We start from the raw sequence: 57,671 nt of genomic DNA, 5'->3' as shown, positions 1-57,671 counted from the left end.
GCAATCACGCTGCAGGGAAAAGTCTATGAGAAGCATAAAGAAGCAGGGGAAGTCCTGCGTGGGATTATAGAAGGTGTGACAGCTTTTACCAGGCACGAAGTCGGTATGTATAAGGGATTTCAGGTATTTGTCCAAAAGGATATGATGGAGCCGGTATTGTTCCTTCAGGGAGAGAAGGAATATAGTGTGGAGTTAAAAAGCAGTGACTCCGGCAATATGGTCCGTATGGAAAACCGCTTGAATGCCCTTGATAAAGCAGTAGAAGATGTTCAAAAAGAAATTAAGACCTGTGAAAATGAGATAAAAAATGCAAAGCAGGAATATGCAAAGCCTTTCCCGTATGAGGAGCTTTTAAAAGAAAACATTACCCGGCAGATGGAGATTGATGCAGAACTGGAAATCAAGGACCAGGAGGAGTGTGTGGAAGTGCAGGAGGAAACCAAAAATCTTCCATGCCAGACAGCGGTTCGGTAAAGAAAAGTAGAGTAGAAAAGGAGATCACAATATGGAATATAATATCAGAGTATATAAACCGGAATTGAAACAGGAAGAAGGAAAGATCAATAATCTGAAAGGATTTGCTACCATTACCTTTGATGAGGCCTTCTGTGTGAAAAGTCTTGCAATTAAAGAGTCCTCGAAAGGAAATCTGTACCTCGATATGCCCCGTTACAGAGATTACGAAACAGGGGAGTATGTTCCTTTTTTTCGGTTTACCGATAAGGAATTTCAAAAGGAAGTGTTGGATACTGTAAGGGAAGCCTATGAGAATATGACAGAAACTAAAACAGACTGTAAGGGCAGTTGGGGAGAGGAAGAACTGTATTACAATCTGAGTGTAAATCCGGTACAGGGAAGCGATACCTTTAAGGCAGATGTTGCCATTCGTCTGCAGGACGTATTGGCAATCCAGCAGCTTCATGTGATCCAGGCATGGAACGGAAAAACCTTTGTAGGTATGCCCCAGAAAAATTCTGCAAAAGGAGAACGGGAGGACATTGCCCATGCAGTTAATGCAGAATTTAAGGCAGATCTGGAAAGTGCAATCATGGACGAATACAATAAAAAGATGGAATATGCCAAAAGCCAGAAACAGCAGCGAAGAAACGGGAGGTAAGAAAAGTCCAGAAAAATATATGGTGTTTTCCGATAAAGAGTGATACAATAAAGAAAATATCGTATTAGGAGGAGCAGATATGCCAAGACGCAAAAAAATGGAGAATATATCTCTGGAGGAGCAGCTAGTAACTGTAGAACAGGAGATTAAAACAACAGAGGCAGAATTAAAAGAACTGCGTCTGAAAGCAAAGGACCTCAGGAAGAAAATCGAAGATAAACAGAAAGATGAGATATTTAGCGCATTGATTGCTTCCGGAAAAACTGTGGAAGAGGTAATGAAGTATTTAAAATCTGGTAATGAAGAAAAGGCTGAATAAGATAAGAGAAAATGCCGTTACGGGTGATGATAAAAACCTGTAGCGGCATTTTTTATGTAAAAGCTTTGAAATTTCAAATATTAGTTTACTACGAAAAATGTGATTTACTATATTTTGTTTGATAAGTGATATTTGTGGGAGAAAATTATCATGAAGTGCTAAAATGGTAATTGGCTAATGAATATATAAAATTGTTTGTAAGAATTGAAGTTGGCGTAAATATGGAATATAATAGTTATATCAAACAAATTCAATATTATAGAAATATGAAAAGAAGAAAAGTTCATTTCAAGTACAAAAACTGTTATGCGACAAAATGGAGGTGAAATATGTTTACTATTTTAATTGTAGAAGATTCTAAAGAAATTTTAGATTTGATGGTTTTACATTTAGAAGATAAATATAATTTAATTAAAGCAGAAGATGGCATTAATGCAATAAAAATTGCTAAAAAAGAAAAAATTGATTTGCTTATTTTAGATATTATGTTGCCATTAGTAAATGGTTATGAGTGTATGAAAGCAATAAGAGAAAAAAAGAATATTCCTATTATTATTGTATCAGCTAAAAGTACAGATGAAGATAAGATTATTGGATTGCAAAAAGGTGCTGATGATTATTTAGCAAAACCATTTAATCCATTAGAGTTGGTAGCAAGGGTCGATGCTCAACTTAGAAGATTTTATGAATTTGGTAGTGCAGAGGAAATTCAAGAAGAAGTTATCTGTTTTCAGAATCTAAAATTGGACTGTAAAGAATGTTGCTTATATAAAGATGAAGAAAAAATATGTTTGACAAATAAGGAATATAAACTTTTGAAATTACTGATGAATAATCCAAAACGGGTTTTTACTAAAAAGGCTATTTTTGAAGCTGTATGGGAAGACGAGTATTTATATGATAGTAATACAATAATGGTTTATATTAGTAAATTAAGGGACTATATAGAAGAAGATTCTAAAAATCCTCAGTTTATTATTACAGTAAGGGGGTTAGGATATAAATTTGGAAAATAGAAAGAAGAAACTAGAAGTAACGCTTATAAAAAACTTTTGTTTTTTTTCAATAGTGATTGTTATTATATTTGCAATCGTGGCGAGTGTAATAAGTGTATTTAATAACTCAAAAATTGTTAATACATTAGAGGAAAAGTATATTGTCAGTTGTGAGGGAAAAAGCCGATATGAAGATATAGATATTTCAGAGTTAAAAAGAAATGGTGCATGGTTTGAAATATTGAATACAGATTACGAAAGACAATATCCGAGAGCAGAATATAAAAAATACACTAGCATAGAAATTATAGATATTGTAAATGGTAATTATGAAATTGATGGAAAAAAATATAGAGGGATTGTTAAAAAGTTTTATGATGAACAGAACAGACAGCGAATACAGGTAACTTTTTTTCCGATAGATTTCTTGCGAGTAACGCCAACCATAAACATTCCTTTAGAGGCAGAATCAATTCACTTTTTAGGGATTTATATAGTAGGTATTATTTTATTTGGAATTGGGTATTGTTTAACCGTTTTTTGTGTGTCTAAGAAAATAAAGGTAGAATTGACCAAGCCAATCAATTTATTAAAAGAAGCAATGAAAGAATTAGGAAGTGGGAATTATAAAAAAAGACTATCTTTTAAAGCAGAGTATGAATTTGTGGAGATGGCAAATTCTTTTAATTGTATGGCGCAAGAAATGGAAGATGCTGTAAAACAAAAAGAAGAAGAAGAACGGTTGAGGAGACAATTGATCTCGGATATTGGTCATGATATAAGAACACCTTTAACAGTTGTTCAAGGATATTTACTAACTGTTATAAATGATTTAGAAAATAGCAAAAGTAAGAACATAGAATATTTGAAGCGTTGTTTTGAAAGCAGTGTTGAAATGGAGCAGTTACTTCAGCAATTAAGCGATTATAATAGGATGTTTCGAGTCGATTACAAATTAAACAAAGAATTAGTGGATTTTACTGAGTTTGTGAAAAATATTTTGGCAGATCAATACCATTATATTGAGGTAAATAAAAACATTTTGAGAGTGGAGGTTGATGAGGAGGAAAGAAATATCTTCATTGATAAAAGAGAAATGCGTCGAGCAATTATAAATTTACTGAATAATGCAGTACAACATAATGATGAAGATACGACTATTGAAATTAGACTGACAGAATATGATAGAAAAATATATCTTGTTATAGCGGATGATGGGAAAAAAATTCCAAAAGATATTAGTTCGTGTATGTATGAACCATTTGTTAAAGGAGATCAATCGAGAAATGATAGTAGTAATAGTGGATTAGGACTTGCAATTGTAAAAAAAGTTCTGGATGCACATGAAGCAGCTATTTATTTTGAGCAGCCATATAAGAAATATACAAAGGCATTTATAATTGTGATGCCAGTAAAATAACATAAAAAGCAGGGCATTGTGCCCTGCTTTTTATGTTATTTTAAGGTTCAGATAAGATGAATTTTAAAAAAGCATGATATAGTAATACCATCAAAACAAAGAAAGACGGTGGTCATAATGAATGAGGCACTTTCGATTGATAATTTGACAAAAAAATATAAAAACAAAATAGCATTGGATGATTTTTCCATGAAAATAATGCCAGGAGAGATAGTTGAATATTCTTGTGCGGTAACACCGCAAGTCCGGCAGACGGGAAACCGTCTGTCCGGGCTAGCGGGAACCGCTTATGCGAGTTTACTCACGTAATGTTTTGTCCAAGCCATAAACCTCTCGCATCGAGATATCATGTTCGGCATCAATGCTTGTAATGTTGATACGATAACTGTCATGAGCAATGCGGTCAATGATTGCATCTGCCAGAGGACTATCATCACCACCCAGTTGGTCGTACCATTCCTCGAACTCATACTGGGAGCAAAAAATCGTTGAAGATTTCTTGCGTCTCCGATGGAGTAGTTCGAAGATATCTCTTTGTTCAGATTCCGTTGGTTTCAATAGAAGCCATTCGTCCAAAATCAGGACAACGGGATTGGCATACTTAGCCATCACCTTTTTGTAGTTGCCATCTGTCCGTGCCACCTCCAGATCAATAAGCAGATCAGGCAGACGGATATATTTGGTATTGTAATACTGCTTACAGGCTTCCATGCCAAAGGCACAGGCCATGTAAGTTTTACCGCAGCCTGTAGCACCGGTAATAAAAAGATTCCGATGTTCAGATATATATTCGCAGGTAGCAAGTCTGCGAATCAGTTCCTTGTTTAGCTTGCGTCCGGAAGTATAGTTGATATCCATGATATTCGCTTCCGGCTGATCGAAACCGGCATTCTTGATCAGTCTTTTGAGACGGTTGTTTTTGCGACTGCTGTATTCGATATCCACCAGCATACCGAATTGATCCTCAAAGGGAACCTCCTTGAATTTTGGGTCATTGAGTTGATTGCGGAATGCATCTGCCATTGTGGTAAGGCGCATTTCTATTAACTTATCCATTGTACTCTGATTGGTCATATGTGTTTACCTCCGATAGTAATCGGCACCTCGTGTGATGCCATGTGCTTTATGTGTGGTCTTGGTATCGATTGCTTCCGATGCCAGTTTTTCTGAACCGGTTACAAGTAGGTTTTTAATACTCTTGTAACTGGGTGATGCTGTATAGGATAATGCCTTTTTACAGGCAGCTTCCAGTAACGCATCTGAGTACTTCTCAGCAAGCTTAAGAAGCCCCATACAGCTTCGGTAGGTTTGTTGTTCCACACTTTTGGAGGTCAATATTGCATTGACTGCAGTGTACGTATTTATGCCAATCCGCTCAGCCCATTTACGGAAGCGGTCACCGTTCCATTCCAGATACTTCTGGTGGTCTGCCGGCATATGTTCAGTAATGGTGCTGTACTGCCCAGGGCGTCCTTTTAGACGACGATGGGAAGCAATGCGGTTATGGTTGTAGAAAATTTCAATCGTGGTGTCTGTTACCCTTATATCAACTTTCTTTTTAATGTATTCGTACGGAACGGAGTATAGCATTCCGTCCACAGATATGTGATAATTGAACTGGACAGTGGCTGCTTTCCAGTCACTCAGTTCAAAACGGGTAGCAGGTAATGGTGACAGCAATGGTTTTTCTTCCCCAAGAAATAAGCTTCGCCGACTACCCTCTTTCTTCTGAAAGAGCCTTTGGTTGAACAGTTCCAGCTTATCTCTGATTGCCAGATTCAATTCGGCAAGGGAGAAGAACTGTTCATTCCGAAGAGCTGCTGTGATCCAAGTAGAAATATTTCCTACTGTCCCCTCAGCATTCGGCTTATCTTTTGGAGCCCTGACACGCGCCGGGATAATAGCGGTGCCGTAGTATTCGGCCATTTCCTGATAAGTTTCATTGACCTGCTGGTCTTTAAAGCCACCATTGTGGACAACCGCTGTTTTACAGTTATCCGGTATGAGAATTCTGGCAACACCACCAAAATATTCATACATATGAACATGGGCATTAATCCATGATTTCTGCTTCATATCCAGAAATGCTTCCACATATGCGTACTGACTATAAGTCATCACGCCGACAAATATATAGGCTTTGGTGATCTCACCGGTATCCGGATCAATGATTGTTGCAGGATCTCCTGCCCAATCGACCTCAACCTGCTCACCAGGTTTCCGGTTGATATGCATGGTAGCACGTCGTTTCTGCTCATCCTGCTGGATGTGATAGCAGAACTGGGAATACATAAGTGGTTCTTCGCCATTTGCATGACAATCCTCCATGTATTCTGTCCACAAGAGTTTCTTACTGACTCCGTTACGGAGTAATTCTTTGTGGACATAATCGTAGTCAGGCATCCGTTTATTGGATCTGACTTGCTTTGTAGAAGGAAAAAACATTTCTGCAAGAACAGCATCGGTATCGCTTTTATCAAGCGGCCAGGAAATATTTAATTCCTTTGCACGCTTCAAAACGCGATTAACCGTTTTCTTGGAGACATTGCAGCTGTCGGCAATGCTCTGCTGACTGAGTCCCAGACTTTTTAGCCTGAGAATCTCTCGATACTTGGTCATGGTCATGACCTCCTTTGAATGAATTTACACCAGCTGGTGCATGATTACATTCTAAAGGATTTATGATAAAGGTTTCCACTACCGGAAGGGTGGTTTCCTAAAAAACGGATTTGCGGTTTCCTGTCACCGGACAGCAGGGACACGGGCACCGGATTATTCAATAGTGGCACTTATAGGTGAAAATGGTGCAGGAAAGACAACATTATTAAATTCTATTTGTGGCTTCATTAGACCTACTTCTGGAAGTATATCTTTTAAAGGAATATCTAGTGAAAAGGAAAAAACATTAGATAAAATAGGAGTTTTAATCGAGCCTAGTTTTTTGGATTATTTGACAGCCGAAGAGAATTTACAGTATCTATCAATATTATCAGAAGACAAGAAAAATAGTACTTTAATAGAAAGTCTATTGCAGAAGACAGAACTTTCTGATAGCAAAAAAAAGAAAGTGAAAACATTCTCTTTTGGCATGAAACAGAGATTGGGATTGTGTCAAAGCCTGTTAACAGATGTGGAATTATTGATATTTGATGAACCATTTGTAGGATTAGATCCGGTTGGAAAGGAATTATTTAAAAAGGTAATTTTAGATAAGGCGCATCAAGAAAAAATCCCCGTTTTATTTTCGAGTCATGATTTAGATGATGTGGAAGAAGTATGTGACAGAGTTGTGATGGTTCGAAAAGGAAAAAAGGTTTTGGATCAGAAATTAGTGAGAGAAAAGACTTTTATTTTAAAAATTGATGGAAATATAAGCACAGAAGAGAAAAAAAAGTTGGAGTTACAAGATCCCACTATACTTTGTGAAAAAGATTGTATTTTTTTTAAAAATGAAAAAAATATTGTTGATATTCAAAGAATATTATTACAAGAGGGGCATTATATCGTGGGAATGTCAATTCAAAATAATAATTTGAAAAAATTATTTTTGGCGGAGGAAACGATATGATAAATAGAAAGCAGGTAGTTTACAAAACAGAATTATATAAATTGTATAAAAGAAAAGATACATGGATTTTTTTAACAGTGATTTTAGTTCCGATTTTATATAGTGTAGGAATTGCAAGTGGTTCAGAAATAGTTTCTTATAGCGGAAATGGAAATATTACAGCAATCAATTTTATATCGGCGATGTTTCAAATGGCTCAATCCATGTTTATTTTTAATATTATTTTAGTTGCCATTACAAGTAGAACATTAGGGACTGAAATTGAAGATAAAAGTTTACGGATTTATTTGAATAAAGTAGGTGATAGAAAAAAAATCTATATAGAAAAAGTAAAGGCATTAAGCGTGTATGCTGGTGTGATTAGTGTATTATTAGTAGTTGTAGGATTGTTTTGTTATTATTTTATAATGAATGATAAAACTCCAATTGTAAATGGAGCGTTGTATGATGAAAGAATTTCAATAGAAATTATACAGATTATTACCATATATCTTTTTTGGGTAATAACAATTTTTATCATTATGATGTTATCCATAAAGTATAGATTAGTAGTCTGCTTGGGGATTTATATGATAGGCTACATTGGGATGAATTTACTTTCTTATACGAAAGTGTTTAAATATTTTTCCCCATTGTATTATATCAATACTTTTACAATGATGGAAAAAGTAGTATGGACGCAGGTTTTAATAGGAGCAATTTATTTTTCTATTATAGCAGTTTTTACCACTTATTTTGGAATTAGAGAATTTAGAAACAAAGATATTTAATTTGGAGGAAGATATGGACTGGTTGGGTAATAATGTAAAGACATTCAAAGTCAAAGGAATAACTATTATAGCAAATCGAAATAATGGAATGGTAATTGGATTAGACAGGGAAGGGGAAGAAGTCGTAGATTTATTAAAGAGCAATCTTATAGAGATTTCTTCACTATCTGATAACCAGAAAGAACTTTATAAGGTCTTGGAAGAAAATGATTTTTTGAAAAGCTGTTACAAGGAAATAAAAGGTATTGACTCAGTATATTTACATGTCAATTCTGCGTGTAATTTACATTGTCTTGGATGCTATTCTTATGTAGAAAATCGGAATACAAGAAATGAATTAAGTTTTGATGAATGGAAATGTGTCATTGATGATTTATCATTACTTGGAGTGAAAAATATTGTAATTTCAGGTGGAGAACCATTTCTGAGAAAAGACTTACGAGAAATTTGTAAATATATTAAAGAAACAGTAAATGGAAGCTTAGAAGTTATATCAAATGGAACGATGAACATCTCTGATTATGAAGTGGTTTTGCCGTATATTGATGCACTTAACATATCAATTGATGGATATGATGACAAAACATCATTTATAAGAGATAAAGGTATTATGAAACGTGTGTTAGATACGGTAGAAAGACTAAAAGAAAAGATACCGATTAAATTGATTGTAACATTACATAAGAAGAATGTTCCATTCATGAAAGAATATGAAAATTTAGCAAAAAAATTGGGTGTATTTATGAGTTTCAGTATATTTACAGTGGATTTTAGCGAAAAGATTTTTGAAGATTATAAATTCAGCGAGGATGATTTTGTTATTGTCGGTGATAACATTACAGAGTCAGAAAATGGAACTACAATTTTAGATACACCTACAGATGTGGTTGGCATTACATATCGGGAAGGTTGTGGCTTTGGAAAGAAAACGATTAGTATAGCATATAACGGAGACATTTATCCGTACCATATGCTACATTGCCAAGAATGTAAAATGGGAAATATAAAACATGGCAGGTTAAAGGATATTATTGATGAGTCTGATTTTGAAGGAAATAATATATTATTAGATGATATAGAAGAGTGTGGAATTTGTGAATACAAAAATTTATGTGGTGGAGCATGTAGGGGACGAGCATATCTATTTACAGGCGATATGAAAAAAAGAGATCCTTATTGCTTAGCAGCAAAACGATTTTATGATAATCTTTTTGCACAATATACAAGTATATAGTTTTTATAATTATATAAATTTCTGAGAAAGGAGGACGTAAGTATGATCTTTAAGAGTGGGAAAGCAAATGCAGGTTGCTGGTCTTTTGGTCCTGTATTAGGATTATGTGCAGGATACGGAAATAAAAAGGGCTGGTAAGAATTATGACAGCAAGAGGAGGGGGAGGTTAAACTTCCCCTTTTTCTTATTAGGAGATATAAGTTATGGATAAAAAAGAAAAATTACTTATAGAAATAGTTTGTATTATTGTTCTGAGTAACTTTTTATGTATGTTTTGCTTTTTATTCTTAAATTTGGCTTTTCAAGGAAATATGGAGGAGCTGGCAAGTATTTTGTCACTCGTTATCAGTTTTGTGATTATGCCATTTTATGTACTAAAAAAGCAACATAATATTAAAATCTCAGAAATAGGAATAGCAAAAATTGGTATAACAGATAGTATTTTTTTAATTAGCGCTGTGATTTTTAGTGTTTTCTTATTTATAACAAAAGGAAACTTGAAGATTTTTACTGAAGTTGTAAGTCAACAACTATTTGTTAGTATATCTGAAGAAATTTTAATGAGAGGAATTATTTTTTACTTATTATCACAGTTGTTTCGTAAAAAATATTATGTGGTTATTGTCAGTGCTATAATTTTTGGGTTTGCACTACATACGGGAGGAGATTTCTTAAGTAATTTAGTGTATAGATTTCCAGCAGGCATAATACTTGCTGTATTAAGGATATATACAAAAAAATTATACCCGCCTATGGTGGTACACTTTATGTATAATTTGTGGTGCATATATTTGTAAAGAGAGGTAGAAAAGATGAGGAAAAATATTATTTTATGGATTTTAGAAATTGCATTAGGAGTATTAGGGAGCATAGCAGTATTTTGGGGATATTCATCAATGAACATTTTTACACTATATGGAGTACTGTTTGTACCAGGATTACTAACAGCAGCCGTATATTTATATTTAATTAAAAGTAAGAAAGTAAGTAAATTACGTGGGAATAGTTTATACATTTCAAGTATGATATTTTCGCTTATTGCAACGCTGGTATTTGGAGTAGTTGATGTCGTTTTACGATCTAAGAATGATATGTATGAAACTATTATAGCAAATACAAGAAATGTATTAGATGGAGAATATTTGATTATAAAAGGAAATAGTAATTTAATGGACTATATCTTTATCTTTGTATTTATTTTTCTGATATTCTGGTTTATAGGAAAAGGGAATAAGATAGATGAAAAACGAATTGAATGTTAAAAAGTTTTGGGAATTGTTAAGAAAATACCTGCCACTTAAAAAAAACATAGGTATATTGCTATTTTTAATATTTAGTCAAGTTTTTTGTACATTATATATGCCTATAGCAGTAATGAATACTATAGATATTAGTAGTGGAAATTATTATGAGTGGAAAAAAATTTGTTGGATTGCTTTTATTATTTTGCTACAAGTAATATTTTCGGTAGGAGTGTTGTATTTGATGTCTTGGATGGCTCATAAAATTATTATGCAATTGCGTGATGATTTATGGAGTAAAGTTTTGCATTTACCAATTGAATATTTCGATAGAACAGAAACAGGCGAAATAATGAGCAGGATAACAAACGATACTATGGTAATTAGTGAGTTTATAACGAATGATTTTTTGAGTGCAATTACAGGTGCTATATCTATAATAGGCTCTATAATTTTAATTTTTGCAGTTGATTGGAAAATGGCAGCAATTATGGTTGGATTAGTTCCAATAACAGTTTTTGCAATTAGTCCTTTAAATAAAAAATTATATAGGATTTCAAGAGATTTTCAAAATAAGACAGGAGAATATCAGGCGAGAATGAACAATGTTTTAACTAATATTCGGTTAGTGAAAACATGTATAGCTGAAGAAAAAGAAGAAGAAAGAGGAAAATTATTAACGAAAGAGTTATTTAATATAGGTATTAAAGGTGGAAAGATAACTGCTTTAGTTCAACCTTTAACAACAATGTTGATCTTCCTTTTACTAATTCTTATATTTGGATATGGAAGTGTGAGAGTATCAAATGGGAGTTTATCGGCGGGAAGCCTTGTTGCAATTATATATTATCTTTTCCAAATTGCAACACCTTGTATGGGATTGACGGCATTTGTAGGTCAATTGAATAGAAGCTGTGGTGCGATGGAAAGAATTAGTAAAATTTTAAATGAAGAAATCGTGGAGAAAAAGATTAAAAAAGAGATTATAATTTCCGATCAAAAATGCAATTGTGGATTAGTATTAGATAATATTTCTTTTCGGTATTCAGATAGAAAGAATACTCTTTGCAGTATCAGTTTTTTCATTGAAAAAGGAGAGACTTTAGCAATTGTTGGAGAAAGCGGATCTGGAAAATCTACTATTTTTTCACTGATAGAGAGATTTTATGAACAAGACAAAGGGAATATTTATTATGAAGGAATAGATGTTAGGAATATACCTATGAATGATTGGAGAGGAAAAATAGCATACGTTCAACAGGAATCACCAATTATGTCAGGAACTATTTTAGATAATTTAACTTATGGGCTTGATAGCTATAATGAAAAAAATGTATTAAGTGCTTTAGAAAAGGCAGAGTTGAATAGATTTATTAGTTCATTGCCAAAGGGGTATAATACAGACGTTGGTGAACAAGGTGTTAAACTGTCGGGAGGACAAAAACAAAGAATTGCTATAGCACGTGCGATGATTAGAAACCCAGAAATATTGCTACTAGATGAGGCAACCGCAAATTTAGATAGTTGTACTGAAAAATCTGTTCAACGAGCATTAGAACGATTGATGTTGGGGAGAATAACTATAGTTGCAGCTCACAGATTTTCGACAATAAAATGTGCAGATAAAATTGTTGTATTACAAAAGGGAAGAATATGTGGAAGCGGAACACATGAAGAATTATTTAATAATAATGATATATATAGAAGACTGTTGTTAAATCAGATAAATGATGAGATAAAAATATAAATTGAATTTGGATGCAGTAATTATTTTAGAAAAGAAGGTGATTCCGATGTTCTAATTGATTATATAGACTAAAAGTATGAGGGAGGCGAAAGCTTTGAAAGAATATTTTAAGATTAAGGAATTGTTTATTGTAATAGGGATCGTAATGTGTATTCCATATATTCCATTAACCCAAAAGATAGAGAAAAATTTATTATTGTTAGGTTTTCCATATAAATTTTATTCTATCCATATAAATACTCAACAAATTATATCTATTCATTTTTCAATAGGCAATTTTCTTTTAAATATTATAATTATATATACGTTTTATATATTGTTTTTAAAATGCTACCGCAAAATATACAGGAGGTATAAAAATGAAGAATAAGAATATAAAAAAAGTAATTGGTATTATTATGATATTATGTACAATGTTTTTAGTGACTATTCCAGTATATGCTTCAAATGATGAAAATCAGTTTGAGCCAAACAAATATATTGAGCAAGAACTTAATACTTGGGCAGAAGCAAATGGAGTTGGGGTTGTTTTTGAAAATGTTTATATCTCACCTAGCAGGAGCGATATGAGCGTGGAAGAAATAGAAAAATCAGTAAAATCATATGTTAAAATGATGAAGAATGCTATGCAGAATATGGAGGTGAAACTTATAGAGCGCTCTAATATGGCAAGGGCAACAGGATCTTATACTGCAAGCGTAGAAAGTATGATTCCTGCAATCGGTTGGGGGTATATTAAACAAGATTTTACAGCTAATGTAAGTTCTTCTCGGATTTCAAGCGTTTCACTAGTAGGCAGTTCCTATGATACAGGTTTTACACTCGGCAGTTGGGAACCTAATTATTCTTGGACGGATATATCAAGCAATAAACAATTTGTACAAATTCACATGAAAGGTACTATTAATTATTTATGGGAAGGTTTGAATATATCAAAAGATTGTACATTTTTAGATACTTTTAAAGCCAGTGGTAGTAGCTTGGTTGAGTCTTCTTATTTGGATTGGCCAGATTAAAATTTATTTAAAAATAGTTTATAGTGATATGATATCTTTTTTGCCGTCAGCCTTTTGCAGGCTGACGGTATTTGAATGATTCAGTGCAGGAATTAGCAGAGTGTATCAAGCAACTGCTGGATATTTGTGAGAGGGCAGTAACAAGGACACTGGATATAGAAAATGATTATCGTACTATGCGGGCGGAACTGCAGAGCAATATCCGAAATCCGCTAAGCTGCATAAAAACAAGTTGCTTTCTAATTCAATTCACTTACAGAAAAGGAAAATATCCAATCTGAAAAGCTCCAGGAGTATCTTCAAATTATAGAAAGCAGCGGAGGATATAGAGAGTGCATTAAAATAACTGATAATTGAAGAAGTGCTGGACGGGGATTTTTCGTCCAGTATTTCTTTCTGGAATGAGAAAAGTTGAATTTACAAATCAAGAGGAGGCATACACATGAAGTATGTTTTTCCAGAATATAAAGAGAATGTAGTGTTGGGCAACGGGAAATTACAGTTAAATCCAATGTCCTATCAGGTTATCTACGAAGGAAAGGAGATAGACCTGACACCCAGGGAATTTGAAGTTTTATATCTACTGGCTTTAAAGCCAAACTGGGTAATGCCAAAGACAAATATTTATCATTCTGTATGGGGTATTCATTATCATGATGATCAGATACCATACAGAACAGTAGAATATGTGATATGGAAGATAAGAAAAAAGATGGGGCATGATATTATCGAAACGTTGGTCAATGTGGGGTATCGGTTGAAAAAGTTATAGTTTTTGGGAGATATAATTGAGATGAAATAGTATGTTATTATTAATGGAGGATTTATTACATGAACGGAAATAAGAAAAGTGCAAAACAGTATCACCAATCTGTAATTACTGCTTTAGAGAAAAAAGTAAATGACATGAAAGATTCCGCTTATTCAGGATTGTATAGTGAAATAGCATTTATCATTGGAATAGCAGTTATCATGATAGATACCTTTTTTCCACCAGAGGAAACGAAAGTTAATTGTGTATGGAAAATAATACTGATAGCTGTATCTATAGTCTGTATGCTTTATTTCGCCAAAAAAGTGAAAACAGTGAATGAAGTGGAAGAAGAGAAAAAGTTTTGGCCGAACTTTTTTATTCAATGGGCAACAAGTTTAGGATATATAAACATGCCTGTAGCTGCGATAGCTATTTTGGTAACCTTTGATAAGGGCAAAGCATGGACATTATTTATGATGGGAGTTGCTGTAATTCTGACAGGTTTAACTTTAATAGAAGCACTTGTAAAAACTTCTAAAATTTTAAAAAAAGAAAATGTTGGTAAGCGGAAATAAGATTGATTAAAAAAATTGAGGTAAAAGGTAGACGGTGTATTTGATATTATTTACATCTTTTTGTTGAAATTTGATAATCATTTTTGGTGATGAATATTACATCATTATTATTCCAATCTGCTGGAAAATACAGATAAAAGGATTATGGATATTTATCTTGAATTCGGATTTGAAAGCCAAAGGACGTTTAACCAGGCGTTTCAGCAGAAGTATGGGAGGACACCTAGCAAATATCGAAAAATATGGTGGGATAATTGAATATTATGAGAGTTGCAGAGAATATATAGGGAAATATTATTTGCGGTTTGAAAGAATTTGGAGCGGATATGCGATTTAGCGCATATCCGCTTTTGACATTGTAGAAAAGATTTTTGTTTTGAACGGTTACGTTGGTAGACAGTAATATTTTTATATGGAAGATGTGAAAAAATAAAACTATTAATATTCTAACAAAAATTACATAGACAGTCGATTTTATTACATGAATAAAATTTCAAGAAATAAAAGGTGTATTATCTAAAATGTAAGGAACAGAAGAAAATAATTCAACCATTTCAATTTAGAATTAGTATCTGTACTGTACAAAATTGATTTATGAAAGGAGAAATAATTATGAGTGAAATGAGAAATCCTATTACAAGAGAAGAAAACTTTAGCAATCCGGCTGGTAACGTTATGATGGAGCTGCAGGAAGCAGATTTAAACAAATTTGTAGCAGGAGCTGGTGAAACCAGAAATTCCGGCGGAGTTTTATGTACAAGTACAGCAGAATGCTATTTTGGTACTTTGCTGAAACCTTGCTGCCCTAAGAAATAAACACAGGTGTTGATAAAGAGGGTAAGCGTTAATTGAAGTTTGTGCAGTACAGATACGAATTGTGAGTTGAAATGGAAAGCAGAATGGGGTGTTTAAGAACATGAATACTGAGAGAGCATCATATTTTACAGAAAGAAGTTATACAACATCAGAAGCAGAAAATAAAAAAGATATATTTGAATATTGGAAAAAGATTTTAGGAGAAGATACATTAAGAGTTGCTGAGAAATGTTATGGTATTGATTTAGTAAAAGTTTTAAATTCTGAAAATTATGTATGTGAAAACAATCACGTGATGTCAGAAATGGAAAAGGTAAAAATAGAATTATTTGAAAAACCAATCAATTATAACTATTCCGGATTCAAAGGAGAAAAATTGGCATTTGATAATTTTTTTATACCTTTAATCAATTACGGAATAGACATATTAAAAAATGGAACAAGTCTTTTTTGGACGGATTCTATTATAGATACATACGCAAATACCTTATTAGAGAGATTAGGGAAGATCAGTCTTGGAATATTAATGTTTGAAATGTATCTTTGTAAGAAGACGGGAAAACTGAATGGAAGAAATTCAGAGGAAGAATACGATTATTATAATAATAATTTTTTAAGTAAGAAATCGTATAAACAGGAGCTTTTCAATATATATCCATGTTTACTACGTTCAGTTACAGAAACCGTAGAAAACTTATCTTCTTATTATGTACTTTTATTAGAAAGACTTAATAAAGATAAAAATGAAATTGCGAATAAATTTTGTGGAGGTTTAGAATTTAAAAATGTAGTTGAAATAAGTTCTAATATCTCGGATTCTCATAAAAAAGGGAATGGGGTAAGTATTCTTAAGTTGGATAATGGCACTAAAATTGTGTATAAACCACGTTCGTTAAAAATTGAAAAAGTGTATTTCGATTTTCTGGGAAAGATAAATGCTGGTTGTAAATATGAGATGTATGAACCAAAAATATTAGATTGTCAGGAGTATGGTTGGGAGGAATTTGTATATTATAAAAGTTGTAAAACAGAGGATGAAATCAGACGGTATTTTTATAGATTTGGAATATTGATTTTCGGTAGTTATATTCTTAATACAAATGATTTACATGAAGAAAATGTGATTGCCGCAGGAGAATATCCAATTATTATAGATGCAGAAACTATACTAGATAACCGTAGAAGAGGGAGAACAAATTCTGCAAAGGAGGAAATAAATTATATCCTTCATGAGTCAGTATTATACTCAGGTTTATTGCCACACTATAGGTTTTCAAATTTGGGCCAAGGCGTAGATATGAGTGCAATTAAAGGTAGTGAGGGAAAGGAATATCCTATAGTTATTCCTAAAATAGCGGATTTATGTACTTCAAATATGAGATTTGTATATGAACATCCTACAACTGGAGTAAATCAAAATCTTGTTAAATTAGATGGAGAAAATGTATCAGCATTTCATTATCTAAAAGAAATAAATGCAGGATTTGAAGATGCGTATAAATATGTTTTGGAGAATAAAGAAAAGTTTCTTGAATATGCCGACATGTTTGGTAATTTAAATATTCGCCATTTAGTTCAGGATACCCAAAGATATTCTATGTTATTACACACATCTTTTCATCCGGATTTTATGCAAGATGGAAGAGATAGACAAATGTTTTTGTGTAGTTTATTTAAACAGTATGAAGCTACACAAGGAGATAAAGGTGTTGTGAAATGTGAGATAAAAGACATGTTAAACATGGACATTCCATATTTTTATCTCAATACATCAGGTAAATCTCTTTTCGGATCAGAAGGTGAGAAAATCGAAGACTATTTTGAATATACCAGTTTGGAACACTTAAAGAAAAAGATAGTATTGTTAGATGAAGATGATTTAAAAAGGCAATTAATGTTCATGAATATTATTCTGACAGAGATAAACGAATTTCAGGTTGAGGATAAAAAGATAGAGCTTCAACAAATGAAAATGATTCCGCACAGAGAAAAAAATAAGGCTCATCTGTTAAAAGCTGTTCAGAAATTGGCTGATTCTCTTATAAAAACTGCTGTTTTTAATAAAGATAGAACAGAAGTTAATTGGATTGGTGTTACTCTAATAGGAAATGAAGATGACTGCTCATGGGATATAAGACCACTTGGTACCTATTTATATGAAGGAATGTCTGGGCTAGCAATTTTCTTTAACGCATTGTATGCTGTTGATCCCCAAAAGGAGTACCTTATTATACGCAATGCGATTGAAAAGGAATTATTTACATACACAGATGAGATGTGTGAACGAAATGAGGGAATAGAAAATGAAAGCAGTGGCGCCTTTGGTGGAGAAGCGTCTATAATGTACACTTATGAGGTACTGTATAAAATTACAAATAAAGAAAAATATTTGGATTATGCAAAAAAGCACTATAAAATATTAAAGAAAGCGATTACCAGAGATAACAGTTTTGATCTTGTCTATGGTAATGCAGGCGCAGTTATTACATTGATCAATATGTATCAGCTAACTGGAAATAAAGAGTATATCGCTTCGGCAGAAATAGCAGGAGATATAATAGTAAATGCTCAGGAAAAGGAAGGCTCTATTAAAGGCGGATGGAATGGAGATGGAAGAACTTCGCCGTTAGCGGGATTTTCACATGGAGCATCTGGAATAGTTTTAGCACTGGCAAAACTATGGCAGGTGACTCAGAAAGAGGAGTATTTATTATCACTGCTCGATGGCATTAAATTTGAAAATTCTTTATTTGTGAAAGAAAAAGGAAATTGGAAAGACGAAAGGGTATATGCAGGAGAAAAAGCATCTGATGGAGGAAGTTTTACCGTTGCTTGGTGTCATGGCGCTGCAGGCATATTGCTTAGCCGATCTAAAGTAAATGTCATATTGAATGGGCGGTATTCGGATTTGATAGAAAATGATATAAAAGTAGCAGTGAATACAATATTAAAAGAGGGAATTTTAGGAAACAATTGTCTATGTCATGGTAATTTAGGTAATACAGAAATTTTATTTGAATATTTAAAAGACCATTCAGATAAAAAGATAGAAAAATATTATGTAGATATTCGTGATATTATTGCTGAGAATGTATGTAATGGTGTATTTGATTGCGATAATGCGTATCTATATGGATATAAATTGCAAGGATTTATGACAGGACTATGTGGCATGGGATATTCTTTGCTGCGAGATATAAAAAAAGATTTACCTTGTGTAATTGCTCTGGAAGTCTAAAATGATAGTATTGGAAATAATAGAATTTATTATTTCCAATACTAATTTATTATACTAGGGAGGTGTATTTATGCACAAAAAAAGTGTGCCATTGATTCGCCAGATGGGGACAACAGACTGTGGTATAGCAGCATTGACAATGATCTTCCAATATTATAAATATAAGATAGATATTAGTGAATTAAAAGCTACAACAAGTATTGGAAGAAATGGTATGTCTTTAGCAAAAATGAAAGAAATTACGGAAGAACATAATTTTTCATTCAAGGCGTATGGAAACTACGAAACCGAAGAAAATTTGATAAAATGTTTACCGATTATCATGTGTTCAAAAGAAAATCATTATGTTGTAGTTGCGGAGAAAAAATATGGGAAATATATACTTTTAGATCCTTTAAAAGGAAAAGAAAAGGTTGATTATTCATATATTAAAAAGAATTTTTTAGATGTACTTGTATGTGTTCGACCAACAGAAAAGAATTATAAACGTGAGAAACGTGAGTCTTTTCTTATACCTATAAATAAAAGCAAATTATTTCTGGCAAGTATTCTAACGTTGGTTACACAGGGAATTATATTGATTCCACCGCTCATTATAAAAAAAATAGTCAATGAAATAACGTATGATACATTAGGCTTCAATTTTGTAAAATATGCGTTACTGATATTATCAGTGGCATTAAGTTATTTACTTGCAAATTTAGCTAAAAAAAGGGTAATACTTATTTTACAGAATAATATATACAAAGATACTATATTTTTAATGCTGAATAAAATATTTGATATTGATTTAAGTTATTTTGAAAGCCATTCATCAGGAGATATTGAAAATCGCTTTAATAGTGTCAGTGATATATACGAATTTATATCAACAGCTCTAATTTCAACAGTGATAGATGTGGTTACTGCTGTTTTTTGCGGAATAATGATGATAACACAGTCAATACCATTGTTTGCAGTTATAATAGTAATGACTGTTATACAGATAACAATAGTAATGATTTTAAATCAAAAAGCTAGAATAAAGGTTAAAAATTATATTGCAGATCAGAGTGCATTACAGGCACGAATGGTAGAAACTTTGACTAATATCCAGCAAATAAGGTGCATGAGAATAGAGAATATGCTGAGTGATAGTCTGAAACAGGATTATAAGCATTTAATTAAGAGATTACGTGAGCGTGTACAAATAAGTGATATTATGGAGTCGGTGGTGGGGGCTTTTTCAATAGCTTCTTCATTGATACTTTACGTTATAGGAGGATACTTGGTTTGTGATAATAGGTTGGAATTAGGAACGTTAATAGCCTTTGTCACACTTGCCGGATATTTTACAGGTCCATTTCAAACTCTATCTTTGGTGGTACCTCAAATTAATGTTTTAAAGGAAACAATGATTCGTTTAAAAGAGTTAATGAATTATAAATCTAACCGTAAAAATGGTACTCAGCATATTAATTCATTTGAGTCTATGGAAATGCAGCAAGTAACATTTTCTTACTATGGAAGCACGAAGCCAGATGTAGAGAATGTTAGTATGATGCTAAAAAAGGGGGAGAAGATAGCATTTGTAGGAAGTTCAGGAAGTGGAAAGACTACAATTACAAAATTATTATTGAACGTCTTTTCTCATTATCAAGGACAAATTTTAGTAAACGGGGAAGATATAAAACAAATATGCAAAGAGGATATAGATCGGATATTTGCCATAGTTACTCAGGTTCCAATGGCAATGAATGGAACAATTAGAGAAAACGTGGATATTACAAATACGTTGACAGATGAGGAAATATATCATTATTTAGATTTAGTAGAACTGAAAGATGATATAGAAAAATTCCCATTGGGACTTAATACATTTGTGGGAGAAAATGGACAGAACATTTCAGGAGGACAAAAACAGCGTATTGCTATAGCAAGAGCATTGGCACTGAAACCGGAAGTTATTATTTTTGATGAAGCCACAAGCAACTTAGATCCTCTTACAGAACGAAGAATATGTAATAATTTGAAACAACTACATATTACCCAGATTGTAGTTACACATAGACTGAATGCCATACAAGATGCTGATACAATATACGTAGTTGAAAAAGGAAAAATAATTGAATCCGGAACACATGTGGAACTACTTCAGTTAAAGGGCGCATATTATGATAGTGTAAATAATTAAGAACAGGTGAAAGTCAGATAATGGCTTTCACCTGTTCTTTTAAGAGATCTTTTCTTCATACGGATCAATATGTTCAATAGGTATCTCTAATATGACCTTTAAGCCATGAGGAAGTATATTTTCATATTTGATATTTCCGTTATGGGCGGTTAATATTTGGTAAACCAATTTTAGACCAAATCCATGAACAGACTCCCCATTTGAATTGTACATATTATTAGGAAAAATACCACTATTCATTTTTTCTATTTGTGTAGAAGTCATACCGCCACCATTATCAATGACGGAAATAATACAGGTATCATTTTCTTTTAAAATTTCAACTGTTATTTCACAACCATGAGGATTATGATTAATACAATTTTGAATTAGATTGCTTAGCATTCTTGAAAAAAGTTCCGTATCTCCTTTGATCAATACTGGAATCGTATCAGATGATGAATGAAAATCAAAAGAATATTTGTTGTCTATTGGTCCATTCATAAAGCCAATGATTACTTGGCGGGCAATTTCCACAGGAGAAAAACTGGTTTTTATTAAAGGCTGCATAGAGTATTCTAGTCTTGAAGTTAAATTTAAATCTGCGATTAGGCTACGGAGTTTTTCGCTTTGTTTACGAATTATACTTGCTTGTAGTTGTACAGGTTGCGAAGCATCTTCATTTTTTTCGATTTCAGAAGCATATCCCAAAATAATAGAAAGAGGTGTCCGGACATCATGCGAAACACCATTAATCCATTCGGCACGCGCCTGTTCTTTTTGTAGAAGATGTTTTCCAGCCTTATTTAGTTCAGCATTTATACTTGAAAGTTCACCTGTTTCTGAAAGGGTAATGGGTTTTCCCTGAGCAATAGAGTCAATACCGTCAATGATTGGCACTATAGATTTTTCTATTTTATGTGTATTACGCCAGAATAATATAAATATCAGTAATATATTAAAACAAATCATTAAAAAGATACCGACTATTAGGCTGTGAATATAATTAATATCTATTGAAAAATTGTATTTTGTTATACTATTAGGTTCGCACCCGATAACCAATAAGCCGGCAGAATGTTCTTGGATAAAAACAGGATATTCTTGTAAGTACCACCGACTAAACTTGGCTATTTGTAAATTTGAATAGGTTCTTGGCAATTCTTCGGGTAAAAATTTTTCCCAAATGACATTTCCTTGTTCGTTTAAAATCATCGCCCAGGCACTTTTATTTTTTAGAATATTTTCTATATAATCAGTAGAAGAAATTGTTCCATCTACATTGAGCGTGATATTTTTGCTAATGGTTTGGACGGGTATATCTGGATCAGTAGAATTATTCCATGCCATGAGTAAAGTCCCACATATTAAAATAATATTTAGTACAAAAAATAAAATCAATATAATAAGGGTGGAAAGAAGATATTTTTTAAAAAAACGCTTGGCAAGCTTCATTATTTTACTCCTTTCACTAGCAATTTATATCCTAGCCCCTTAACTGTTAGCAGTGAAACAGGAGAAGAAGGATTTTTTTCGATTTTTTCTCGAAGATGCCGAATGTGTGTCATGAGGGTAGTTTCATACCCTTGCCACATTTCACCACAAGCAGTTTGGCAAAGAGTTCCTATTGTTACAATGTGATTGGCATTATCTACAAGTTTTAATAATATATTGTATTCTTTAGCAGTCAAAGGAATAATTTTATTTTCACGATGTATTTCTGCCTTATCAATATCTATAAAAGAATTTTCTAATTCTATAATTCGTTTCTCTGTAGGATAACTTCTTTTTAAAATAGCTTGAACACGTAACAATAGTTCTTTAGGCAAAAATGGTTTGATTAAATAATCATCTGCTCCCAATTCAAAACCAGAAAAACGATCTTCGGCTGCATCTTTGGCGGTCAGCATAAGAACCGGAAGTTTACTGAGGGCTCTGATTTCTTGCAATACCTCAAATCCGTCCATACCAGGTAACATAACATCAAGAATAACCATGTCAGGTAGAGTTTCTCTTATTATTTGTAAAGCCATTTCTCCAGATGTTGCGGTCATTATTTTTGTATAGCCTGCTCTTTCAAATATTGTTTTAATAAGGGTGAGTAGTTCTTGTTCATCATCAACGATAAGTATAAATTTATCATACATATATTTTTATCTCCTAAAATTTTATAGTTTAAATTATTATACATCTTGTGGAAAAAGAAGTATAGAGAAAGAGGAAAATCTCAAGGTTACCTCAAGGTTACTTCAAGGAAATCTCAATGTAGTTGGTATATAATTACAGTATAAAAAAAGGAGGTATAAAAAAATGAGTGAATATATTATTCAAACCAATAATTTAACAAAACAGTATGGAGAGCAAAAGAGTGTTTCTGCAATGAACTTGCATGTGAAAAAAGGAAGAATTTATGGACTGTTGGGACGTAATGGAGCAGGAAAAACGACTACAATGAAAATGCTGTTAGGATTAACAAAACCGACATCGGGAAACATAAAAATATTTGGGAAAAGTATGGAAACCAATAGTAAAGATATTTTACCGCATATAGGTAGTTTAATAGAATCACCAGGATTTTATCCTAATTTGACTGGGACTGAAAATCTTCGTATTTTTGCGGAGCTTAGAGGATTAAATAAAAGTAAGTGTGTAAGAGATGCTTTGGAAGTTGTCGGTTTGCCCTATCGTGATAAAAAGTTATTTGCGGAATATTCACTTGGGATGAAACAACGACTGGCCATTGCATTGGCAGTTATGCACAATCCCAATTTGCTGATATTAGATGAGCCTATTAATGGTTTGGATCCTATAGGTATTGCAGAGGTACGTTCGTTTATTAGAGAGTTATGTGATGTTCAGGGAAAAACTATTTTGATTTCTAGTCACATATTATCAGAGATAGAATTACTGGCAGATGATATAGGGATTATTGATAAGGGAATTTTACTTGAAGAAGAAAGTATGAAAGAATTGGCGAAAAAAAATAGTCGCTATGTCAATTTTATGGTATCGGATAGCCAGCGCGCAGCGGAAATTTTAAGAAAAGAATTTGAATGTGATGATTTTCAAATATGTGATAAAAATAGACTTCAATTATATAATACAACAATCCCTAGATCAGAAATTACTTATGTTTTTGTAAAGCAAGGATTGGAAATTACAGAAGTTCATTTATGCGAAGAAACATTGGAAGATTATTTTAAAAGGGTGACCGGAGGTGAAGGAATTGCTTAAATTAGTTAAGGTTGAATTTCAAAAACTGAAAAGAAAAAAGTTTATTCTTTTAGTAACTTTAGCTGCATTTATGTTTCCGCTTCCATTGGCTTATTTAATGACAACACCAGCTATGATGGAGCAATATATTGATAAAGCGGACGCATTTGACGGACTATTTAATATGGTATTGGGGTATGGAATCCAATTTTTATTACCCTGTATTATCGGAGTAGTAGCTGCTATGTTGTTTTTTATTGAACGTGATAATGATACATTTAAAAATATTAAAACAATCCCACTATCCAGTACGCAAGTAGTTACAGCAAAAATTATAGTGCTATTTATTATAGGCGTTGTATTTTGCATAGCATCAACGGTAGCAACAGTTCTGGTTGGTATGTTTACGTTAGATGTATACGGTTTAGGATACAAAATATTTCTGGCGGTTGAAACAGGAATATTTATTACCGCAGGAACATTACCATTGATTGTTATAGTGGTATTTTTTAGTCGTACTTATGTTTTCTCTGTTTTATTATGTATTTTTTATAGCGTTTTAAATATGAGTGCAACAGCACTTTTCGATGCATTACCAAAGACAATATTATGGTTACTTCCTACGCCGCTTACAACATTTTGGAGTGCTGGAGATATGAAAAGACATGGAATTAATATGAACCTTGTACAAATGAATGGATTAATTCCTTCAACTTTTCAAGTAATATTAATTCTTGGGATTATGGCAGGAATTTCAATACTATTAATTGACTGTTTGTACAAGAAAAGGGGGGAATAAAATTGAGGACTATTGTAAAAACAGAATTATTGAAATTAAAACGTTATCATATTATATGGGCGGGGATAGCTCTTATGCTACTCTCTGTTCTATTGACACTTTTTACTTCTATGGCTAATGATGGATCTGTATGGGATTTTCGATACTTAATAGAGCAGGTAATCAAAAATAATATGTCAATGATTTTCCCAATGTGCATAGCTTTGATTGCTGGATATATTATATCGCGGGAAGAAAAAGACGATGTTTTGAAGAATATTATTACCATTCCAATTTCATTTAAAAAGTTGTTGGTAGGAAAACTTATTGTATGTGCAATGTTATCAATATTATTTGGGCTTATTTGTACGATATTTACGTTAATTGCAGAGTGTATAGTTGGTTTTCCTGGATTTACAGTAAATTTGGTAATCCAAGGGCTAGTACAAATAACATTGGAAAATTTACTTTTGTATCTAGCGGTATTACCAATTATTGTTATAACAAGCAGACTATCAGGCGGCTTTATGATAGGTGTCATTGTTGCTTTTGTGTATGGATATGGAGGTATGTTTGCAGCAGGAAATATGACATTGGCTAATATATATCCTATTACTGCAAGTCTGGGATTAATTGGGTATAGAAGTTATGATACATCCGTACAATGGAGTTTTCCATTGTGTTTATGTAGCTTGATAATTATTGTCGCTATTTCTGTAATTTTAGTCGCAACAATGAAAGAAAAGGAGAACAAAAAAACTCGTACAAAAACAAAAAAAGTCAAACCAAAGAAAGGGTGGTTATAAGTGAAAAAAAGTTGTTTCTTTATTCTAATGTTTTGCTTGTTATTGTCTGGGTGTTCAAAAGAGGAGGTGTTGGAAAAATATAATGCAGTAGTCGAAAAGGTGGGAGAAGTACAATTAACCAATGATATAAACCTGCAAGGGAAAAGAGATTATGGGGAAGATTATTATACGGGGACATATCAAGCAGAGTACAAAAAATTTTCTGATACAGAATATCTTTTTGGAGGAACAACAATAGAAAGAGCGGCAGGGAAGCAGGTTGAATTGTTTTGTAACCTAGAAATAACAAAAGGAGAAGCTGAAATATTCATTATTTCTGGTAGCAATGAACCTAAAACTTTAATAAAAACAACAGGTACTTATGAAAATACAATAACATTACCAGATGGCAGTAATTATATCGGGATTGTAGGTAATGATTTTTCAGGAACAGTAAAAATAGAAGTGAAATAAAGATAGAAAATGCTAAAAATGGGTAAATTTGGAAGATACAGGTTTGGTTGCATTTTACTGTGGTAAAAAGTATATGAAGAGTGGAATGGCGGTTGTTTAATACTGCCATTCTTTTTTTTGAAAATGCCTCTATGGGAATTATTACACAGGGAATCGAAAAAATTACATGTAGATGGGATAGTACATTAAATATGGTAAAATATAATCATAATATGAGATCGGAGGTATATTCTATGAAGAAACTATTTAAAGTATTCAGCCTAATGCTGGTGGTGATAATGGCTTTTCCATTCTCTGTTATGGCAAGCGAAAATGACCAGCAAAGAAGTGATTTGATTGGTGCAGAAGAAAGGGATTTTGAAAAATTGATTGCAGAAATCCAGAACATTAAGGCTACTCACCCAGATTATTCAGAAGAAATGCTCATGTCTTTTTTGGAAGCCAATCATCAAGATGTGGAAAGGGGGATTATAGATATTTGGAATGCGCTTACAGATTCAGAAAAGAAACTATGTATTCGTTATCCTTTTGATGCCCTAAAGGTAAATAAAGCAAAAAATATTGCTACTTCGCAGACAGAGGCAAAATTTGGGACAAATGGTTTAGGAAATAGAAGTGATGCTTTTCGTCATGGAATTTGGAATGCTGAAATGACTGTTTTAATAGGAAAAGAAAGAGCAGAGTTATTTGCAACTGCTCATGAAGACAAAGATGTTACAGGAACAGAATCAGACGGATATCCAAAAACAGCACATAGAGATATGGACTTACATAACAATGAAGTGGGAAGAGAAATAGGAGAAAAAAATAAAGAAGCTTCTGAAAGTGAAATGGCGGATATTATTTATCAGGAAATATATTCCGCAACAACATCATTTATATGGCTACATGAATAAGATTTGAGCAGTGCGATTGCACTGCTCGTCTTCGTATTTTGCATATTTTGCGTAATTGATTACTTCTATTATTTGTATCGCTATGAATGAAATAGGGTAGCATGATAGTACAACATGATTAAGAGGTAGGCAATTATGGAAAGTCGTATTAAACAATTACGTGAGAAAAGAGGGTTAATACAGGAAATCCTTGCAGTAGAATTAGGGATAACACAGCAAATGTTGAGTAAGTACGAAAGAGATGTTACGTTAATAAAAGTAGATATTCTGAAAAAGATTGCTGCTTACTTCAATGTAACAACAGATTATTTGCTGGGAGTTTCAGATGTAAAAAGAGATTTGAATGGGCAGATGAAAATGAACGAAGTACTAGACGAATATTACGATTTAGTGGAAGTGTATAAAGAGTTAGATCCATGTGATCAGGAGATGATTTGGTCAATTATACAAATAGTAAAAAAAACGAGTGAGAAGAAAAAATCAGCAAACATGCAGAAGAGAGTGGAGTGAATGTTAAATATAGCAATTTGTGATGATGATATTCAAATAACTGGAAAAATCGAAAGACTTCTCCAGGATATAGCTAAAAGAAATTTTGTTGATACTGAAATAGAAGTATTCTGGAATGGAAAGAGTTTAGCAGATGCTATCGCAGCAGGTGAGAGGTATGATGTTATTTATCTGGATATAGAAATGGATAAAGAAGATGGTATTTCGGCAGCTAGAAGAATTAGAACATACGATAAAAATGTGCGAATTATTTATGTTACGAGCCATGAAAGTTATATGAGGGAATCCTTTGAGGTAAGACCGTTTCAGTTTCTTGTAAAACCTGTAACAGATAAAATAATGGAAAAGTGCTTTAAGTCGGTATATGAAGACATTAATAGTGAAGATTTTTATTTTCGCTATAGTTATCAACGTATGAATCATAAAGTACCAATCAAGGATATTTTATATTTTGAAAGCAACAAACGAAAAATATTTATTGTAACGGAACAAGAAATCCTTGAACTGTACGGAAAACTTAATGAGATTGAAGAAACCCTTAAAACATGTAAAATTTCTTTTTTGCGAGTTCATCAGTCTTTTCTGGTGAATTATAAACATATATCCGGACAATCTTATGATTCTGTAGTAATGGATAATGGACAAAAAATTTCAATCAGTGAAGACCGGAGAAAGATAATTAGTGAACAATATTGTTCTATGGAGGATACGTTTTATGTGGACGAATAGGGTATTAATGTGTGGGATAGATATATTGCTTTGCCTTTGGGCAGTATATTTATTCTTTTTTTATTTCGATATATTTTTTGCTCGTAAGAGAAAAAGGTATTTGTCGGTGATCGGTATAACGCTGTTCGTGATTTGGCAATTTGGAATAACAACGATTATTAGTTTTCCTGCCTACATCAATATTGCTGTGACGATTATGTTTACGTTTTTGGCAGTTATGATGACTTATGAAGGTAGATGGTGGAACAAAGGTGTATTTGTAATTACCTTTAATGCGATTTGGATGTTGATGGAAACCCTGTGCAACTATATTTTGCTAACATACTGCCCTCAATATGCTGCAGTTCGCCAAGTAGGCTCTTTCGTTTCAAAAATATTTTTTAATGCAGTAATTCTTGCATTAAAGAAAGTGTTCACAGATGATGATATTAAGGAATTGCCGGTCAGATACAGTATTTTACTTGTGTTGATCCCAACAGGAAGCATTTATATCATGAACAATATATTTATGCTTGGATTTGCAAATAATAATGGACGTACTCGTATAAACTCTACATTTACTGTACTTATTTTACTTGGTATGAACATATTGATATTTTATGTCTATATGAAGTTGGCTGATGATTTGCGGTTAAGGAGAATGGCAGCAGTATATGAACAGCAACTGGAATTATGCGAACGTCATCAGCAAGAAAGAGAACTTTCAATGTTGCAGTTGCGGGATATAAAACACAATATGAAGAATAATCTTATTTCCATTCTTGCTTATGCAGAAAATAAAGAATATGAAAAAATGACAGGTTTTATTGAAGAAATTATGGGAGAGGGCGGTATGGTGATTGCCTCAATATCGAATAGTGGGAATATTGTGATTGATTCACTTATTGGATATTGGTATGTAACTGCCCAAAACAAAAGAATAATTTTTAAAACGGATATTTGTATTCCGATGATAATGCCTTTTAAAGGAGCTGATCTGAGTCTGATATTGGGAAATTTACTGGAAAATGCAGTGGAAGCAGCAGAGAAGGTTGAAGAAAATAGATATATAAATGTCAAAATGAAATTTGATAAAAATAATCTATTATTGTTCGTAGACAATAGTTATAAAGGGAAGCTGTTAAAAACAAGAGATAACCGCTTGAAATCTACAAAGTCAGATGCAGAAAATCATGGAGTAGGTTTAGCCTCTGTGTATCGGGCAGTAGCAAAATATCATGGATCAGTGGTAATAGAGGATTCAGAACCAGGAAAATTTAAAATTCGGATAGTCTTATATAGTAATGTGCAGGAATAATTACATGAACACTCGAAATAATTACATAAAAAATAATGAGAAAGGAAAGAATGGTAAAATGGAAAGATAAATTTGGTATGCGGTATGGGGACTGATATATGGATAGCGTGAAAATATTGCTGTTTAGTGATGATGAGAAACTGTATAACAGTACTGAAAGGATTATTGGGAAAAAACACCAATTAAAATGGTGTACTTATCAACAGTTGGAAAACAATAGATATCCAACGGCAGATGTTGTGATTTTCCATTTTACTAAAGAGATAATAGAGAGGGAAAGGGCATTTGCGGCTATTATAAAAATAAAAGGGAGTTTGGGGCATTTAACGCCTATTCTTGCTATTAGCGAAGGGGGATCAATACAGGATATTTTTTCTATACTGAAAGCAGGAGCTTACGATTATATAGAAACAATAGATAACACACGAAAATATAAGAAAAAGATAGAGAACCTGATTTTATGGAATTGGTATATAAAAAAACATACATCAGCAAAAAAGAGGCAATGTTGAGAAAGAACCGGAGAAACATTGCTTCTTTTTTGCTGCCTTTTTGGGAAAAATTACATCAATACTCGGTTTTTTTACAAGAGAACCGAATGGGAGATTTTTTGTAGTAATGTATTGGTAAACAAATGAAAGGAGATTTTAATTATGAAATCTAAAAATTTAAAAAATCAGCCAGCAAAAGTATTAGCAAATTTATCTCTGAAACTTGGTAAAATGTCAGCGGACAGTGCTTGCTGTTATATTTATCATCAGCCAAAGATGCCAGCAGCATTGAAAAAAATGAAGAAACTTTAATTTCATGGGAAGATTATCGGAAAAAATAACAAGATACGTTATTGATGCCGGTGCAGTTTCAGAGGAATTGTATGCAGTATATCAATATGGATTTCAGATTGGATTAGAGATGTTAATTTGCCTATTCGTCTGTATGAGTATAGCGATATACTTGCATACAATCCCAGAATTCCTTGTGTCTACAGGTGTTTTTATGTTTTTAAGAACCTATGCTGGTGGTGTACATCTGAATAGCTTTAAGGCTTGTTTTATATGCTCTGTTACTGTTCAAGTTATGATTTTGCAAATTAATAACAAATATCCATTAGAGCTGTTTGTGGCTTGGGGGATTATTTTGGTCAGTTCCATTTGTATATGGAAACTTTCTCCTGTAGAAAACATTAACCATGAGTTGAAAAAAGAAGAAAAGGAACATTGCCGAAAAGTAACAGGTAAAATACTAGGAGCTATTTTCATTGCTGCTGGCTGTTGTACAGCTTTAGGTATGAAAAAATATTTATCCTTGATTGCGTTGACAGCGTTGACCGTTTTTATATCACAATGTATCGGCATCATAAAGTATAAAGTTGAAAAAGAGAAAAATTAGCGGGAATGATAAAATATTATTGTTTCCGCGTTTTTTATTTAAAATGGTAAAACTGTACAGAAATATAGAAAAGACTGTTGTGGGAGGAAAAGATGCAGAATATTTTTTCGGAATACAAAGATACCATAATTGTTGTTGACCTCATGAATCATCAAACAACTGATTTACTTGCCTGTCTCTGAATTAACCTGTATACTGCCATCAGCATACAAAAGGAAAGCGTGTGAAGAAACAGTTAGTCATCCGTCAACGCATCGATATGCACTGTACAGGATGTAAGCAAGAGATATTTACAACCAAGGCATTGGATGAGATCCATAAGGCATCTGCAGGAATCCCACGGATGATCAACCGTGTCTGTGAAAAAGCTTTGATGTATGCGTTTCAAAATCAGAAACGATTGATCGATGATTATATGATCAAGTTCGTTGTGGAACACGAGATGCTTAGGATGGTAACTTCATAAAGCAGGTACCGCCTGGAAACAGGCGGTATTGCCTAACTGACTGGTGACAGAAAGTTAACCAAACGAGCGTCAACTGATGTGAGCAATCTTGTGACATCTCATGAAATCACTAACACATAATATTGAGAAAAGAAAGGGAAAACTTTAGCTTGCTTTTATACCTTTTAGCTTAAAAATCAATTTTAGAAGGATGCCGCGGCTGACAGTCAGCATAAAATTGCTTTGAAAGATAATGGACATGGGATAACAAGATAGAGAAAAAATTATAGAGGAAATTAAGATAGATGTTGACTTGTACAAAAAACATCTGGTAAGTAATAGAGCTTTATATAACGATATCAAGAATTCTTAATAGGATTATAATTAAATAGCACGAAAAGGCAGAAGTGTTTGTATATATAAAAGTTCTTATGAAAATCTTAATAGTTTTTAATGAAAATCATAATGAATAAATAAAGGAAATTTGTTATAATTCAAATTATGGAAAGAGGGTGATGATGGTATGTGCGAAAAAATATTAGTTATAGATGATGAGAAGGATATAGCAAATTTACTGGAAGTTTATTTGCAAAATGAAAATTACATTGTTTATAAATATTACTGTGCTAAAGATGCAATACCTTGTATTGAAAAGGGCGATATAGATCTTGCTATTCTTGATATTATGCTCCCGGATATAAATGGTTTTTCCTTATGTCAGCGTATTCGTGAAAAATATACTTACCCCATTATTATGCTAACTGCCAAAATTGAGGAAACAGATAAAATTACTGGACTTACATTAGGTGCCGATGATTATGTGACAAAGCCATTTCGTCCTTTGGAAGTGGTTGCCAGAGTAAAAGCCCAGCTACGACGCTACAAAAAATATTCATCCGTTACAAGTGAAGAAGGAATAAAGCCAGAACTTTCATACAATAAATTACGATTGAACGTGCAGACACATGAATGTCTATTGGATGGTGAGAATGTGTCGCTGACTCCGACCGAGTTTTCAATTCTTAATGTTTTGTTGGAAAATGCCGGGACGGTTGTAAGCATTGAATATTTATTTCATGCAGTATGGAAAGAGGAATATTATTCAAAAAATAGCAGCACTATCACAGTGCATATCCGACATTTGCGTGAAAAATTAAAAGATACTTCTGATACCCCGAAATATATCAAAACAATTTGGGGAGTAGGTTATAAAATCTGAAAGGAGAACCCATGAAAAGAAAGCGAAAATTTGGGGTGTCAGTTCTTTTTTTGATTTATCTGGCACTTTTGGTTTGGATAATATTATTTAAGCTGCAATTCAATATCAATGATTTAGACACTGTAAGAAAGATAAATATTATTCCATTTTATTACGATAAAGAGATTGGAGTAGATTTTCACATAAAAGAAGTTCTTGAAAATTTATTGATTTTTGTCCCAATGGGCATATATCTGCAAATGCTTTTGTTTAAGAGCAAATCCTATTTGAAATTATTGATAATTGCTGGAATAAGTCTATTGCTGGAAATTACACAGTATATACTTGCTATTGGTAGTTCTGATATTACCGACCTGATTACTAACACAGCAGGCGGTCTTTTGGGTATTGCTTTATATTCTATTGTGGCTCGATTGCTAAAAAGTCGAGAAAAAGCAGATAAATTATTTTTGGTTATTGCTGTAATTGTGAGCACCTTCATAATCGGTCTGTTGGCACTTCTTTTATTTTTAAATTGATTGGAGGCGTGCTTATGAAAAAAAAGCAACTTACTACGGAAAAGCGGCTTGGAGTACAATTATATTTAGTACTATTTTTATATACTGTAACTGGTATAGGACTGGGAATTTTGGCACAATTCATTTTTCCGAAATTCGATAGCAAAATTTTATCATGGCTATACTGGCGTATAGATATGATTTTTATTTTCTATCTAATCATTGGTTTTGTATGTATATTTAATTACTTCTGGAAAAAACCATGGGGATATTTGGATGAAGTTATTTCCGCAACACAGACAGTTTATGAGCAGAATGATCATCCTGTAGCATTGTCTGATCCCCTTAAAGAATTAGAGGAACAACTTAACCAGATTAAACTGTCTGTGTTGTTAAGCAAACAGGTAGCAAAAGAAGCTGAGGATAGGAAAAATGAAATTGTTATGTATCTGGCCCACGATATACGCACTCCCCTAACAACAGTGATTGGATATTTAAGTTTACTCCACGAAGCACCGGATATGCCTGAAAAACAGAAAGAAAAATATGTTCAAATTGCATTAAGTAAGGCTGAACGACTTGAAAAGCTTATCAATGAATTGTTTGAAATTACAAAATATAATGCACACACTGTCTCGTTAAAGAAAGAAAAGGTAGACTTACAGTGTTTGTTGGCACAGGTAGTTGATGAAATATATCCCTCTTTATCTGCAAAAGGCAATTCGGCTGCTTTTACGGTTGATGATGATTTAGTTGTATATGCTGATCCGGAAAAGCTGGCAAGGGTTTTTAGTAATCTTTTGAAAAATGCAGCGGCATACAGCTATCCTAATACAGAGATTATTATAACTGCAAAGCGTTGTGGTAATAGCGTTCAAATAAACTTTGAAAATCATGGACGGACTATTGAACCTGAACAAATTTCTGGCATATTTGAAAAATTCAATCGCTTGGATGAAGCCCGCCTTTCTGATACAGGCGGTGCAGGATTAGGACTGTCGATTGCAGAGGAAATTATACGATTACATGGTGGAACCATTACTGCGTTTAGCGAAAATGAGATGGTGTCTTTTGTGATTATGCTTCCCATTTCTGATTAGGCATTTAGAAGTAAAATCTTAGGAATTTCTTAGGAGATTTTGTTCCATATCTTTGAGATTAAACTGTTTTTGTTCGGTACAATAGTTACTGAACAAGGACAGTTTTTTGTTTAAGAGAAAGGAGTACACCTATGGAATTAAAGATTGAACACATCAGCAAACAGTTCAAAGATAAAACTGCAGTCGATGATGTCAGCCTTACATTAACAACTGGCGTATGGGGATTATTGGGGGCAAATGGGGCTGGAAAAACCACTCTCATGCGAATACTTGCAGACATTATGACACCTAGTAGTGGTCGTATATCTTTGGATGGGAAAGACATTCATAAAATGGGAGCAGATTATCGCAATATCTTTGGCTTTTTGCCACAAGATTTTGGCTATTCCCGCGATTTTACGGTCAAAGACTATCTGGAATATGTTGCTGCACTAAAGGATGTGCCGCTCAGAGAAACCACAAAGAAAATCAACTATCTGTTGGATATTCTTACCCTTTCTGATGTGAAGCGAAAAAAAATTGCACAACTATCTGGTGGTATGAAACGTCGTGTAGGAATTGCACAGGCCATGCTGAATGACCCTAAAATTCTTGTTATGGATGAGCCAACAGCAGGACTTGACCCTGGAGAAAGAGTACGGTTTAGAAACTTCATTTCGGAATTTTCCCATGACCGTATTGTGTTGATTTCTACGCATATTGTTTCTGATATTGAATATATTGCAACTCGTAATGCGATTATGAAAGCTGGAAAGATTATTGATGTGGGAACAACAAGCGATTTGGTAAAACAGATTGAGGGGAAAGTATGGAGCTGTGCGATTCCTGCTCATAAGATGATGGACTATGAAATGCGTCTGAGGATTATCAATCAGCGAGGCGAGGACAATAATCAAATATCTATTCGTTATCTTGCAGAGCACTCCGAAGTAGAGGGTTCCATTCTTGCGGAGCCGCGTTTGGAAGATTTGTATTTATGGTTGTTTCCACAAGAAGATGTCGAAAGGGAGGAAAAATAATATGCGTTTATTTTGTTTAGAAGTAAAGCGTGTCCTGAAATCACGACGCACACTTATCTTAATTGCTGTGGCTCTGGTTATGTCTGTTGTTATGGCATATCTGCCGATTGCTTTTGAGTCCATAAATCGTCCAAACCCAGATGGAACAAAAACAGAACTTGATGGTATGGAGGCAATCGAATTTAAGCGTGATTTATATTCTGCTATAAATGGCGAAGTTACTCCAGAAAAAGTGAGTGAGGCTTTGAGAATTTATCAAAGTTTGATAAACGAATATGGTCCTATGGAAAGTGACACATTTCCGCTTTCTGTCAGTATTAAACAGATTGTACCTATTCGTCCATTGCTTAAAGCGTTGCCAGAACTATATGCTGATCCGTTAACTGGAATAGGACCTGATCTTATGGATATTGATCCAGAAGATGTTGCACAAAATTATTATCAGAAATGTGAAACTCATCTGGCAGATGTTATGAGGAATGAGCAACGCAATCATCCGGCCGCACAACAACAAGCCTTAGAACAATATAAAAAAGTCGATATGCCATTTCAACTTTATGCAGGATATTCCAAAGACGCGTTTGACTATGTTGAGCTTTATATTATGATTTTGGCAATTTTATGTGTTTCCATTATCACGCCTATTTTTTCTGGTGAATATCAATCAGGCGCGGATAGTATTTTGCGTTGTGCAAAGCATGGTCGTACCAGATTAGCTATTACAAAGATATTGGCTTCCAGTATGATTGTGATGGTTGTGTATACTATGTGTATTACACTGCACTTAGCAATTTCAGATATCACATTTGGAACAAATTGTTTACAATCTTCTGTTCAAATGTTGTTTTCTATTATTAACTTGCCAAACTGGGACTTAGCACAGATGCAGATTGTTATTTCGTTAGTAGGGTTGATATCTGTTTTAGCTTGTGTTTACTGTACTTTTTTTTTATCAGCAAAATGCAAAGATACATTGACGGTATTGTTGATTGCTATTGGCATAGTCCTTATTCCGACTTTTGCTTACACAGCATTAGGGGTAAATTGGATTTCAGCTATTTTTCCATCTGCGGGACTTGGTATGCAAAATAATTTTCTGTATCAACTTATCAATTTTAATTACCTACATATTGGGGGAATGAGTTTTTGGACACCGTATACTATATTAATTTCCGCATTGATTGAGATTCCTGTTTTCTTATTTCTTACAGTTCGAACTTATTGTAGGCACCAGATGTAAATATAAGGAAAAAGGGCTATATTCATAAAGTATAGAGGATTTATTACATCAAGTATCGAAATTGTTACATCAAAATATATTTTGGGGGATTTATTGATATAATCGGTTCATAATAAAAAATCCAAATGAAAGGAGTGTTTAGAGTGAAAGAGCAGAAAAAAATATCTTTAGAATCGCTGGTATCTGAAATCGAAAAAAATGGAAGAATTGGGCGCTTGGGTAAAGTTTTTAAGACAGAAAAAAATTATTATTTTTATGATACAGGAACTGGAAAAGTTGCCAAATTAAATTCGAACGTTTACATTGTACTGAAAAGTTTATTGGAGGGAATGCCAGTCGAAGATATTAAAAATCTTCAATTAAGTAAAAGTGAGTTTGAGGATGCAATTTCAGAAATTAAGTCGGCAATGGAAAATGAACATATTTTACAAGCTCCACCATTAAAAACGCTGACAGGTGATGCAGTAACAGAGTTAGATGATATTCTTGAAAATAAGGTTGAGAATGTTACTCTTGAAGTTACTGAAAAATGTAATTTACGTTGCAAATATTGTATTTATCATCCTTCTCATCCAGAATACAGGGCGTTCGGACATGAAAACATGAAATGGGATGTTGCAAAAAAAGCTATTGATTTTTTAAAAGAGCATTCCCAAAATGCAGAAAATAGGCACATTGGATTTTATGGTGGAGAACCTTTACTAAATTTTGAACTTATTGAAAGAGCAGTTGAATATGCTAAAAAATTATTTGGCGAGGATATGTCCTTTGCAATCACTACAAATGCAACATTGGTAAATGATAAGATCGCAGAGTATTTTGCCAAAAATAATTTCAATATTATTATTAGCTTGGATGGTCCTCAGGAAATGCACGATGCAAATCGGCTTATGGTTAATGGGACAGGTAGCTTTGAAAAAACAGTTATGGGAGCAAAAAAACTATTTGAAGCATTCCATAAGGAAGGAAAGAGTTCTAAGATTGGATTTAATATGGTTGTATCGGGACCAGGTTATCTTGAACAGTATACAAAAATTCAGGAGTTTATCGAAAAAAGTGAATGGATTCCCAAAGACGTTATGATTTTGACTGCAACGGTAGATCATGGACCGTCAGAGAGTGATTACTTTTTACCGCAAGGAAAAGAAGATAGATGGTTTATGGAAGAGTTTTATGAACCTTTAATGAAATGGGAAGAAGTGTATAAATCAAATCCAGATAATACAGAAAAAACTTTGTTTACGGATGGTTATATGGATAAGGGAATGATGATTATACACAAACGCTTGTTGACAGAAACACCTATTCAACAGTATGGAATGAATGGATGCTGCGTGCCGGGACAAAGAAGGATTTATGTCACTACAAAAGGTGAATTTTTACATTGTGAAAAAGTAGGAAATATACCTTGTTTAGGCAATGTGAATGAGGGATTTGATAAAGAAAAAATTAAGAAACTTTATGTTGAAGACTTTATAGAAGAAGCAAAAGAGTATTGTAAAGAATGTTGGGCAGTTAATTTATGTACATTATGTTATGTTAATTGCTACGATGCTAATGGATTACATCTTTCATATCGACATAATTCATGTCGAAACGAAAGAAAGTATTTGGAAGACAATTTAAGACGATATCATGCATTAATGGAGGCAAATCCAAGCGAATTGGAACAATATAATGAAATGGAAATTCATTAACAAAGGTAAATACGTTTATATTTACATAGATGTATTTAAATTACAAAGAAAGGAGGAATCGTTATGAAGTTTGTAAATCCAATTGGAAGAACACCTGGATCAGGAGTGCAGCCGAGAGCATGCATGTGTACTGATGGATATGCAGGTTACAGAGGCAATGATGATGGTTGTGTTCATTGTGGCTGTGGCTGTGGTGGCGAAGGAGAGTATCGTACAGGTAACAGAGTAAATGCTGTTGCTACATTCCGTTCTAGTACTCTCTAAGAGGTAGTAAAAACGAAGGCGTAGTACTATATGTGCTACGCCTTCACTATATAGGAGAAAAATCATGCTAAAAAAAATAAAAAGGAATATTTTTTTGATTTATTATACGATAAGATTAATTTGTAAAATATGTAAAGCAAAATTTATTCTGGCATTTATTTTGTCTATAATAAATGGAATTCTTCCTGTTTCGTCCTTATTGGTAATGCAACAGTTGTTAAATGAAATACAAAACAAGACACAATCATATCAATATGTGGTGTATCTTTTGATTTTATATTTCGGGCTAATTATCTCGGAATCGCTTTTACAGAATTTAGCAAGCTATAATTTAAACAATTTAAACAATCATTTAGTTTATGGAATAAATTACATTCTTATGAAAAAATGTGGGGATTTATCATTGGAAATGTTAGAGAGAACAGAAACATATGATATGATAAATCGTTTAGAACAAGAAATTGGAAATAAACCATATCAGACCATGCAAGGGGTATTAGGCTTAGCATCTAATTTAGTTTCGTTATTTTCAGCCGCAATGATACTACTTTCATGGAATCCAATTCTTGTGATTATAATGATTGCTGTGTCAATATTAATGTTTATAGGACAAATTTATGTTGGTAATAAAGAATTTCTAATGAGATATGAGCGCAGTGGAAAAGAAAGAAAAGCGTGGTATTATACATATTTACTTACACATGATACAGCATTTAAAGAGGTAAAAGCATATGGATTAAAAAAATATTTGCTGGATAAATATTGTAGCTTAGTCAAAACTTTCATAAAACAAGCCAATGAAATTGAAAAAACCAGAGCTGTTTTAAATATGATTATTTCGTTTATACAAGATATAGTTTGTATAATTATAATGATTATTGCAATATATTTGGCTTACGTAGGGAAAAAAATGATAGGAACCACTATGTCATATTTAAATGCTGTGTCCATGATGCAAAATGCTACAAATAGCATTGCCTCTAATGTTTATTCTATTTATAACGCAAATTTATATATACAATTACTAAAAGATTTTTTAGAAATAAAAGAAGGGGAGAATGCGTTAGGTGGTACAAAAGTAGATAATATAAAGACAATTGAACTAAGAAACGTATCTTTCGATTATCCTCAATGTAAAATGGCACTATCTACCATTAATTTAAAAATTAAATCAAACGAACAGATTGCAATTGTAGGAAAAAATGGATCTGGGAAAAGCACTTTATTTAAAATTTTATGTGGGTTATATAAACCTACTAGTGGGAAGCTATTTGTTAATAATCTTGATTTGGAGAATATTGATGTAAAGAGTTACAGGAATTGTATATCTGTTCTTTTTCAAGATTTTTTAAAGTATGAAGGTACATTGGAAGAGAACGTTTATATAGGAGATATTAGTACAGAAGTCGATGAAAATAAAATTAAAAATTCATTGTGCAAAGCAAACGTTGATTTTTTAAAAACCGAAAGAGGATACGAACTAAAAAGAGGATTAGGAAATTGGTTTGATGAAGGAGGTCAATTATCAGGTGGTCAATGGCAGAAAATAGCGTTAGCAAGAACCTATTATAAAAATGCAGATTTATATTTGTTGGATGAGCCTAGTTCCGCATTAGATGTAACAGCAGAAACCAAAATTTTTAAGAGTTTTTTTGAGGTGAGTAAAAATAAGATAGCAATATATATAACCCATAGAGTAAAAATTGCACAGGATGCTAATAAAATAATTGTATTAGATGGGGGTAAAATAGTAGGTATAGGAACACATGCAGAGTTATTGAAAAATTGTAGTGTATATCAAGATTTATATAATCAAGAGAACCTAAAAAATAAAGGGTAATGCATGATGCCTACTCTCCTTTTGGAAATAGAGAGAAATGCTGCTGTTCTAACATTTCCCAACAATTATTTATAGGATGAATATTCGGTGGATATGCACAACTTTAAAATTAGGCGCTTGCATAAAACGGAACATATCTAATCTGAAAAGTAAGAAGCATATTCATATTATTGTGAACTTCTGTGAAAATTAACGCTCGATTGAAACAACTGAGTGTTTTCAATGTTTCCATCGGATTTAAAGTAAAATTCTGAGAGTTAATTAACTCTACGAGGAATTTATAAAATTCACTGTAAACGGCTGAAATAAACTATTTTTAGAAAATGAGAGTTAATTTTTCAGGAAGTTCACAATTATAGAAAAGATGGCAGAGATAGAAATTATGTAAAAAGTAAAAATAACTAAAAAAGTGCCGGATGTTGGATATTTCGTTCGGTATTTCTTTCTGGAATGGGAACAGTTAGAAATTTATAAATCAAGAGGAGGCATACAGATGAAGTATGTTTTTCCAGAATATAAAGAGAATGTAGTTTTGGGCGATGGAAAACTGCAGTTAAATCCAATGTCCTATCAGGTTATTTACGAAGGAAAGGAAATAGATTTAACGCCCAGGGAATTTGAAGTTCTGTATCTTTTAGCCCAAAGGCCAAATTGGGTTATTCCAAAGAAGAATATCTATTGTTCGGTCTGGGAGAGTAATTATTATGATGATCAGATTCCGTACAAAACAGTGGAACACGTAGTATGGAAGATACGAAAAAAGATGGGGCATGATATTATAGAAACATTGATCAATGTAGGGTATAGACTAAAAAAGATGTAAAGGCAGGATAGTGTGAGTAAAAGTTTTTATATTCTGATTGAATTTTTGGGAGATACGCCATATAATATTGGCAACTATAAGAAAGCGCGTACATACGTCATTTGACTAAATATCACGTTGTAACTAGAAATTGAGATAAACTCTTACAGAGCTTTTGTGGACTATCCAAAGAAAAAGGAGGCTGACTATGAACGTATATGAAGAAATAGATCAGGAAACAATGATGTTGCTTTTAGATTCCTTGTGTAAACGGACAGTGGAGGGAAAACAGATATGGGAAAATATGGAGTATAATCCTATTTCCTTTTTACAGAAAGATATTTATGAAAAAGAAGGTACCTGTATATCACAAATGTTTGAAGCAACGACAGTGTTCAATAACATTGAATATGAATTAGAGCTTTCAGAGTCAATCGAACTTCCGTCTGGCAAGGGAGATATTTTTGGAACAATTTCTTATGAAACAGAAGACGGAAAAGAGAATACGTATGATTTCTCTTTGTCTTTTGATGTAGAGAAATATGATGATGCGAATGCGGAAGAATTGCAGGGGATTTTTGGGAGCTCAATCATTGTACAGTTTACAGATGCAATAGTGGGAATATTTGAAAATTCAGATGCGGTAGCTGAGGGATTTGCTTATGCAAGATACTATCATCAAACAGGAATTGATTCGGAATGGGAAACCAATCCTCTTGTGAAACTTGGTGAGAAACTGATGCAAGAGCACGCAATGCTGGATTTTCATAAAATAGTATTGGATACAGCTTCTAGGGAGCGTTTATTGAAACGGTAAGTAACGGGTTATAATAAGATACAACCAATCAATTTTTTGTGGAAACTATTGATATTTCTTAGGGTATCGCATATAATATAATTAAGCCAAAAGGTTTCGTGTAGCGGCACGTAAAAGCTGTACTGTGCCCGGGCAGGGTAATTACTGGGACTATTTGATACTCGGAAGGGTATTACGCCCACACCAGGGAGATACGGTGAGTCCGCGCCGGGGACTCAATGATACCGGCGACATTTTAGACATTCGGAAGGATGTCGCGGCTGACAGCCAGCATAAAACCGCTTTTTAAGATTATGGGCACTGGATAACAAAAAAGTTGTCCAGTGCTGTTTTTTTATACTATAGTGATGATTGGGAAAAGATAGATGGGAAAACAACAGGATAGAGAGAAAATTGTACAGGAGATTAAAGTAGCTGCTGATCTGTATAGGAAGCATTTAGTAGGTAAAAGATTTCTATATGTATTTGAAGGCAGATATATTGAGGTGCTTTATAAAGCTGCCAATTTTAGGCACTTGACAGGTGTGGCCACGAACCTTTCAGCAAAAAAGTTTTATAGTTATGCAGCAAAAAAAATGCTTCAGGCTTCGCAGATATTTTTTACACCGCAGCACCCTTTTTCATTGTGTAAGCGTAAGATTAAGCATATCGGACAGATTGCAATGCTGGCTGGCTCAGAAGGATTTATGCTGGAAGAGATTGTCACAGACACGAGAACTTATAAGTTTGGCACAACAGATCTTAATTTTACTCTATGCTTAAATAAAGAGTATGATGATAAGGGGCAGCAAAAGGGCGATTGCTTTGTAGTAGAATCGCTGCGAGATGAAGATTGCTTTTCTAAAAGTAGAACAGCATATACAGTAACTCATATTTTTTCAGCGCCGAATGATGCGAAAAAATATACAAATTTACTGTTTTTAGATGAAAATGCAACGGTAGACGGTCTTCCAGATGAAATTAAAAACATGCTGGATCAAACTTTACTACATAAATAAAAATGGAGAGTACAGGTCTTGGCGTATAGAAAATACTGCAGGATCTTCTTACGAAAGAATTTTTTAAGATATGAGAGAAAAGAGGTGCTTTCTATATGGCTACATCAAGTATCCTTACAGAGCTTGTGATTGAAGACCCCAAAAAGGCAGAAGCATTTATTAATGCACTGGAACTGTCCAGTCAAGATCCAGTATGCAGCCCGTCTGCCCCGTTCATTCCCATATTAGATAGTGTGGAAGAGATACGGAGGTTCCTGGAAAGAAAAAACAAGTAAGCCTATGTATTGGCAAATATCTTAGATGAATAGAAGCTATTGGAGAGGAGTCGATATGTGACGTTCTCTCCTTTTTTATGCCTAATTGAAGAGATAATGCAGTGCTTTTTCGTAAATGGTGCAAAAATCGTTTTCAACTCGTTCAGATATAATAAATCTCTAAAACCAAAAAAGGAAAGAAATGGTAATGAAACTGGGAAATCTTGCCTCCATAGTCCATTACCAGGGAAAGGATTTGTAATTATAATAGAGCCTGTAATCAACGAGGAGATAAAAGAATGCAGAATGAACTTTATATTGTAGCAGATGCCATAAAAGCCTTGCGGGAATCCAGGGGACTGACTCAGGAGCAGCTTGCAGAGAAAGCAGATATTTCCGTATCACATCTGGCGAAGATTGAAACACATGCCAGACTTATGGGAATGAAAACTTATATCCGGCTGTTGGAAGCTATGGATATTCCCATAAAAGAACACTTTATACACATGGGTACAGCGAAAAAAGATATGATGTTGAAGGAAAAAATCTGGTATCTGGTACAGGATTGTGATGAAAGAGAAACTAACCTTTTGATCTATTCCATAGAGGGAATTAAGAAAGGGCTAAAGAAATATCAGCAAGACAGCAGGAAGTGAGAATACAGATAGGGAGGAAAAGGGAAATGTTATCAAGAGAAAAGGTGGAAGCAGTATTATTTAAAATGGGAATGCCTGCCAATGTAAAAGGATTTGGCTATATTGTAGACAGTGTTTTGCTTCTGGAAGAAGACAGCAAGATTAAAACGACATATCTGTATTTTAAGGTGGCCCAGCAACATGGCACGACAGGGCAGCGGGTAGAACGGGCAATCCGCCATGCGTTTGATATTGTCCGAAGCTGCAGAGGTGATTATGATGTGGTGAACCATTATATCGGTTTTATCAACTGTGCCAATTCCCCTTCCTTATCCATGCTCACAATGAAGATACGGGAGGAAGCACTGGAAGTACCGGAACCAAAACCGGAAAAGAAAGAAGAGAACGTGATTACGGGAATTACCGAAGACCGGCTTTTGGAGTTGATGCGGCAGGCATGTACGGAATTTTGGGCAGATATGATTATCCGGTTAAAAAAATAAAGAGAAATGCAGACCGAAAACAGTCTGCCAAAACACATCAGGGTTATGGTGTCTTTTGGCAGGCTGATGTTTTCAGCCGGGAAGAACCTTGAAAACTGAATATCAGTATGGTGATATTTTTTTAAAACAAACGTGTCATTTCTGACGCTAATCTATAGAAATATCTTAAAGGACACAAAACATTTCGGCACATTCTATTTTGTATGATGCAGGGTCATGAGCTGTGCGAAGATACACTTGTCCGCAGTGGCAGCAGGTAAGGCAGAAAAGAAGCGGATCAAACAAGGAATCGTAGAAGATGAAGGGAAAGTGTGAGCAGCGCCCGGACATAGGCTGTGGGTGGCAGGCAGTCTGAAAGCCGAATGATAATGATACCTTTGCATAAAACACTGCAACCAGGGTAGCGTCTGGGACATGCTGCAGCGGGAAAGGGTGCTGCAGGGTGTCAGGCGGCCAGCCGGGCCGGTCCTACATGCTCCCGTTCACACCGGGGTGAGAAAATAAAAAACATGCTGGCAGGGAAAGCCCTGCCAGTATGGTGTGTAAAATGGGTTCATTTTAGGGCTATGGGGAAACGCCGGTTTCTTTATAGCCCTGGAATGAAAACAGGAGCCAAAGAAAGAGGAGGCAGAGCAATGAATAGAGAGATGTTACAAAAACTGTTTTCAGAAGATAAAGAGATCTTTCAGGGAGGAATGTTATTCCCTGCATGGATCTGCAAAGGAAAAAAAGAGATAGAAAATAGGAACAGTCCCCAGCGGGCGGCAGTGTATCTGGATATTCCCATTCCATGTGCCGGGCTTTTGTATTATGAAAAAGAAAAAAGCCTGCATTACTGTGAACAGCAGACATACCATGTGGTTACTTTACTGGAAGGTGTAGGGTGTGGTAATTCCATAGAAAAAGAAAACTGGCAGAGGCTGGCAGTGCTTGCAGGAAAAGGCATGATTGATGTGATTGTGGTATCCGGGCTTAGCAGGTTATCCTATTGTCCGGAAGAAATTTTACAGACTATGGAACTGCTCCAGTCTTTTCAGGTGCAGATAGACTGTATCGGTTATGGGATTTTAGATTATGCCAGACTGAAACAGTATTTAATGCACACCTGGGAGAAACAGGAACAATTTGAGCAGGACTTAGATGCGTATCTGTGCAGTTGCTGTACCAGGGAAGGGATATAATGCTCTCGCGGGAAGAACTGCTGAAGATGCGGGAAATGACGTTTGAGGACATTGACCCGAAAGAGATACAAGATGTAGAGAAACTGAAGATTGATGTAAAAAAGAGCAAACCGGAGAAGGTCCGGGAAATCCTGGAGTCCGGAAAGAACCCTTATTTTCTGAAATATAAGGGGATCACCATAAAGATTGGGTTTGCTTCTACCAACCGTACCATAGAGGAAGCCATGCAAAGCCTTGTGCAGATGAAATGGTAAAGCCACGACAGGGATAGGGAAGAAAGCGGATTGTTGGCAGATTACAGGGTGGACAAACCTTCTGGACTATGGTAGGATGATGGCAAGGACCCAGTAGCCTCTATCATTTAGGGAATCGGCTGACGAATCTAAATGATAGGAGCGAATACAATGAAAAATCAAATACTTAAAAAAATCTATCGTGCGGTTGTTTACCTGCGCCTTTCTGACGAAGATGGTGATAACAGGGAAAGCGACAGCATATCAAACCAGAGGATACTAATCCATAGCTTTTTAAAGAGCCACCCTGAAATTCAGGTGGTAAAAGAATGTGTAGATGATGGATATACCGGCACAAACTTTAACCGCCCCGGTTTTCAGGAAATGCTGCGTATGCTGGAAGAGGGGGAAGCAGACTGTATTATTGTCAAAGACCTTTCCCGTTATGGAAGGGACTTTTCCGGTGTTTTACAGTATGTGGAACGTATCCTGCCGAAAATGGGTGTGCGCCTGATCCTTGTCAATGACAATTATGACAGCCTCACGCCAAATCGTGATTTCCTTACCCTGAGATTTAAAAGTTTAATCAATGACCTTTACCCTGCGGATACTTCCAAAAGTGTGCGTTCCCATTTGTATGTCAAAATGACAGCCGGGCAGTGTGTAGCGCCTTTTGCTTTTTATGGTTATCTGAAATCCGAAGAGGATAAACATAAGCTGGTCATGGACGAAGTGGCAGCTTCTGTTGTACGGGATATTTACCACATGAAAATGCAGGGCTACAGCCTGACGGATATATCCGAAGAATTAAACCGGCGTGGGATCTTGACGCCTCTTCGGTATAAGCAGGTATATTTAAAACAGAAATTAAAGACAGGGTTCCGTCTGACGGAAAAACCGGTCTGGATGCCAACTATGGTGCGTCGTATCCTTCTTGATGAACGTTACACCGGAGTGCTGATACAGGGAAAAACCACAACGCCAAACCATAAAGTAAAGGTTGTGATCCACAAAGAGGAAGCTGAGTGGATACGGTATGAAAATGCTTTTGAGCCGGTTATCAATAGACACCAATATGAAGTGGTGGGCAACCTGATGAAAATGGATACCATGAGAGGTGCAAAGGGGCTAGCGCTTCTTTCAGGCCTGGTAAAATGTGGGGACTGTAAAGAAAGCATGGTACTGAAAAGCCCAGATAAAGTCCACCACTATTATGTATGTTCGACTTCCCTTTATGAAAAGCAGTGCAGTTCCCATAGTATCAGTGAGAAAAAACTGGTAGGAGCTGTGACAGAGGCAATCCTGCATTATATTTCTGTTCTGGTGGAGCTGAAAGAGATACTGGCGTATGTAAAAACTGCCTCAATCCCAAGACAGCGGCTTTTGGAAGAAGACAAAAAACTGGAGATGCTGGAAAAGGAGAGCCAGAGGATTTTAAACATTAAAGTAAAACTGTATGACAGTTTTGCAGAAGAAATCCTGGACCGGACAGAATTTGAAACCTTCAAAGCAAAGTATGACCAGTCTTTAGAGGAAATCCGGCAGGCAATGGAGTGCCAGCAAAGGGAAATCCGAAACTTGCAGGAAACCCTTGAAAAACAGCAGGAGTGGCTGGAATATTTTCTGGAATACCGGGACCGGACGGAAGTGGACCGCTTAATGCTGGTAAACCTGGTCAAACGGATTGAGGTATATGAGCAGAAGCGCATTATCATTCATTTTTGGTTTGAAGATGAATTTGAAAAGGTATTGGGACTGCTGGAAACGGTAAATAGAGCAAAGCCGGATCAGCATGTGGAAGCCTTCCTGAAAGGAAAGGGGGCGGAAGCAAGTGCCTAAGGTAAGCAAAAGAGGACAGAAAAGACAAAGCAGCAAGCCGGAAATGAAGTATCTGAGAACCTATATTTATGTAAGGCTTTCCGAAAAGGACGGAGGGCATGGCAGAAGGGATTCCATTTATATCCAAAAACAGATCTGTGAAGACTACGCAAAGAAACACCCGGAAATGCTGGTGGTAAAAGTCTATGCGGATAATGGTGTGACAGGTACAACGTTCCAAAGGAACGCATTTGAAGAGTTGATGGAAGATGTGGCAAATAAAAAGGTTGACTGCATCATTGTAAAGGATTTTGCCCGGTTTGGAAGGGACGCCTTAGATGCTGTAGATTTGATTGATGTAATTTTCCCAACTTTAAATATCCGGTTTGTTTCCGTTATGGACGAATATGACAGTGCGAACCCGGCTTGTGTAGAAGACCGGACCACCAATATTTTGAAGCACTTTATGAATGATTATTATGCCAGGGAAGTTTCAGAGAAACTGGTACAGGCACACCGGCTGTCCAGGGAGCGGGGAGAGTTCTGGGGTTCCAGACCTCCTTATGGATACCAAAGGGCAGAGGAAAACAGCAAGAAGCTGGTGCCGGAACCAGAGGAGGCAGAAATAATCCTGCAGATTTTTTACTGGTATGTGTTTGAAGAAATGTCAAGCTATGATATAGCAAGGGAACTGAATGGCAGAAAGGTATTAGGACCGGAGGACAGCTATCAGAAAAGGAAACAGGGAAAGGAGCCGGAAAAAAGGCGGTTATGGAGATCAGACGGTATCAGGAAGATTTTACAGAACCCCGTTTACATTGGTGCTGCTGTTTATGGGAAAACAAAACAGATGCTTGCACAGAATATTCCTCTTCAGATGATACCAAAAGAGCAGTGGGAAGTGTGTGAAAATGCCTGGGAAGCAGTTGTGGAACGGGCGATTTATGAAAAAGCACAGGAAATTGCAAAGGAACGCTGGAAAGATACGTTAGATAACTGGGCTGCAAACCCAAAAGAAAAACAGGGGGCAGATGGTTCTTTTAAGGGAAGAATTTTCTGTGGACATTGCGGAAAACGCCTTGGAAGGTGCAGGAGCGGAGGCAATGAGAAACATAAATATATGGTTTATAAATGCCCTTCTTTTTCCCTTACAGATCATACGGAATGTTTCCGCACGGTGAATGAAATCTACATCAATCAGGCAGTCAAGGCAGCACTCCGCTACCAGATCCAGCTTGCTGTGGAAAGTAAGAAGACCTATGGTGCAGAGTTTTATCAAAAGCTGGAGCAGGAGGTAGCAGAAAAAATAAAAAATGCCAGACAGAAGTATGAGAAATATGGAAGAAAACTGGAAATCTTGTTTGAGCATTATGCTACCGGACTGTTGGACTGCAAGGAATATCAGGAGATTAAATCAATCTATCAGGAAGAACAGCAAGCAGCCAAGCAGAATATGAAGCAGGTACAGCTTCGTGGACAGAACCTGTTAGATCAGGTGAAGGCAAGAATGGACTGGACAGAGGAACTTCTAAAGTACCAAAGATTCCAGAAGATAGAGAAAGGGATTGCTGACCGCTTTATTGAAAAGATTACGGTATATTCCAAAGACTATGTGGAAATCGTGTTCTGGTTTGGGGATTTATTTGAAAAGGAGCTGGAAAAAGAACTGGTCAATATGGAAGGAGGTCTTCCGTATGCAGTATGATTTTATTTTTGCTTATCTGCGTCTTTCCAGAGATGATAAAGAAAAAATGGAGGAAAGCAACAGCATTAAAAATCAAAGGCTTTTGATCCAGCATTTTGTAGAAAAACAGCCGGAATTTGCAGGGGCAAAGGTTTTCTTCTTTGTAGATGATGGTTACAGCGGTACAACCTTTGACCGCCCGGAATTTAAGCGCATGATGGGGCTGATTACCAGGAGAAAACGGATCTGTATCATTGTCAAAGATTTGAGCCGCCTGGGAAGGGATACCATAGAAACACAAAACTATATCGAAAAAATATTTCCGTTCCTTGGGGTGCGTTTCATTTCAATCAATGATTTTTATGACAGCAGCCAGAAACCTTCCGAAAGAAAGGATACGGAGATTAAATTTAAGAACCTAATCAATGGGATTTATCCCCAGATTTGTTCCGACAATATCAAAAAAGTTATGAGGAAACAGGCTGAAATGGGACAATATCATGGTTCAATCCCAACATACGGATATTGCTTCCATGACGGTGTTCATACAAAACTTCATCTGGATACGGAGGCAGCTTCCGTTGTAAGGGGGATTTTCGACCAAAGGTTGGAAGGAAAGACCTATGCAGACATTGCCAGGGACCTGAATAAAAAAGAAGTTGAAACACCTACCGTATATCTTCAAAGGAAAGGCTGGGCGCCGGAAGCAAAGAAATCTGTGAAATTCTGGGACGGAAATTTAGTAAAGCTGATTTTGTTTAATCCGGTTTATGCAGGACTGACGGTAAGAGGGAAAACAGAAACCAGGGTTCCGTCAAAAAGAGAGTACCGATATATTTCAAGAGAGGATTGGATTTGCGTAAAAGGAGGACACGAAGCGATTGTAACGGAGCAGGAGCTTCAGAAGGTCCAGGACATGGTACAGAAGGACAGAAAATATCATGGGTCTACACCGTCTTCTGAGAATATTTTTGCAGGCCTGATCCGCTGCGGGCATTGTGGTCGGAAAATGCGGATACGGACAGAATACAAAGAAAAGCCGATTTATTGTAAAAGTGTTACGACAGCCCCCAATGCTTCCTGTTATCCAAAGAAATATAAGCAGAAAGAGTTGGAAGAACTGGTGCTAATTATGATAAGACAGCAGGCAGCCCTTGCAGAGGATACCATAAAGCAGTTAAAGAAAGCCAATCAGACTTTGAATATTCCGAAACTCCGGTATCGGAAAAAGCAATATGAAAAGAAGCTGGCACTTTGCAAACAGGAGAAAATGGAACTATATGAACAATATGTAGAAGAACAGATTTCTTTGAAGGATTACCTGGCACGAAAACAAACCTATATGGAGAAAATAGCAGCTTATCAGCAAAAGATACAGGAGATAGAAGCAAAAATTTTAAAGGGGGAGGAGGAAAAACAAAAGGAGAAATCAGAGGGACTGCAACTTTTTGTAAAATATAAGGGATTGGAAGAGCTGTCTTATGAAGTTCTGCATGAGCTGATTGAAGTCATAAATTTTTATGATCCGGAACATATTGAAATTGTATGGAAATACAGGGACGAATTTCTGGAAGCAGTAGAATAAGAAAGAACCGGGAGAGCTTATTGTCCTGGATTCCGGTAGAGAAAAAGATTTCATAAAAGAGGAGGAAAACGCTGCGGTGTCTTCCTCTTCTTTGTATTAGGAGAAAATTAGGCAAAGAAGATGGGGGAGGAGCCATGTATCTTGAAACATATTCTATGGAAGAACTGATGGAGCTGATAGAAGAGAAAGGGTATTGCTCTGTGGAGGCAGTAGAAATCCTGAAAGAAATGGAACAGGCAAAAAAAGAGTATGATTTTTTACTCCGGGATTGTGAGGAAAAAGCGTGGAAAACAGACCAGGTGGTAGTTGATTATTACCGGCATCTCTTAGAAGAATTACGGAAATCGTTGCCCTATGATGCTATGGGAGGGCAGTACACAATTCCGATTTTGGTGTTACAGGAGTTCCGTAAACCGGACATTGTAGAAAAAATCAGGGATTTTATTGGTTGTCAGGCTGGATTTTCCGATCATGCTCTGTTACAGGAAATACAGAAATTTATGACCGTACATCTGGACCCGCAGGGAATTATCCTCTATATGGACGTATTGGGAAACCAGCCGGCGGCAAGGAATGTTTACAAACAGGGAGGACAAATGTGGTAAAAGAAAGAGTATTGGCGGTTCTCGACATCATTATGAAAATAAGATATAGGAAGATTATTGAAAAAGTGGTACAATAAAATATAAAGAAAAATAAGCATTAAAAGTAATATAAAAACCAAAGAAAATATGATAGGTTAATAATTTAACTTAGAAATAGAATACGAATGGAGATGTTTAAAATGGGTACATTGATACGTGAAAATAAAAGGAAAATAGCACTTAGTCTTAATATGGGTTTGTTGTTAATGGGATGTTTAATGTTAACGATTGGTGCATATCCAGCCTTATATAGTGGTGGAGCAAATGAAACACGTTTATCAATAGGAGCAACATGTATTGCATTTTGGTTTATTAGTTTTCCTGCTTTATCGAGAGAAACTAAAGAGAAAAAGATAGTTACAGTAAGCATCCATGCCATTACTGCATTTTCTGTTTTAATTATATTTTCTTGGGAGATACATTATATTCTTGTTAATTGGAAAAAAGGATCTCACTTGGGAGATATAGGATTTTGCATAGGGGGCATAATCGTGTGTTCCTATTTGTGTTATATACTTATCTCGTTCATTAAAACATTTTATTTTTTAATACAGAAGGTAAGGAGATTACTGTTTCCTAATAGTACAAATCAAAATGTTTCCAGAATTGTACATCTGCTAGAAATGGCTTCTTCGTTAATAGTATCTTTAACAGCTTTTATCGGAAGTCTAACAGCTGCTTGTGTAGCAGTGCAAACATTTTTGGAACATATTTACTAGGAGAGAAAAGAAATTGGACAGATTGGTTATTATAGGAAATGGTTTTGATCGGGCACACAATTTGCCCACTTCGTATTATGATTTTAAGGAGTATTTGAGAATATATGCTCGTGAATTTTATGAAGCTATATGTAAATATATACCAGAAGAAGAATTGTGGTTTCAATTTGAAATGGCTTTAGGCGAATTAGATAAATATCAAGTGCAAGAAGAAAATGCTTCATATTATCTTGATTATGGTGACGAAAATTGGAAAGACAGTGCTAATCATGACTTTCAATTTATGGTTGAGCAGGATTTGGCATTTGCATCTTATATTCCATATTATTTTAAGAAATGGATTGAGCAAATAGATACAAACGTTTTACCTTTGGTATCAAAGCGTATAATAAATAATACGTGTAAGATTCTAAATTTTAATTATACGGATACATTAGAAAGAGCATATAAAGTACCTGCTGAGAATATTTTATACATTCATGGAAAAGCCCTGAGCAGTAAGAAACTTGTAGTGGGACATCATGATATTTCTACTTTTCAGTACGGAGCTGTTTCTCCATTTAATGCAGCGGAAGAACATGGAATATATATACAAGATGATGATGAAGATTTTAGAATAACTGAAACAAAAGAAATCATTAAAGCCTATTTTCAAAAGACATATAAAGATACGTTTGGTATTATACAAATGAATCAAAATTTTTTTGACTCTCTTATAAATATAAATGAAATATTTATATTAGGTCATTCGTTATCTTCTGTAGATATGGATTATTTTGTTGAGATTAGAAAGAGAGTATTACATTCGTGTAAATGGTATATTTCATATTTCTCAGAAAGTGATTTAGATAATATGGAATATTTTGCAAAAAGGTTAGATATTAAAAATTTTCAGCCGGTAATGCTAAGTAATTTATAATACGATTATACAGTCAGAAAAGACTAATAAAAGAAGAGGAAAACGCTGCGGTGCCTTCCTCTTCTTTTATTTAGAAGAAAATTTAGAAAAGAAGGAAGGGGAGAAGAGCCATGTATCTTGAAACATATTTTACGGAAAGACTATGAAAAAAGCTAGCATATAATGCTATGGGAGGTCAGCACACGATTCCGATTCTGGTGTTACAAGAGTTCCGTAAACGGGATATTGTAGAAAAAATCAGGAATTTTATTGGCTGCCAGGCTGGGTTTTCTGATCATGATCTGTTACAGGAAATACAGAAATTTATTACCGTACATCTGGACTCGCAGGGAATTATCCTCTATATGGACGTACTGGGGAATTTGCCGCGTGCAAGAAATAGTTACAAGTAAGGAGGACAAATGTGGTAAAAGAAAGAGTATTAGCAGTTCCAGATACAAGCATTTTTATTGCGGAGTTGCCGGAAGCAACCAGAAATATCATACGGAAAGATTTAGAGGAACATGCAAGGGAACATCATTACCGGCTGGAATGGGACCGGGAAAGTAAAGATTATGTGGCAATGAGCCGGAGATTTTGCGATATGGAAAACATTTATACGGATACATATCTGCATTTCTGCGAGACAGGGGAAGATATAGAACCCTATGAAAAAAGCCTGAAGCGGACTATTTCTATCAGGTTGTATCAAGATGAGGTAGAAGAGCTCTGTAGGAAGTCTGGAAAAGTTGGGCTATCAATCGGTGAACTATTTGAAAACTTTGTTGCAGATTTGATTTGTGGTACACATACCAATGGTTCTGATGAACGCATGTATATTGAGCAATGGTTTGACCGGTGCTATTTCAGTATTATGCCAGAGGAAACATTTTTATCTTATCTGCTTGAAATGCGGGAGATAGACAGTGTTTTGGAATGCTGGGAAATCTTGCAGGAGTTGAAGGAGCTGGAAGAGCCGGATTGTTATGATAAAGAGGAACTGGAGATACAGCAGAACACTTTGGAAGACTATTTTCAGGAATATAGAACCTATACAAGAGAAACGACAGAAGACCAGTTGGAAGCTGCTATGGAAAAGGTGCTGGAATGGAATAAAGAAAGAGAGTATTTGTTGGAGGGAAATGTCCCAGATAAGTCTTTGGGACGGTAGCCGGATTGGAGAAAGGAAGAAAACAGTGATAAGTAATGCGGAAAGAATTGTGTTAAGAAATATGTACCCACCGGGGTGTCGGGTAGAGTTGGAAGATATGGAAGCTGATCCGTATGTAAAACTGAGTCCCGGTGATTTAGGAACCGTACAGTTTGTAGATGATGCCGGACAGATTCATGTATCTTGGGATTGCGGACACAGCCTTGCTATGGTATTTGGTGTTGATCATTGCAGATGTATTATGAGAGAGGAACGTTTGCAGGAGCTATTACAAAGAGTACAGGCTATGCCATTTGAGAGTTTGGAAAAAATGGAACTGTATATTAGGGAAAAATTATCCGGGGCTTTCCCTAAAATCAGTTTTCAGGAGAAAGAAGGGCAGGAGGCTTTTGTAGATATGGGAGTTGCTGCATTTATGAAAAAAGGTCTTGGTGTGGCAATTCAATATGAAACTGACAGCCAGCAGCACATCTTTATAAAAAAGATGGAAATGCAGGGACAGGAGTTGGAAAGGAAAAATCCTTTTCCAGTACAGAAGAAGCGATAAGAATGGTTTCTTTTAATTGCAAAAATCGACAATTTTTTTTGGATATAACTTGACAGGATAGGGAAAAAGTACGCTGCTGAACTGCATCTCGACGATTGACCGTGTGACAAGCGGACACATTTATCTTGAAGATACGGATATCACAGAATTAAAGGATAAGAAGATGGCTGTGTTTCGTCAGGAAAATTTAGGGTTTGTCTTTCAGGATTTCAATCTTTTAGACACGCTGACGCTGGAAGAGAATATCGCATTAGCGCCGATGATCTCCGGCGTGGATGAAAAAGCGGTAAAACAACAGGTGCGTGGAATTGCTGAGAGACTCGACATTGGAGATGTTTTGAAAAAATTTCCATATCAGGTATCCGGAGGGCAGAAACAAAGATGTGCATGTGCAAGAGCGTTGATAAATAAGCCAAAACTTCTTCTTGCGGATGAGCCGACGGGTGCATTGGATTCCAGATCTGCAAGCATGCTGCTTGAAAGTTTTGCGTTAGTCAATCGTACTATGAAGACGACGATTCTGATGGTGACACATGATATTTTCTCGGCTAGCTACTGTAGCAGAATTCTATTTTTACGCGATGGGAAATTGTTCAATGAGCTGTATAAAGGGGAGCGGACACGAAAAGAATTTTTCCACGAAATCATGGATGTGATGACGTTTTTGGGAGGTGACTTGACTGATGTTAGGTAAACTTGCAATTCGAAATGCGTTCCGTTCCATTCGGGATTATCGTATCTATATCATAACAGTTACAATCGCATTTGCTTTGATGTACGCATTCAATATGATTGTATTTTCCGAAGATATCATGATGCTCAATCGTATGATGCTCACATTTGCATATATGGTTGTATTTATTTCAATTCTTGTTGTGTTCGTAATAGGATGGCTTGTACATTATATGACAAAATTCATGCTGCACAGAAGGAGCAAAGAACTCGGCACATATATGGTGCTCGGAATCAGCAATCGTGCAATTACAAGATTGTTTCTGGCAGAAAATATCATAATAGGTGGAATCTCATTTTTGCTGGGGATGATATTCGGAACATTTTTATATCAGGTGCTCACAATGATCATCATGCATATTTTTGAGGCAGTATATGAAGTGAAACTTGTATTTTCTGTGAAAGCATTTGCGCTGACAATTCTTTATATTATATTGATCTACTGTTTTTCTCTTTTGCGCATGAAACGTAAAATCGGGAAGATGAAAATATATGATTTACTTCACGCAGAAAAGCAGAACGAAATTGTGTTTGTAAAACATCAAAAAGGTGATATAATTTTGATGACAATTGCCTTGCTCACAGGCATCACAGGGGCGATTGTATGTAAATTGACATTTCAAAACGGAGACAATGTGCAGATGGGAGCAATCGGAATCTTTTTCACCTGTTTTATCGTCTGCATCTATTGTTTTTATATCTCTGTTTCTCATATACTGATCCGTTTTTTTGTGAATCGAAAGGCAAAACAGAAGAATGCAGGTACACTTGTGCTCGTCCGAAATCTTTCGTCTAAGATTAATACGATGAGTATGACGCTTGGGACACTTGCGTTATTGCTTACATTGACGCTTTCGTTCTCTCAGATTGCAACACTGTTTAAAAATTTCTTTGATATGCAGGGCAATTCCGTATGTCCATATGAAATTATGATGTGGGATAGAGAAGGGGATCCTTCTTTTATAAAAGAAAAAGAGTATCTTGATGAAAAACTTGGCGGTGTAACTCAGGAACATTCGTTTATGGTTTATGATAGCGGAGCAAATCAGGTCGGGAAATATTTAGATGGAACACCGGTTGAAATGTCGTTTTGGGGAAATGATACGGTCATGGCATACAGTGATTACTGCAAGATGCGCAAGCAGCTTGGCTATGAAAAAATAGATTTGAAAAAAGGACACTTTATTGTGCAGGGAGTCAGCGGTGTGAAAACAGTTCTTGACAAGGAACAGCCTAAATTTCAGATAGAGGGGGAGACACTCTCTTATCAGGCATGCTATACAGAAGGTTTTGCACTGGAGGGAGATTTGGGGGCTTATCTCATCCTTGTTTTGCCGGATGAGTATGCTGAGAAACTGGATATTTACGAAGCTGTGTACGTGGCAGATACAGAGAAAAAGTCAGCACCGGAAGATTATGAGAATCTGTGCAGAATTATAGAACCATTGGAAGACGGAGAGGAGATGGACGGCGAAGATTACATTCCGGTCGGAAATGTGAATGTAAAAGGAGCAGTGCTGGGGGAAAACCGGACTATGTTTACGATTATTTCTTTTTCTATGTTTTATATTGCGCTCATTTTTTGCTGTACAGCACTTACCGTGTTGGCAGTTCAACAATTGAGCGAATCAGAAAAACATGGAAAACGATACCGGATTTTATCAGAACTTGGGATGCCCCAAGAGGGGGTGGAGAAAATTATACGAAGGCAGGTCGGAGTATATTTTCTAATGCCGTTGGTGCTTCCGATTCCACTAAGTATCTGCTGTACACTATCCCTCAATCAGCTCTTTCAAGCGTACACAGGAGCGGGAATGCTGATAAGCACGATTAGTGCATCACTTGGACTATTTTTCCTTGTGTATATTTTATATCTGGCTGCAACCTATGTCGGGTACCGCAATAGTGTCAAAAGCTGATCGAAGAAAAAGGAGAACAAAATGAAATCATTAGTAATTGCAGAAAAACCGTCTGTGGCAAGAGATATTGCCAGAGTACTGAAGTGTAATAAAAATATTTCCGGGGCAATTGAAGGAAATCAATATATCGTTACATGGGCATTAGGACATCTTGTAACACTTGCGGATCCGGAAGGG

At 35.0% G+C, this 57,671-nt stretch carries 63 protein-coding genes and 1 pseudogene (2 of these 64 running past the window's edge); 60 read left to right on the top strand and 4 right to left on the bottom strand.

Annotated features, from left to right (window positions below):
* The 6 genes from AC6I5B_RS15060 to AC6I5B_RS15035 form a co-directional block, all read left to right on the top strand.
* Positions 1–474, top strand: the end of a protein-coding gene (locus AC6I5B_RS15060; protein WP_287643036.1) for a helicase-like domain-containing protein. The gene continues 6,414 nt to the left of window position 1, outside the view; only the last 474 of its 6,888 coding nucleotides appear in the window; its start codon lies off the left edge, out of view; its stop codon occupies positions 472–474.
* A 31-nt stretch (positions 475–505) separates the two neighbouring features.
* On the top strand, positions 506–1,117 hold the full coding sequence (locus AC6I5B_RS15055) for a septation protein SpoVG family protein (protein ID WP_195956095.1): 612 nt from the start codon (positions 506–508) through the stop codon (positions 1,115–1,117).
* 79 nt (positions 1,118–1,196) lie between these two features.
* A complete protein-coding gene (locus AC6I5B_RS15050) occupies positions 1,197–1,436 on the top strand; it encodes a flagellar export protein FliJ (RefSeq protein ID WP_118340008.1) in 240 nt (79 codons plus the stop codon).
* A gap of 329 nt (positions 1,437–1,765) precedes the next feature.
* Entirely contained in the window at positions 1,766–2,452 is a 687-nt protein-coding gene (locus AC6I5B_RS15045) for a response regulator transcription factor (protein ID WP_118340010.1), read from the top strand.
* Positions 2,442–3,851: a HAMP domain-containing sensor histidine kinase gene (locus AC6I5B_RS15040; RefSeq protein WP_118340012.1), complete on the top strand. Its 1,410-nt coding sequence runs from the start codon at positions 2,442–2,444 to the stop codon at positions 3,849–3,851. Before AC6I5B_RS15045 ends, AC6I5B_RS15040 begins: the two co-directional genes overlap by 11 nt.
* A gap of 117 nt (positions 3,852–3,968) precedes the next feature.
* Positions 3,969–4,160: a hypothetical protein gene (locus tag AC6I5B_RS15035; RefSeq protein ID WP_497773435.1), complete on the top strand. Its 192-nt coding sequence runs from the start codon at positions 3,969–3,971 to the stop codon at positions 4,158–4,160.
* Here AC6I5B_RS15035 and istB read toward each other — a convergent pair.
* Positions 4,149–4,925, bottom strand: coding sequence for an IS21-like element helper ATPase IstB (gene istB, locus AC6I5B_RS15030; RefSeq protein ID WP_019161580.1), 777 nt, complete (start codon positions 4,923–4,925; stop codon positions 4,149–4,151). The genes AC6I5B_RS15035 and istB overlap by 12 nt on opposite strands.
* 6 nt (positions 4,926–4,931) lie before the next feature.
* Positions 4,932–6,470 carry an IS21 family transposase gene (gene istA / locus AC6I5B_RS15025; RefSeq protein ID WP_055200997.1) on the bottom strand — a complete coding sequence of 513 codons (1,539 nt, stop codon included), beginning with the start codon at positions 6,468–6,470 and terminating at the stop codon, positions 4,932–4,934.
* A gap of 163 nt (positions 6,471–6,633) precedes the next feature.
* On the opposite strand from istA, the gene AC6I5B_RS15020 reads away from it, so the two are divergent.
* The 14 genes from AC6I5B_RS15020 (at position 6,634) to AC6I5B_RS14955 (ending at position 20,983) form a co-directional block, all read left to right on the top strand.
* The gene (locus AC6I5B_RS15020) at positions 6,634–7,419 is read left to right on the top strand and encodes an ABC transporter ATP-binding protein (protein WP_497773434.1); all 786 of its coding nucleotides are present in this window, start codon (positions 6,634–6,636) and stop codon (positions 7,417–7,419) included.
* Positions 7,416–8,189: a hypothetical protein gene (locus AC6I5B_RS15015; protein ID WP_118340016.1), complete on the top strand. Its 774-nt coding sequence runs from the start codon at positions 7,416–7,418 to the stop codon at positions 8,187–8,189. Before AC6I5B_RS15020 ends, AC6I5B_RS15015 begins: the two co-directional genes overlap by 4 nt.
* A 13-nt stretch (positions 8,190–8,202) precedes the next feature.
* Complete coding sequence (locus tag AC6I5B_RS15010) at positions 8,203–9,423, top strand: radical SAM/SPASM domain-containing protein (protein ID WP_118340018.1); 1,221 nt, start codon at positions 8,203–8,205, stop codon at positions 9,421–9,423.
* A 203-nt stretch (positions 9,424–9,626) separates the two neighbouring features.
* Positions 9,627–10,220, top strand: a complete 594-nt coding sequence (locus AC6I5B_RS15005) for a CPBP family intramembrane glutamic endopeptidase (protein ID WP_118340020.1) — start codon at positions 9,627–9,629, stop codon at positions 10,218–10,220.
* A 15-nt stretch (positions 10,221–10,235) separates the two neighbouring features.
* A complete protein-coding gene (locus AC6I5B_RS15000) occupies positions 10,236–10,685 on the top strand; it encodes a hypothetical protein (protein ID WP_118340022.1) in 450 nt (149 codons plus the stop codon).
* Entirely contained in the window at positions 10,663–12,411 is a 1,749-nt protein-coding gene (locus AC6I5B_RS14995; RefSeq protein WP_118340024.1) for an ABC transporter ATP-binding protein, read from the top strand. Before AC6I5B_RS15000 ends, AC6I5B_RS14995 begins: the two co-directional genes overlap by 23 nt.
* Positions 12,412–12,770: 359 nt before the next feature.
* Positions 12,771–13,427, top strand: coding sequence for a hypothetical protein (locus AC6I5B_RS14990; RefSeq protein WP_118340028.1), 657 nt, complete (start codon positions 12,771–12,773; stop codon positions 13,425–13,427).
* Positions 13,428–13,498: 71 nt separating this feature from the next.
* Positions 13,499–13,708 (top strand): hypothetical protein, encoded by a 210-nt coding sequence (locus AC6I5B_RS14985; protein WP_118340030.1) that lies wholly within the window; start codon positions 13,499–13,501, stop codon positions 13,706–13,708.
* A gap of 161 nt (positions 13,709–13,869) precedes the next feature.
* Positions 13,870–14,199 (top strand): winged helix-turn-helix domain-containing protein, encoded by a 330-nt coding sequence (locus tag AC6I5B_RS14980; RefSeq protein WP_117689876.1) that lies wholly within the window; start codon positions 13,870–13,872, stop codon positions 14,197–14,199.
* A gap of 59 nt (positions 14,200–14,258) precedes the next feature.
* A complete protein-coding gene (locus AC6I5B_RS14975; protein ID WP_118340032.1) occupies positions 14,259–14,756 on the top strand; it encodes a hypothetical protein in 498 nt (165 codons plus the stop codon).
* A gap of 93 nt (positions 14,757–14,849) precedes the next feature.
* Positions 14,850–15,014 carry a helix-turn-helix domain-containing protein gene (locus AC6I5B_RS14970; protein WP_081019425.1) on the top strand — a complete coding sequence of 55 codons (165 nt, stop codon included), beginning with the start codon at positions 14,850–14,852 and terminating at the stop codon, positions 15,012–15,014.
* 354 nt (positions 15,015–15,368) lie between these two features.
* Positions 15,369–15,572 carry a plantaricin C family lantibiotic gene (locus AC6I5B_RS14965; protein WP_055056069.1) on the top strand — a complete coding sequence of 68 codons (204 nt, stop codon included), beginning with the start codon at positions 15,369–15,371 and terminating at the stop codon, positions 15,570–15,572.
* Positions 15,573–15,672: 100 nt separating this feature from the next.
* A complete protein-coding gene (locus tag AC6I5B_RS14960) occupies positions 15,673–18,810 on the top strand; it encodes a type 2 lanthipeptide synthetase LanM family protein (protein WP_147417366.1) in 3,138 nt (1,045 codons plus the stop codon).
* A gap of 70 nt (positions 18,811–18,880) precedes the next feature.
* Positions 18,881–20,983, top strand: a complete 2,103-nt coding sequence (locus AC6I5B_RS14955) for a peptidase domain-containing ABC transporter (protein ID WP_055056067.1) — start codon at positions 18,881–18,883, stop codon at positions 20,981–20,983.
* Between the two features lie 39 nt (positions 20,984–21,022).
* Here the strand turns inward: AC6I5B_RS14955 and AC6I5B_RS14950 are convergent, their stop codons facing one another.
* A complete protein-coding gene (locus tag AC6I5B_RS14950) occupies positions 21,023–22,417 on the bottom strand; it encodes a sensor histidine kinase (protein ID WP_117689881.1) in 1,395 nt (464 codons plus the stop codon).
* The gene (locus AC6I5B_RS14945) at positions 22,417–23,109 is read right to left on the bottom strand and encodes a response regulator transcription factor (RefSeq protein WP_055056065.1); all 693 of its coding nucleotides are present in this window, start codon (positions 23,107–23,109) and stop codon (positions 22,417–22,419) included. The genes AC6I5B_RS14950 and AC6I5B_RS14945 overlap by 1 nt, the downstream gene beginning before the upstream one ends.
* A 163-nt stretch (positions 23,110–23,272) precedes the next feature.
* Here AC6I5B_RS14945 and AC6I5B_RS14940 point away from each other — a divergent pair, with 163 nt between their 5' ends.
* The 40 genes and pseudogenes from AC6I5B_RS14940 to AC6I5B_RS14745 form a co-directional block, all read left to right on the top strand.
* Positions 23,273–24,196: an ABC transporter ATP-binding protein gene (locus tag AC6I5B_RS14940; protein WP_055056064.1), complete on the top strand. Its 924-nt coding sequence runs from the start codon at positions 23,273–23,275 to the stop codon at positions 24,194–24,196.
* Positions 24,189–24,974, top strand: coding sequence for an ABC transporter permease (locus AC6I5B_RS14935; RefSeq protein ID WP_117689883.1), 786 nt, complete (start codon positions 24,189–24,191; stop codon positions 24,972–24,974). Before AC6I5B_RS14940 ends, AC6I5B_RS14935 begins: the two co-directional genes overlap by 8 nt.
* 2 nt (positions 24,975–24,976) lie before the next feature.
* Positions 24,977–25,759: an ABC transporter permease gene (locus AC6I5B_RS14930; RefSeq protein WP_117689884.1), complete on the top strand. Its 783-nt coding sequence runs from the start codon at positions 24,977–24,979 to the stop codon at positions 25,757–25,759.
* Between the two features lie 27 nt (positions 25,760–25,786).
* Positions 25,787–26,212, top strand: coding sequence for a hypothetical protein (locus AC6I5B_RS14925; protein ID WP_117467776.1), 426 nt, complete (start codon positions 25,787–25,789; stop codon positions 26,210–26,212).
* A 233-nt stretch (positions 26,213–26,445) separates the two neighbouring features.
* Positions 26,446–27,108 carry a DUF6973 domain-containing protein gene (locus tag AC6I5B_RS14920; protein WP_117689885.1) on the top strand — a complete coding sequence of 221 codons (663 nt, stop codon included), beginning with the start codon at positions 26,446–26,448 and terminating at the stop codon, positions 27,106–27,108.
* 135 nt (positions 27,109–27,243) lie between these two features.
* Positions 27,244–27,618 carry a helix-turn-helix domain-containing protein gene (locus AC6I5B_RS14915; protein ID WP_055056059.1) on the top strand — a complete coding sequence of 125 codons (375 nt, stop codon included), beginning with the start codon at positions 27,244–27,246 and terminating at the stop codon, positions 27,616–27,618.
* Positions 27,619–28,347, top strand: coding sequence for a LytR/AlgR family response regulator transcription factor (locus AC6I5B_RS14910; protein ID WP_026648513.1), 729 nt, complete (start codon positions 27,619–27,621; stop codon positions 28,345–28,347). It abuts the gene before it with no gap.
* On the top strand, positions 28,334–29,644 hold the full coding sequence (locus AC6I5B_RS14905; protein WP_117689886.1) for a sensor histidine kinase: 1,311 nt from the start codon (positions 28,334–28,336) through the stop codon (positions 29,642–29,644). The genes AC6I5B_RS14910 and AC6I5B_RS14905 overlap by 14 nt, the downstream gene beginning before the upstream one ends.
* A 98-nt stretch (positions 29,645–29,742) precedes the next feature.
* Positions 29,743–30,156, top strand: coding sequence for a hypothetical protein (locus AC6I5B_RS14900; RefSeq protein WP_026648511.1), 414 nt, complete (start codon positions 29,743–29,745; stop codon positions 30,154–30,156).
* Positions 30,157–30,297: 141 nt separating this feature from the next.
* Positions 30,298–30,447, top strand: a complete 150-nt coding sequence (locus AC6I5B_RS14895) for a cyclic lactone autoinducer peptide (RefSeq protein ID WP_118340036.1) — start codon at positions 30,298–30,300, stop codon at positions 30,445–30,447.
* 4 nt (positions 30,448–30,451) lie between these two features.
* Complete coding sequence (locus AC6I5B_RS14890) at positions 30,452–31,033, top strand: accessory gene regulator ArgB-like protein (RefSeq protein WP_117689887.1); 582 nt, start codon at positions 30,452–30,454, stop codon at positions 31,031–31,033.
* Between the two features lie 223 nt (positions 31,034–31,256).
* Positions 31,257–31,499 (top strand): hypothetical protein, encoded by a 243-nt coding sequence (locus AC6I5B_RS14885; protein ID WP_055056056.1) that lies wholly within the window; start codon positions 31,257–31,259, stop codon positions 31,497–31,499.
* 502 nt (positions 31,500–32,001) lie between these two features.
* Complete coding sequence (gene vanR, locus AC6I5B_RS14880) at positions 32,002–32,697, top strand: VanR-ABDEGLN family response regulator transcription factor (protein ID WP_055056055.1); 696 nt, start codon at positions 32,002–32,004, stop codon at positions 32,695–32,697.
* 11 nt (positions 32,698–32,708) lie between these two features.
* Positions 32,709–33,215 carry a VanZ family protein gene (locus tag AC6I5B_RS14875; RefSeq protein WP_055056054.1) on the top strand — a complete coding sequence of 169 codons (507 nt, stop codon included), beginning with the start codon at positions 32,709–32,711 and terminating at the stop codon, positions 33,213–33,215.
* A 14-nt stretch (positions 33,216–33,229) separates the two neighbouring features.
* Entirely contained in the window at positions 33,230–34,294 is a 1,065-nt protein-coding gene (locus AC6I5B_RS14870; protein WP_118340126.1) for a sensor histidine kinase, read from the top strand.
* A gap of 131 nt (positions 34,295–34,425) precedes the next feature.
* Positions 34,426–35,313 (top strand): ABC transporter ATP-binding protein, encoded by an 888-nt coding sequence (locus AC6I5B_RS14865; RefSeq protein WP_055056052.1) that lies wholly within the window; start codon positions 34,426–34,428, stop codon positions 35,311–35,313.
* Between the two features lies 1 nt (position 35,314).
* Positions 35,315–36,553: an ABC transporter permease subunit gene (locus AC6I5B_RS14860; protein WP_055056051.1), complete on the top strand. Its 1,239-nt coding sequence runs from the start codon at positions 35,315–35,317 to the stop codon at positions 36,551–36,553.
* 143 nt (positions 36,554–36,696) lie between these two features.
* A complete protein-coding gene (locus AC6I5B_RS14855; RefSeq protein WP_227159163.1) occupies positions 36,697–38,250 on the top strand; it encodes a radical SAM protein in 1,554 nt (517 codons plus the stop codon).
* 63 nt (positions 38,251–38,313) lie between these two features.
* Positions 38,314–38,514 carry an Apre_1838 family putative sactipeptide bacteriocin gene (locus tag AC6I5B_RS14850; RefSeq protein WP_081019422.1) on the top strand — a complete coding sequence of 67 codons (201 nt, stop codon included), beginning with the start codon at positions 38,314–38,316 and terminating at the stop codon, positions 38,512–38,514.
* Positions 38,515–38,578: 64 nt separating this feature from the next.
* The gene (locus AC6I5B_RS14845; protein ID WP_055056049.1) at positions 38,579–40,354 is read left to right on the top strand and encodes an ABC transporter ATP-binding protein; all 1,776 of its coding nucleotides are present in this window, start codon (positions 38,579–38,581) and stop codon (positions 40,352–40,354) included.
* 493 nt (positions 40,355–40,847) lie between these two features.
* Positions 40,848–41,177, top strand: a complete 330-nt coding sequence (locus AC6I5B_RS14840) for a winged helix-turn-helix domain-containing protein (protein ID WP_055056048.1) — start codon at positions 40,848–40,850, stop codon at positions 41,175–41,177.
* 187 nt (positions 41,178–41,364) lie between these two features.
* Positions 41,365–41,973, top strand: a complete 609-nt coding sequence (locus AC6I5B_RS14835; protein ID WP_055056047.1) for a hypothetical protein — start codon at positions 41,365–41,367, stop codon at positions 41,971–41,973.
* Positions 41,974–42,338: 365 nt separating this feature from the next.
* The gene (locus AC6I5B_RS14830; protein WP_026648508.1) at positions 42,339–42,971 is read left to right on the top strand and encodes a PBECR4 domain-containing protein; all 633 of its coding nucleotides are present in this window, start codon (positions 42,339–42,341) and stop codon (positions 42,969–42,971) included.
* A gap of 95 nt (positions 42,972–43,066) precedes the next feature.
* Positions 43,067–43,246, top strand: coding sequence for a hypothetical protein (locus tag AC6I5B_RS14825; RefSeq protein WP_118340128.1), 180 nt, complete (start codon positions 43,067–43,069; stop codon positions 43,244–43,246).
* Between the two features lie 278 nt (positions 43,247–43,524).
* Entirely contained in the window at positions 43,525–43,881 is a 357-nt protein-coding gene (locus AC6I5B_RS14820) for a helix-turn-helix domain-containing protein (RefSeq protein WP_118340130.1), read from the top strand.
* Between the two features lie 26 nt (positions 43,882–43,907).
* Positions 43,908–44,363 carry a sporulation initiation factor Spo0A C-terminal domain-containing protein gene (locus AC6I5B_RS14815; RefSeq protein WP_117689893.1) on the top strand — a complete coding sequence of 152 codons (456 nt, stop codon included), beginning with the start codon at positions 43,908–43,910 and terminating at the stop codon, positions 44,361–44,363.
* A 635-nt stretch (positions 44,364–44,998) separates the two neighbouring features.
* Positions 44,999–45,544, top strand: a complete 546-nt coding sequence (locus AC6I5B_RS14810; RefSeq protein WP_158555572.1) for a recombinase family protein — start codon at positions 44,999–45,001, stop codon at positions 45,542–45,544.
* 26 nt (positions 45,545–45,570) lie between these two features.
* A complete protein-coding gene (locus AC6I5B_RS14805) occupies positions 45,571–45,798 on the top strand; it encodes a DUF6870 family protein (protein WP_143143383.1) in 228 nt (75 codons plus the stop codon).
* Positions 45,799–45,948: 150 nt separating this feature from the next.
* Entirely contained in the window at positions 45,949–47,616 is a 1,668-nt protein-coding gene (locus AC6I5B_RS14800; RefSeq protein WP_173724837.1) for a recombinase family protein, read from the top strand.
* Positions 47,609–49,300, top strand: a complete 1,692-nt coding sequence (locus AC6I5B_RS14795; protein WP_195956085.1) for a recombinase family protein — start codon at positions 47,609–47,611, stop codon at positions 49,298–49,300. Before AC6I5B_RS14800 ends, AC6I5B_RS14795 begins: the two co-directional genes overlap by 8 nt.
* Positions 49,290–50,864: a recombinase family protein gene (locus tag AC6I5B_RS14790; protein ID WP_021651970.1), complete on the top strand. Its 1,575-nt coding sequence runs from the start codon at positions 49,290–49,292 to the stop codon at positions 50,862–50,864. Before AC6I5B_RS14795 ends, AC6I5B_RS14790 begins: the two co-directional genes overlap by 11 nt.
* A gap of 134 nt (positions 50,865–50,998) precedes the next feature.
* Positions 50,999–51,469 carry a hypothetical protein gene (locus AC6I5B_RS14785; RefSeq protein WP_044961779.1) on the top strand — a complete coding sequence of 157 codons (471 nt, stop codon included), beginning with the start codon at positions 50,999–51,001 and terminating at the stop codon, positions 51,467–51,469.
* Between the two features lie 179 nt (positions 51,470–51,648).
* On the top strand, positions 51,649–52,227 hold the full coding sequence (locus AC6I5B_RS14780; protein ID WP_044961781.1) for a hypothetical protein: 579 nt from the start codon (positions 51,649–51,651) through the stop codon (positions 52,225–52,227).
* Between the two features lie 13 nt (positions 52,228–52,240).
* A complete protein-coding gene (locus AC6I5B_RS14775; RefSeq protein WP_021651973.1) occupies positions 52,241–53,146 on the top strand; it encodes a bacteriophage abortive infection AbiH family protein in 906 nt (301 codons plus the stop codon).
* Positions 53,147–53,313: 167 nt separating this feature from the next.
* On the top strand, positions 53,314–53,538 hold the full coding sequence (locus tag AC6I5B_RS14770; RefSeq protein ID WP_021651974.1) for a hypothetical protein: 225 nt from the start codon (positions 53,314–53,316) through the stop codon (positions 53,536–53,538).
* An 11-nt stretch (positions 53,539–53,549) separates the two neighbouring features.
* Positions 53,550–54,296 (top strand): hypothetical protein, encoded by a 747-nt coding sequence (locus AC6I5B_RS14765; protein WP_195956084.1) that lies wholly within the window; start codon positions 53,550–53,552, stop codon positions 54,294–54,296.
* The gene (locus AC6I5B_RS14760; protein WP_173724840.1) at positions 54,268–54,843 is read left to right on the top strand and encodes a DUF4314 domain-containing protein; all 576 of its coding nucleotides are present in this window, start codon (positions 54,268–54,270) and stop codon (positions 54,841–54,843) included. The genes AC6I5B_RS14765 and AC6I5B_RS14760 overlap by 29 nt, the downstream gene beginning before the upstream one ends.
* Positions 54,844–54,904: 61 nt before the next feature.
* Positions 54,905–55,537: pseudogene (locus tag AC6I5B_RS14755) on the top strand (ABC transporter ATP-binding protein); the annotation flags it as partial.
* Positions 55,527–57,494: an ABC transporter permease gene (locus AC6I5B_RS14750; protein WP_497773433.1), complete on the top strand. Its 1,968-nt coding sequence runs from the start codon at positions 55,527–55,529 to the stop codon at positions 57,492–57,494. The pseudogene AC6I5B_RS14755 and the gene AC6I5B_RS14750, both read left to right, overlap by 11 nt.
* A 21-nt stretch (positions 57,495–57,515) precedes the next feature.
* A protein-coding gene (locus tag AC6I5B_RS14745; RefSeq protein ID WP_497773432.1) for a DNA topoisomerase III crosses the window boundary here: on the top strand, positions 57,516–57,671 show its 5' portion. Its footprint extends 2,025 nt past the window's final position; only the first 156 of its 2,181 coding nucleotides appear in the window; the start codon lies at positions 57,516–57,518; its stop codon lies off the right edge, out of view.

It is taken from the genome of Faecalimonas nexilis (assembly GCF_059731825.1).
The sequence above is the reverse complement of the archived record's forward strand: the minus strand, read 5'-3'. Positions and strand labels throughout refer to the sequence as shown.

Excerpts from the sequence above, each read along its gene's own strand:
- AC6I5B_RS15055 (WP_195956095.1), top strand. The coding sequence starts at position 506 with ATGGAATATAATATCAGAGTATATAAACCGGAATTGAAACAGGAAGAA.
- AC6I5B_RS15050 (WP_118340008.1), top strand. The coding sequence starts at position 1,197 with ATGCCAAGACGCAAAAAAATGGAGAATATATCTCTGGAGGAGCAGCTA.
- AC6I5B_RS15045 (WP_118340010.1), top strand. The coding sequence starts at position 1,766 with ATGTTTACTATTTTAATTGTAGAAGATTCTAAAGAAATTTTAGATTTG.
- AC6I5B_RS15035 (WP_497773435.1), top strand. The coding sequence starts at position 3,969 with ATGAATGAGGCACTTTCGATTGATAATTTGACAAAAAAATATAAAAAC.
- istB (WP_019161580.1), bottom strand. The coding sequence starts at position 4,925 with ATGACCAATCAGAGTACAATGGATAAGTTAATAGAAATGCGCCTTACC.
- istA (WP_055200997.1), bottom strand. The coding sequence starts at position 6,470 with ATGACCAAGTATCGAGAGATTCTCAGGCTAAAAAGTCTGGGACTCAGT.
- AC6I5B_RS15015 (WP_118340016.1), top strand. The coding sequence starts at position 7,416 with ATGATAAATAGAAAGCAGGTAGTTTACAAAACAGAATTATATAAATTG.
- AC6I5B_RS15010 (WP_118340018.1), top strand. The coding sequence starts at position 8,203 with ATGGACTGGTTGGGTAATAATGTAAAGACATTCAAAGTCAAAGGAATA.
- AC6I5B_RS15005 (WP_118340020.1), top strand. The coding sequence starts at position 9,627 with ATGGATAAAAAAGAAAAATTACTTATAGAAATAGTTTGTATTATTGTT.
- AC6I5B_RS15000 (WP_118340022.1), top strand. The coding sequence starts at position 10,236 with ATGAGGAAAAATATTATTTTATGGATTTTAGAAATTGCATTAGGAGTA.
- AC6I5B_RS14995 (WP_118340024.1), top strand. The coding sequence starts at position 10,663 with ATGAAAAACGAATTGAATGTTAAAAAGTTTTGGGAATTGTTAAGAAAA.
- AC6I5B_RS14990 (WP_118340028.1), top strand. The coding sequence starts at position 12,771 with ATGAAGAATAAGAATATAAAAAAAGTAATTGGTATTATTATGATATTA.
- AC6I5B_RS14980 (WP_117689876.1), top strand. The coding sequence starts at position 13,870 with ATGAAGTATGTTTTTCCAGAATATAAAGAGAATGTAGTGTTGGGCAAC.
- AC6I5B_RS14975 (WP_118340032.1), top strand. The coding sequence starts at position 14,259 with ATGAACGGAAATAAGAAAAGTGCAAAACAGTATCACCAATCTGTAATT.
- AC6I5B_RS14965 (WP_055056069.1), top strand. The coding sequence starts at position 15,369 with ATGAGTGAAATGAGAAATCCTATTACAAGAGAAGAAAACTTTAGCAAT.
- AC6I5B_RS14960 (WP_147417366.1), top strand. The coding sequence starts at position 15,673 with ATGAATACTGAGAGAGCATCATATTTTACAGAAAGAAGTTATACAACA.
- AC6I5B_RS14955 (WP_055056067.1), top strand. The coding sequence starts at position 18,881 with ATGCACAAAAAAAGTGTGCCATTGATTCGCCAGATGGGGACAACAGAC.
- AC6I5B_RS14950 (WP_117689881.1), bottom strand. The coding sequence starts at position 22,417 with ATGAAGCTTGCCAAGCGTTTTTTTAAAAAATATCTTCTTTCCACCCTT.
- AC6I5B_RS14945 (WP_055056065.1), bottom strand. The coding sequence starts at position 23,109 with ATGTATGATAAATTTATACTTATCGTTGATGATGAACAAGAACTACTC.
- AC6I5B_RS14940 (WP_055056064.1), top strand. The coding sequence starts at position 23,273 with ATGAGTGAATATATTATTCAAACCAATAATTTAACAAAACAGTATGGA.
- AC6I5B_RS14925 (WP_117467776.1), top strand. The coding sequence starts at position 25,787 with ATGTTTTGCTTGTTATTGTCTGGGTGTTCAAAAGAGGAGGTGTTGGAA.
- AC6I5B_RS14920 (WP_117689885.1), top strand. The coding sequence starts at position 26,446 with ATGAAGAAACTATTTAAAGTATTCAGCCTAATGCTGGTGGTGATAATG.
- AC6I5B_RS14915 (WP_055056059.1), top strand. The coding sequence starts at position 27,244 with ATGGAAAGTCGTATTAAACAATTACGTGAGAAAAGAGGGTTAATACAG.
- AC6I5B_RS14910 (WP_026648513.1), top strand. The coding sequence starts at position 27,619 with ATGTTAAATATAGCAATTTGTGATGATGATATTCAAATAACTGGAAAA.
- AC6I5B_RS14905 (WP_117689886.1), top strand. The coding sequence starts at position 28,334 with ATGTGGACGAATAGGGTATTAATGTGTGGGATAGATATATTGCTTTGC.
- AC6I5B_RS14900 (WP_026648511.1), top strand. The coding sequence starts at position 29,743 with ATGGATAGCGTGAAAATATTGCTGTTTAGTGATGATGAGAAACTGTAT.
- AC6I5B_RS14895 (WP_118340036.1), top strand. The coding sequence starts at position 30,298 with ATGAAATCTAAAAATTTAAAAAATCAGCCAGCAAAAGTATTAGCAAAT.
- AC6I5B_RS14890 (WP_117689887.1), top strand. The coding sequence starts at position 30,452 with ATGGGAAGATTATCGGAAAAAATAACAAGATACGTTATTGATGCCGGT.
- vanR (WP_055056055.1), top strand. The coding sequence starts at position 32,002 with ATGTGCGAAAAAATATTAGTTATAGATGATGAGAAGGATATAGCAAAT.
- AC6I5B_RS14875 (WP_055056054.1), top strand. The coding sequence starts at position 32,709 with ATGAAAAGAAAGCGAAAATTTGGGGTGTCAGTTCTTTTTTTGATTTAT.
- AC6I5B_RS14870 (WP_118340126.1), top strand. The coding sequence starts at position 33,230 with ATGAAAAAAAAGCAACTTACTACGGAAAAGCGGCTTGGAGTACAATTA.
- AC6I5B_RS14865 (WP_055056052.1), top strand. The coding sequence starts at position 34,426 with ATGGAATTAAAGATTGAACACATCAGCAAACAGTTCAAAGATAAAACT.
- AC6I5B_RS14860 (WP_055056051.1), top strand. The coding sequence starts at position 35,315 with ATGCGTTTATTTTGTTTAGAAGTAAAGCGTGTCCTGAAATCACGACGC.
- AC6I5B_RS14850 (WP_081019422.1), top strand. The coding sequence starts at position 38,314 with ATGAAGTTTGTAAATCCAATTGGAAGAACACCTGGATCAGGAGTGCAG.
- AC6I5B_RS14845 (WP_055056049.1), top strand. The coding sequence starts at position 38,579 with ATGCTAAAAAAAATAAAAAGGAATATTTTTTTGATTTATTATACGATA.
- AC6I5B_RS14840 (WP_055056048.1), top strand. The coding sequence starts at position 40,848 with ATGAAGTATGTTTTTCCAGAATATAAAGAGAATGTAGTTTTGGGCGAT.
- AC6I5B_RS14835 (WP_055056047.1), top strand. The coding sequence starts at position 41,365 with ATGAACGTATATGAAGAAATAGATCAGGAAACAATGATGTTGCTTTTA.
- AC6I5B_RS14830 (WP_026648508.1), top strand. The coding sequence starts at position 42,339 with ATGGGAAAACAACAGGATAGAGAGAAAATTGTACAGGAGATTAAAGTA.
- AC6I5B_RS14825 (WP_118340128.1), top strand. The coding sequence starts at position 43,067 with ATGGCTACATCAAGTATCCTTACAGAGCTTGTGATTGAAGACCCCAAA.
- AC6I5B_RS14820 (WP_118340130.1), top strand. The coding sequence starts at position 43,525 with ATGCAGAATGAACTTTATATTGTAGCAGATGCCATAAAAGCCTTGCGG.
- AC6I5B_RS14815 (WP_117689893.1), top strand. The coding sequence starts at position 43,908 with ATGTTATCAAGAGAAAAGGTGGAAGCAGTATTATTTAAAATGGGAATG.
- AC6I5B_RS14810 (WP_158555572.1), top strand. The coding sequence starts at position 44,999 with ATGAATAGAGAGATGTTACAAAAACTGTTTTCAGAAGATAAAGAGATC.
- AC6I5B_RS14805 (WP_143143383.1), top strand. The coding sequence starts at position 45,571 with ATGCGGGAAATGACGTTTGAGGACATTGACCCGAAAGAGATACAAGAT.
- AC6I5B_RS14800 (WP_173724837.1), top strand. The coding sequence starts at position 45,949 with ATGAAAAATCAAATACTTAAAAAAATCTATCGTGCGGTTGTTTACCTG.
- AC6I5B_RS14790 (WP_021651970.1), top strand. The coding sequence starts at position 49,290 with ATGCAGTATGATTTTATTTTTGCTTATCTGCGTCTTTCCAGAGATGAT.
- AC6I5B_RS14785 (WP_044961779.1), top strand. The coding sequence starts at position 50,999 with ATGTATCTTGAAACATATTCTATGGAAGAACTGATGGAGCTGATAGAA.
- AC6I5B_RS14780 (WP_044961781.1), top strand. The coding sequence starts at position 51,649 with ATGGGTACATTGATACGTGAAAATAAAAGGAAAATAGCACTTAGTCTT.
- AC6I5B_RS14770 (WP_021651974.1), top strand. The coding sequence starts at position 53,314 with ATGGGAGGTCAGCACACGATTCCGATTCTGGTGTTACAAGAGTTCCGT.
- AC6I5B_RS14760 (WP_173724840.1), top strand. The coding sequence starts at position 54,268 with ATGTCCCAGATAAGTCTTTGGGACGGTAGCCGGATTGGAGAAAGGAAG.
- AC6I5B_RS14750 (WP_497773433.1), top strand. The coding sequence starts at position 55,527 with ATGTTAGGTAAACTTGCAATTCGAAATGCGTTCCGTTCCATTCGGGAT.